At 51.9% G+C, this 57671-nt stretch carries 51 protein-coding genes, 2 tRNA genes, 1 other RNA gene and 1 riboswitch (2 of these 55 running past the window's edge); of the genes, 30 read left to right on the top strand and 24 right to left on the bottom strand.

Translation table 11 applies throughout. The annotated features are described in order from the left end of the window. Positions 1–269, bottom strand: partial view of a patatin-like phospholipase RssA gene (gene rssA, locus OGX95_RS21620; protein WP_286630949.1) — the beginning only. 640 nt of this gene lie to the left of the window's left edge; only the first 269 of its 909 coding nucleotides appear in the window; the start codon lies at positions 267–269; its stop codon lies off the left edge, out of view. A gap of 111 nt (positions 270–380) precedes the next feature. On the opposite strand from rssA, the gene OGX95_RS21615 reads away from it, so the two are divergent. The 5 genes from OGX95_RS21615 to OGX95_RS21595 all read left to right on the top strand — a co-directional run bounded on the left by OGX95_RS21615 (position 381) and on the right by OGX95_RS21595 (position 2272). After that, on the top strand, positions 381–836 hold the full coding sequence (locus tag OGX95_RS21615) for a YchJ family protein (protein WP_286630948.1): 456 nt from the start codon (positions 381–383) through the stop codon (positions 834–836). A gap of 55 nt (positions 837–891) precedes the next feature. Continuing rightward, positions 892–1734: a formyltetrahydrofolate deformylase gene (gene purU, locus OGX95_RS21610; RefSeq protein ID WP_005126391.1), complete on the top strand. Its 843-nt coding sequence runs from the start codon at positions 892–894 to the stop codon at positions 1732–1734. A 157-nt stretch (positions 1735–1891) separates the two neighbouring features. Beyond that, a tRNA-Tyr gene (locus OGX95_RS21605) sits at positions 1892–1976 on the top strand. Positions 1977–2012: 36 nt separating this feature from the next. After that, positions 2013–2097: transfer RNA gene (locus tag OGX95_RS21600), tRNA-Tyr, on the top strand. Between the two features lie 44 nt (positions 2098–2141). Further along, positions 2142–2272, top strand: a non-coding RNA gene (locus tag OGX95_RS21595) — RtT sRNA. Positions 2273–2379: 107 nt separating this feature from the next. Here OGX95_RS21595 and narI read toward each other — a convergent pair. The 5 genes from narI to OGX95_RS21570 form a co-directional block, all read right to left on the bottom strand. Continuing rightward, positions 2380–3057: a respiratory nitrate reductase subunit gamma gene (gene narI, locus OGX95_RS21590; protein ID WP_286630947.1), complete on the bottom strand. Its 678-nt coding sequence runs from the start codon at positions 3055–3057 to the stop codon at positions 2380–2382. After that, positions 3057–3767, bottom strand: coding sequence for a nitrate reductase molybdenum cofactor assembly chaperone (gene narJ / locus OGX95_RS21585; RefSeq protein WP_286630946.1), 711 nt, complete (start codon positions 3765–3767; stop codon positions 3057–3059). Before narJ ends, narI begins: the two co-directional genes overlap by 1 nt. Then, entirely contained in the window at positions 3764–5302 is a 1539-nt protein-coding gene (narH, locus tag OGX95_RS21580) for a nitrate reductase subunit beta (RefSeq protein ID WP_286630945.1), read from the bottom strand. The genes narJ and narH overlap by 4 nt, the downstream gene beginning before the upstream one ends. Continuing rightward, positions 5299–9042 carry a nitrate reductase subunit alpha gene (locus OGX95_RS21575; protein ID WP_286630944.1) on the bottom strand — a complete coding sequence of 1248 codons (3744 nt, stop codon included), beginning with the start codon at positions 9040–9042 and terminating at the stop codon, positions 5299–5301. Before OGX95_RS21575 ends, narH begins: the two co-directional genes overlap by 4 nt. A gap of 514 nt (positions 9043–9556) precedes the next feature. Continuing rightward, a complete protein-coding gene (locus tag OGX95_RS21570; RefSeq protein ID WP_271440923.1) occupies positions 9557–10948 on the bottom strand; it encodes a NarK family nitrate/nitrite MFS transporter in 1392 nt (463 codons plus the stop codon). A 339-nt stretch (positions 10949–11287) separates the two neighbouring features. Between OGX95_RS21570 and narX the strand changes: the two genes are divergently transcribed. Next, positions 11288–13084, top strand: coding sequence for a nitrate/nitrite two-component system sensor histidine kinase NarX (narX, locus tag OGX95_RS21565; protein ID WP_286630943.1), 1797 nt, complete (start codon positions 11288–11290; stop codon positions 13082–13084). Then, positions 13077–13727, top strand: coding sequence for a two-component system response regulator NarL (gene narL, locus OGX95_RS21560; protein WP_061068018.1), 651 nt, complete (start codon positions 13077–13079; stop codon positions 13725–13727). The genes narX and narL overlap by 8 nt, the downstream gene beginning before the upstream one ends. An 11-nt stretch (positions 13728–13738) precedes the next feature. On the opposite strand, the gene OGX95_RS21555 is transcribed toward narL, so the two are convergent. Continuing rightward, on the bottom strand, positions 13739–15124 hold the full coding sequence (locus OGX95_RS21555) for a YchO/YchP family invasin (protein WP_502872790.1): 1386 nt from the start codon (positions 15122–15124) through the stop codon (positions 13739–13741). Positions 15125–15346: 222 nt separating this feature from the next. On the opposite strand from OGX95_RS21555, the gene OGX95_RS21550 reads away from it, so the two are divergent. After that, entirely contained in the window at positions 15347–15700 is a 354-nt protein-coding gene (locus OGX95_RS21550; protein WP_286630942.1) for a DsrE/DsrF/TusD sulfur relay family protein, read from the top strand. A gap of 263 nt (positions 15701–15963) precedes the next feature. Beyond that, positions 15964–16209: a DUF1883 domain-containing protein gene (locus OGX95_RS21545; protein ID WP_042318612.1), complete on the top strand. Its 246-nt coding sequence runs from the start codon at positions 15964–15966 to the stop codon at positions 16207–16209. Positions 16210–16269: 60 nt separating this feature from the next. Here OGX95_RS21545 and OGX95_RS21540 read toward each other — a convergent pair whose 3' ends face one another. After that, positions 16270–16965: a gamma-glutamylcyclotransferase gene (locus OGX95_RS21540; RefSeq protein WP_286630941.1), complete on the bottom strand. Its 696-nt coding sequence runs from the start codon at positions 16963–16965 to the stop codon at positions 16270–16272. 403 nt (positions 16966–17368) lie between these two features. Between OGX95_RS21540 and chaA the strand changes: the two genes are divergently transcribed. Continuing rightward, complete coding sequence (gene chaA, locus OGX95_RS21535; protein WP_286630940.1) at positions 17369–18469, top strand: sodium-potassium/proton antiporter ChaA; 1101 nt, start codon at positions 17369–17371, stop codon at positions 18467–18469. Between the two features lie 116 nt (positions 18470–18585). On the opposite strand, the gene kdsA is transcribed toward chaA, so the two are convergent. From kdsA to hemA, 6 genes are read right to left on the bottom strand one after another with little or no spacing between them, the layout of a single operon-like run. Further along, positions 18586–19440 (bottom strand): 3-deoxy-8-phosphooctulonate synthase, encoded by an 855-nt coding sequence (gene kdsA / locus OGX95_RS21530; protein WP_048211463.1) that lies wholly within the window; start codon positions 19438–19440, stop codon positions 18586–18588. Between the two features lie 35 nt (positions 19441–19475). Next, positions 19476–20285, bottom strand: a complete 810-nt coding sequence (sirB1, locus tag OGX95_RS21525; protein ID WP_286630938.1) for an invasion regulator SirB1 — start codon at positions 20283–20285, stop codon at positions 19476–19478. 3 nt (positions 20286–20288) lie between these two features. Beyond that, complete coding sequence (gene sirB2, locus OGX95_RS21520; RefSeq protein WP_286630937.1) at positions 20289–20681, bottom strand: invasion regulator SirB2; 393 nt, start codon at positions 20679–20681, stop codon at positions 20289–20291. Further along, positions 20678–21511 carry a peptide chain release factor N(5)-glutamine methyltransferase gene (prmC, locus tag OGX95_RS21515; protein WP_286630936.1) on the bottom strand — a complete coding sequence of 278 codons (834 nt, stop codon included), beginning with the start codon at positions 21509–21511 and terminating at the stop codon, positions 20678–20680. Before prmC ends, sirB2 begins: the two co-directional genes overlap by 4 nt. Next, the gene (gene prfA, locus OGX95_RS21510; RefSeq protein ID WP_271440914.1) at positions 21511–22593 is read right to left on the bottom strand and encodes a peptide chain release factor 1; all 1083 of its coding nucleotides are present in this window, start codon (positions 22591–22593) and stop codon (positions 21511–21513) included. The genes prmC and prfA overlap by 1 nt, the downstream gene beginning before the upstream one ends. 41 nt (positions 22594–22634) lie before the next feature. Then, positions 22635–23891 carry a glutamyl-tRNA reductase gene (gene hemA / locus OGX95_RS21505; RefSeq protein ID WP_040233235.1) on the bottom strand — a complete coding sequence of 419 codons (1257 nt, stop codon included), beginning with the start codon at positions 23889–23891 and terminating at the stop codon, positions 22635–22637. Between the two features lie 303 nt (positions 23892–24194). Between hemA and lolB the strand changes: the two genes are divergently transcribed. The 12 genes from lolB to OGX95_RS21445 all read left to right on the top strand — a co-directional run bounded on the left by lolB (position 24195) and on the right by OGX95_RS21445 (position 35975). Beyond that, positions 24195–24818 (top strand): lipoprotein insertase outer membrane protein LolB, encoded by a 624-nt coding sequence (lolB, locus tag OGX95_RS21500; RefSeq protein WP_286630935.1) that lies wholly within the window; start codon positions 24195–24197, stop codon positions 24816–24818. Then, positions 24815–25666 carry a 4-(cytidine 5'-diphospho)-2-C-methyl-D-erythritol kinase gene (gene ispE / locus OGX95_RS21495; RefSeq protein ID WP_286630934.1) on the top strand — a complete coding sequence of 284 codons (852 nt, stop codon included), beginning with the start codon at positions 24815–24817 and terminating at the stop codon, positions 25664–25666. The genes lolB and ispE overlap by 4 nt, the downstream gene beginning before the upstream one ends. A 266-nt stretch (positions 25667–25932) precedes the next feature. Further along, entirely contained in the window at positions 25933–26880 is a 948-nt protein-coding gene (gene prs / locus OGX95_RS21490) for a ribose-phosphate diphosphokinase (RefSeq protein ID WP_001518537.1), read from the top strand. 124 nt (positions 26881–27004) lie between these two features. Next, positions 27005–28684: a C4-dicarboxylic acid transporter DauA gene (gene dauA, locus OGX95_RS21485; RefSeq protein ID WP_286630933.1), complete on the top strand. Its 1680-nt coding sequence runs from the start codon at positions 27005–27007 to the stop codon at positions 28682–28684. Between the two features lie 108 nt (positions 28685–28792). Then, the gene (locus tag OGX95_RS21480) at positions 28793–29308 is read left to right on the top strand and encodes a GNAT family N-acetyltransferase (RefSeq protein WP_286630932.1); all 516 of its coding nucleotides are present in this window, start codon (positions 28793–28795) and stop codon (positions 29306–29308) included. 244 nt (positions 29309–29552) lie between these two features. Beyond that, positions 29553–29782: riboswitch (cobalamin riboswitch) on the top strand. 211 nt (positions 29783–29993) lie between these two features. Beyond that, positions 29994–31046: an ABC transporter substrate-binding protein gene (locus OGX95_RS21475; protein ID WP_353655433.1), complete on the top strand. Its 1053-nt coding sequence runs from the start codon at positions 29994–29996 to the stop codon at positions 31044–31046. 65 nt (positions 31047–31111) lie between these two features. Then, positions 31112–32176 carry a FecCD family ABC transporter permease gene (locus OGX95_RS21470; protein WP_286630930.1) on the top strand — a complete coding sequence of 355 codons (1065 nt, stop codon included), beginning with the start codon at positions 31112–31114 and terminating at the stop codon, positions 32174–32176. Continuing rightward, a complete protein-coding gene (locus OGX95_RS21465; protein ID WP_286630929.1) occupies positions 32173–32952 on the top strand; it encodes an ABC transporter ATP-binding protein in 780 nt (259 codons plus the stop codon). Before OGX95_RS21470 ends, OGX95_RS21465 begins: the two co-directional genes overlap by 4 nt. Positions 32953–32970: 18 nt before the next feature. Beyond that, positions 32971–33411 carry a pseudoazurin gene (locus tag OGX95_RS21460; protein ID WP_286630927.1) on the top strand — a complete coding sequence of 147 codons (441 nt, stop codon included), beginning with the start codon at positions 32971–32973 and terminating at the stop codon, positions 33409–33411. A gap of 24 nt (positions 33412–33435) precedes the next feature. Then, positions 33436–33987, top strand: coding sequence for a ubiquinol-cytochrome c reductase iron-sulfur subunit (gene petA / locus OGX95_RS21455; protein ID WP_286630925.1), 552 nt, complete (start codon positions 33436–33438; stop codon positions 33985–33987). 1 nt (position 33988) lies between these two features. Then, positions 33989–35161, top strand: a complete 1173-nt coding sequence (locus tag OGX95_RS21450) for a cytochrome b (protein ID WP_286630923.1) — start codon at positions 33989–33991, stop codon at positions 35159–35161. A 4-nt stretch (positions 35162–35165) separates the two neighbouring features. After that, positions 35166–35975, top strand: a complete 810-nt coding sequence (locus OGX95_RS21445) for a cytochrome c1 (RefSeq protein WP_286630922.1) — start codon at positions 35166–35168, stop codon at positions 35973–35975. Positions 35976–36021: 46 nt separating this feature from the next. Here the strand turns inward: OGX95_RS21445 and ychH are convergent, their stop codons facing one another. After that, on the bottom strand, positions 36022–36300 hold the full coding sequence (gene ychH, locus OGX95_RS21440) for a stress-induced protein YchH (protein ID WP_048211449.1): 279 nt from the start codon (positions 36298–36300) through the stop codon (positions 36022–36024). A gap of 274 nt (positions 36301–36574) precedes the next feature. Between ychH and pth the strand changes: the two genes are divergently transcribed. Beyond that, positions 36575–37159: an aminoacyl-tRNA hydrolase gene (pth, locus tag OGX95_RS21435; RefSeq protein ID WP_003020814.1), complete on the top strand. Its 585-nt coding sequence runs from the start codon at positions 36575–36577 to the stop codon at positions 37157–37159. Between the two features lie 115 nt (positions 37160–37274). After that, the gene (ychF, locus tag OGX95_RS21430) at positions 37275–38369 is read left to right on the top strand and encodes a redox-regulated ATPase YchF (RefSeq protein ID WP_005122324.1); all 1095 of its coding nucleotides are present in this window, start codon (positions 37275–37277) and stop codon (positions 38367–38369) included. A 112-nt stretch (positions 38370–38481) separates the two neighbouring features. On the opposite strand, the gene OGX95_RS21425 is transcribed toward ychF, so the two are convergent. The 9 genes from OGX95_RS21425 to hutC form a co-directional block, all read right to left on the bottom strand. Further along, positions 38482–40179, bottom strand: coding sequence for an electron transfer flavoprotein-ubiquinone oxidoreductase (locus OGX95_RS21425; protein ID WP_286630921.1), 1698 nt, complete (start codon positions 40177–40179; stop codon positions 38482–38484). 42 nt (positions 40180–40221) lie between these two features. Beyond that, positions 40222–41175 carry an electron transfer flavoprotein subunit alpha/FixB family protein gene (locus tag OGX95_RS21420; RefSeq protein ID WP_286630920.1) on the bottom strand — a complete coding sequence of 318 codons (954 nt, stop codon included), beginning with the start codon at positions 41173–41175 and terminating at the stop codon, positions 40222–40224. Positions 41176–41193: 18 nt separating this feature from the next. Beyond that, entirely contained in the window at positions 41194–41952 is a 759-nt protein-coding gene (locus OGX95_RS21415; RefSeq protein WP_286630919.1) for an electron transfer flavoprotein subunit beta/FixA family protein, read from the bottom strand. A gap of 34 nt (positions 41953–41986) precedes the next feature. Further along, positions 41987–43423, bottom strand: a complete 1437-nt coding sequence (locus tag OGX95_RS21410) for a purine-cytosine permease family protein (protein ID WP_286630918.1) — start codon at positions 43421–43423, stop codon at positions 41987–41989. Between the two features lie 124 nt (positions 43424–43547). Further along, entirely contained in the window at positions 43548–44687 is a 1140-nt protein-coding gene (locus tag OGX95_RS21405; protein ID WP_286630917.1) for an acyl-CoA dehydrogenase family protein, read from the bottom strand. Further along, positions 44677–45855, bottom strand: coding sequence for a CaiB/BaiF CoA transferase family protein (locus tag OGX95_RS21400; protein WP_286630916.1), 1179 nt, complete (start codon positions 45853–45855; stop codon positions 44677–44679). Before OGX95_RS21400 ends, OGX95_RS21405 begins: the two co-directional genes overlap by 11 nt. Before the next feature lie 74 nt (positions 45856–45929). Continuing rightward, positions 45930–47600: a urocanate hydratase gene (gene hutU / locus OGX95_RS21395; RefSeq protein WP_286630915.1), complete on the bottom strand. Its 1671-nt coding sequence runs from the start codon at positions 47598–47600 to the stop codon at positions 45930–45932. Positions 47601–47958: 358 nt separating this feature from the next. Further along, the gene (locus tag OGX95_RS21390) at positions 47959–48558 is read right to left on the bottom strand and encodes a HutD/Ves family protein (RefSeq protein WP_286630914.1); all 600 of its coding nucleotides are present in this window, start codon (positions 48556–48558) and stop codon (positions 47959–47961) included. Continuing rightward, positions 48555–49286: a histidine utilization transcriptional repressor HutC gene (gene hutC, locus OGX95_RS21385; protein ID WP_416348263.1), complete on the bottom strand. Its 732-nt coding sequence runs from the start codon at positions 49284–49286 to the stop codon at positions 48555–48557. Before hutC ends, OGX95_RS21390 begins: the two co-directional genes overlap by 4 nt. Before the next feature lie 330 nt (positions 49287–49616). Here hutC and OGX95_RS21380 point away from each other — a divergent pair, with 330 nt between their 5' ends. The 6 genes from OGX95_RS21380 to OGX95_RS21355 all read left to right on the top strand — a co-directional run. Then, positions 49617–50147, top strand: coding sequence for a Csu type fimbrial protein (locus OGX95_RS21380; RefSeq protein WP_286630911.1), 531 nt, complete (start codon positions 49617–49619; stop codon positions 50145–50147). 14 nt (positions 50148–50161) lie between these two features. Continuing rightward, a complete protein-coding gene (locus OGX95_RS21375) occupies positions 50162–50884 on the top strand; it encodes a fimbrial biogenesis chaperone (RefSeq protein WP_286630910.1) in 723 nt (240 codons plus the stop codon). 55 nt (positions 50885–50939) lie between these two features. Beyond that, positions 50940–53225 carry a fimbria/pilus outer membrane usher protein gene (locus OGX95_RS21370; protein WP_286630909.1) on the top strand — a complete coding sequence of 762 codons (2286 nt, stop codon included), beginning with the start codon at positions 50940–50942 and terminating at the stop codon, positions 53223–53225. Between the two features lie 13 nt (positions 53226–53238). Further along, on the top strand, positions 53239–54207 hold the full coding sequence (locus OGX95_RS21365) for a Csu type fimbrial protein (RefSeq protein ID WP_286630908.1): 969 nt from the start codon (positions 53239–53241) through the stop codon (positions 54205–54207). 322 nt (positions 54208–54529) lie between these two features. Beyond that, complete coding sequence (locus tag OGX95_RS21360) at positions 54530–55804, top strand: Glu/Leu/Phe/Val family dehydrogenase (RefSeq protein ID WP_005122303.1); 1275 nt, start codon at positions 54530–54532, stop codon at positions 55802–55804. Between the two features lie 396 nt (positions 55805–56200). Next, positions 56201–57671: the 5' portion of an STY4199 family HEPN domain-containing protein gene (locus tag OGX95_RS21355; RefSeq protein ID WP_286630907.1), read on the top strand. It continues 389 nt past the right edge of the window; the window shows 1471 of its 1860 coding nt (coding positions 1–1471); it begins with the start codon at positions 56201–56203; its stop codon lies beyond the right edge, outside the window.

Here is a 57671-nt window from a genome sequence, read left to right as displayed (position 1 = left end):
AATACACGTTCGCCGCGCAATAATCCCCCCCTGCGCCACGAGAGGTCCATCAGGCGTAAAACATCCCAGTAACTGAAGGAACAAACCCACTGTTCAAGAGCGGGGAGTTTGTTACATGCGTAGGCGGCGCCGACCAGTGAACCAATGGAACACCCTGCCACAATATCAATATCAATGCCCATGTGTTTCAGGGCTTTGATCACACCAATATGCGACCAGCCGCGTGCTGCGCCGGAACCTAGCGCCAGCCCAATTTTTATTTTTCTCATTATACCTACAGACTTCCCCTGGCTTGCAGACGTAGCAACATCGCCACGGCTCAGTTAACATAGTGCCACCCTGGCGTTTTTACGCCGTTTTTTTATTCCAGGGAGTACTTTGTGTCTCAGCTTTGTCCCTGTGGTAGCGCTGTCGAGTATAGCCTATGTTGCTACCGTTATGTGTCCGGTGCACAAGTAGCACCTACGCCGTCACATCTCATGCGTTCTCGTTACTGTGCTTTTGTGATGAAAGACGCAGATTATCTCATCAAAACCTGGCATCCAGATTGCCATGCCGCCGATTTCCGGGATGACATTATTGCAGGATTTTCCCATACCGAATGGTTGGGACTGACCGTCTTTGAACAGCAGACGGCAGAAACCGACAATATCGGCTATGTCAGTTTTGTCGCACGGTTTTCTGAACAGGGAAAAACAGGCGCAATTATCGAACGCTCTCGTTTTTTAAAAGAAAACGGTCGGTGGTACTATATCGATGGTACACGCCCGCAAATTGGACGAAACGATACCTGCCCTTGTGGCTCCGGTAAAAAATTTAAAAAGTGCTGCGGCTAATCAACGCCCGACAGTATCAATTATGCAAACATTCTCAACAGGATCTCCGCTGCAAATGCATTCATTACAACGAAAAGTGCTGCGCACTATTTGCCCGGACCAAAAAGGTCTGATCGCGCGCATTACTAACATCTGTTACAAGCACGAACTGAACATCGTGCAGAATAATGAGTTTGTGGATCACCGTACCGGGCGCTTTTTCATGCGTACCGAACTGGAAGGCATTTTTAACGATGTCACGCTGCTGACCGATCTGGACAGCGCGCTACCAGAAGGTTCCATTCGTGAACTTACGCCAGCGGGACGCCGCCGCATTGTCATTTTAGTCACCAAAGAAGCCCACTGTCTGGGCGATCTACTAATGAAGGCCAATTACGGCGGACTGGATGTTGAAATTGCCGCAGTTATCGGCAACCACGACACGTTACGCTCCCTGGTTGAGCGTTTTGATATTCCTTTTGAGCTGGTCAGCCACGAAGGATTAACGCGTGACGAGCATGACCAAAAAATGGCAGACGCTATCGACGCCCATCAACCGGATTATGTCGTGCTGGCAAAATATATGCGTGTTCTGACGCCAACATTTGTTTCTCGCTTCCCAAATAAGATTATCAATATTCACCACTCATTCCTGCCCGCCTTTATTGGCGCGCGCCCGTACCATCAGGCGTATGAACGCGGCGTGAAGATCATCGGCGCGACAGCCCACTATGTGAATGACAATCTCGACGAAGGTCCGATCATCATGCAGGACGTGATTCATGTGGACCATACCTATACCGCAGAGGATATGATGCGTGCCGGTCGTGACGTTGAGAAAAACGTGTTAAGCCGGGCGCTGTATCAGGTTCTGGCCCAGCGTGTCTTTGTTTACGGTAATCGAACGATTATTCTGTAATCGATTGATAATTTTATTGGTTACCTTTACATCTTTACGCGTAAAAATCAGGCAACCAGTTCTTTTTTATCAACGCAATGCTTTACAGCGGCGCGTCATTTGATATGATGCGCCCCGCTTCCAAAGGAAGCAGGCCAGTAACATAGCATTACCCCGTGGTGGGGTTCCCGAGCGGCCAAAGGGAGCAGACTGTAAATCTGCCGTCATCGACTTCGAAGGTTCGAATCCTTCCCCCACCACCATCTCTAAGCTTTATCTCTACAATGTGAATTACCCCTGGTGGGGTTCCCGAGCGGCCAAAGGGAGCAGACTGTAAATCTGCCGTCATCGACTTCGAAGGTTCGAATCCTTCCCCCACCACCATCACTTCATATAGCACCAACAACATATCCATCTGTAATGCCCTATATTCTGCCCATGCGGGAAGGATGAGAAGCTTCGACTAAGGTTCGATTCGAGCGTTGCGAGAAAGCGTTGCCGCAGGCAACGACCCGAAGGGCGAAGCGCGCAGCGCTGAGTCATCCTTCCCCCACCACCATCACTTCATATAGCACCAACAACACATCCATCTGTAATGTCCCCACCCTGCAAACAGTTATAAAAAAACCCCGCCGAAGCAGGGTTTTGTCTTACGCAGATAACCGATTAGTGACGCGCACGCACAATCTGGTATTTGCGGGTCAAATACTCGACCGGCACGCTCCAGATATGTACCAGACGCGAGAACGGGAACAACAGGAACAGCGTCATACCTAATACCAGGTGCATACGGAAAATAAATGCTACGCCATCCAGATACTGAGACGCCCCGCCGTGGAAGGTCACCACTGATTGCGCCCAGTTCACCAGCTTCATCATTTCGCTACCGTCCATATGCTGTGCCGAGAACGGAATGGTCAGCAGACCCAGCGCACACTGGATAACCAGAACAGACAACACCAGAATGTCGGCACCCGTGGTCGTTGCACGCACACGTGGACTGAACAGACGACGTTTCAGCAGCAGTACGCCCCCCACCAGGCACATCACACCACTGGCTCCACCGGCAAACATCGCCATCTTTTGTTTCACTTCAAGCGGTAACCACGCCTCGTACATCCAGTGTGGCGTCAGCATCCCCAGGAAATGACCCGCGAAGATACCGAGGATCCCAAGGTGAAACAGGTTTGACGCAAGGTTCATCCCTTTGCGATCCAGCATCTGGCTGGAAGCTGCACGCCAGGTATACTGACCGTAGTCATAACGTAACCAGCTGCCAATCAGAAAGACAGAACCCGCAATATACGGATAGATGTCAAAGAAGAACGTATTCAGGAAGTGCATTAGTTCTGTCCTCCGGTGGTGATGTTCAGGTACTGCGGCGCAACGGCCCCGGCAAAACGACGTTGATGAGCAGAAATTTCAGACTCGCCACATCCCTGGTCGGCAAAGAATTTCACCTGCTCTTCTTCCCAAACAGCATCCAGTGCCTGCGGCGTGTCGTCACGAACTTCATCCGCAATTTTTTCGGCCACTTTGTCGCTGTCGATAGCGGTATTCGCCAGTTTTAACAGCAGATCGAACAGCACCGCGTAGCGGCTTTCGCGCTGTTGCAGACGTGCACTGAGCAGCGCCAGAATCGGGGCGATATCCTGCAAGCCACCTAACGCTTCGCTTTTTGGCAACTGTGCGAGGTATTCCAGATACAGCGGCAAGTGATCAGGCAATTCGCGGCTATCCAGTTGTAGTCCGTGCTGCTCATACTGGGCCAGCAGGTCAACCATCGCCTGGCCGCGATCGCGGGATTCACCGTGAACATGTTCAAACAGCAATAGCGACGTCGCACGACCACGGTCGAACAGTTCACTATAGCTTGCCTGCGCATCCAGCATGTCCTGCGCGGTTAAATCGCGCAGAAAAACGCCCAGCATCTGGGCATCCTCCGGGTCCAGGTTTTCAGATGTCGCGAGTGCATCGAAAAGTTCCTGCTGATGCTGCCACAAGGCAGCATCCGGGTACTCGAGCAGACGCGAAACAATGACGAGCTCAATCATTGGTGCGGCTCCGTTTTGCTGGTCACATCGACAGCATCGATGCGGCGACTGTTGAACAGATTGAATTTCGTGTCAGAACCGTGGCAACCATCACCGAAGGTGAAACCACAACCGCTTTTCTCCGGGAACGCTTCACGCGCCAGTTCGCGATGGCTGCTCGGGATCACAAAACGATCTTCGTAGTTAGCAATCGCCAGGTAACGATACATCTCTTGTGCCTGGGCTTCAGTCAGACCGACCTCTTCCAGCGCGCGGGTATCAACTTTACCGTCTACGGTTTCTGCGCGTTTGTAGTGACGCATCGCCAGCATACGTTTCAACGCCCGCAGTACCGGCTGGGTATCACCCGCAGTCAGCAGGTTAGCCAGATACTGAACCGGGATACGCAGGCTGTCCACGTCCGGCAGAATACCGTTGCTCCCCAGTTCACCCGCATCAGCAGCGGACTGGATCGGAGACAATGGTGGCACATACCAGACCATCGGCAACGTGCGGTATTCCGGATGCAGCGGCAGCGCCAGCTTCCAGTCCATCGCCATTTTGTATACCGGCGACTGCTGGGCCGCGTCGATTACACTCAGCGGAATGCCATCTTTCAGTGCCTGTTCAATCACCGCCGGATCGTTTGGATCGAGGAATACGTCCAGCTGACTCTGATACAGATCCTTCTCGTTCTCGGTGCTTGCTGCGCTTTCGATAGCATCGGCGTCATACAACAACACGCCGAGGTAACGAATACGCCCCACACAGGTTTCAGAGCATACAGTCGGTTGGCCGGCCTCAATACGCGGATAGCAGAAAATGCACTTCTCAGATTTACCGCTCTTCCAGTTGAAGTAGATTTTCTTGTACGGGCAACCGGTGATGCACATACGCCAGCCGCGGCACTTGTCCTGGTCAATCAGCACGATGCCATCTTCTTCACGTTTGTAGATGGCACCACTTGGGCAAGTCGCTACACACGCCGGGTTCAGACAGTGCTCGCACAGACGGGGCAGATACATCATGAAGGTGTTTTCGAACTGCCCATACATCGCTTTCTGCATGTTCTCGAAGTTTTTGTCTTTAGCCAGCTTCTCAAACTCGCCACCCAGGTCATCTTCCCAGTTCGGACCTTTGGTGATTTTGTCCATACGCTGGCCGGTAATCAGCGAGCGCGGACGGGCAATCGGCTGCGCTTTGCTGTCAGCAGGTGCGTTGTGCAGCGTCTGGTAGTCGAAATCAAACGGCTCGTAGTAATCATCAATGCCCGGCAGATGCGGGTTAGCAAAGATTTTACCCAGCAGCAGCGCTTTGTTACCCATGCGCGGCACCAGCTTGCCGTTGATTTTACGGATCCAACCGCCCTTCCATTTTTCCTGGTTTTCCCAGTCGGTCGGAAAACCGGTACCCGGCTTCGTTTCAACGTTATTGAACCAGGCATATTCGGTACCTTCACGGCTGGTCCAGACGTTTTTGCAGGTTACTGAACAGGTGTGGCAACCGATGCACTTATCGAGATTCAGCACCATGCCGACTTGTGAACGAATTTTCATTTTACGCTCTCCTGTACCTGGTCATTGCCTTCACCATCCAACCAGTCAATGTTCTTCATCTTACGTACCACAACGAACTCATCACGGTTCGAACCTACGGTGCCGTAGTAGTTAAAGCCGTAGGCCAGATGTGCATAACCACCGATCATGTGGGTCGGTTTCGGCGTAATACGCGTTACCGAGTTATGGATCCCGCCACGCTGCTGGGTAATTTCTGAACCCGGCAGATTCACAATACGTTCCTGCGCGTGGTACATCATGGTCATCCCGGCCGGCACACGTTGGCTGACAACGGCACGGGCAGTTAAGGCACCGTTACTGTTGAAAACTTCGATCCAGTCGTTATCTTCGATGCCCAGATCTTTCGCATCGGCTTCACTCATCCACACAATCGGGCCGCCGCGACCTAAGGTCAGCATCAGCAGATTGTCGCTGTAGGTGGAGTGAATGCCCCATTTCTGGTGTGGCGTCAGGAAATTGAGCGCTTTTTCAGGGTTGCCATTGGACTTCTCGCCCATCACCTCTTTCACCGAACGGGTGTCGATTGGCGGACGATAGACCAGCAGGCTTTCGCCAAAGTCACGCATCCATTGGTGATCCTGATACAGCTGCTGGCGACCAGACAACGTGCGCCATGGGATCAGTTCGTGAACGTTGGTGTAACCGGCGTTATAAGAAACATGCTCATCTTCCAGACCTGACCAGGTCGGGCTGGAGATGATTTTGCGCGGTTGCGCCTGAATATCACGGAAGCGAATCTTCTCGTCTTCTTTGTTCAATGCCAGATGCGTATGGTCACGGCCAGTAAATTCACTCAGCGCTGCCCAGGCTTTAACGGCGACCTGGCCATTCGTTTCCGGTGCCAGGGCGAGGATCATCTCAGCGGCATCAATGGCCGTATTCAGCATCGGCTGACCTTTCGCCGGGCCTTCTGCCTTGGTGTAATTGAGCTTACGCAACAGATCCATTTCGCTCTGGGTATTCCAGGCAATCCCTTTACCACCGTTGCCGACTTTGTCCATCAACGGGCCAATAGAGGTGAAACGCTCGTAAGTTGCCGGGTAATCACGCTCCACGGTCATGATGTGTGGTGCGGTGACGCCAGGGATCAGGTCGCATTCGCCTTTTTTCCAGTCTTTCACGTCCAGCGGTTGCGCCAGTTCGGCAGCGGAGTCGTGCTGGATAGGCAGCGTCACCACGTCGGTTTCTTTGCCAAGGTGACCGACACAGACTTCAGAGAATTTCCTGGCAATGGCTTTGTAAATTTCCCAGTCGCTCTTCGATTCCCAGGCCGGATCAACGGCGGCAGACAATGGATGAATAAACGGATGCATATCCGAGGTATTCATGTCGTCTTTTTCATACCAGGTTGCGGTTGGCAGCACGATGTCGGAATACAGGCAGGTGCTCGACAGGCGGAAGTCCAGCGTGACCACCAGATCCAGTTTGCCATCAAGACCATTGTCCTGCCATTCCACCTCTTCCGGTTTCACACCGCCCTGTTTACCCAGGTCCAGCCCCTGAATACCGTGTTCAGTACCCAGCAGATACTTCAGCATGTATTCATGACCTTTACCGGAGGATCCCAGCAGGTTAGAACGCCAGATAAACAGGTTACGCGGATGGTTTTTTCCATTTTCAGGTTGTTCTGCCGCAAAGCGAATTGAGCCGTCTTTCAGGGATTTTACGGTGTAATCCACCGGCGTCATCCCGGCTTTTTCCGCCTCACGAGCGATATAGAGCGGGTTAGTACCCAACTGCGGTGCGGACGGCAACCAGCCCATACGCTCGGCGCGCACGTTGAAGTCAATCAGATGACCGCTATAGCGGGATTTATCCGCCATTGGCGACAGCAATTCTTGCGCTGTTACCGTCTCATAGCGCCACTGGCTGGAGTGGTTATAGAAGTAAGAGGTGCTGTTCATGTGACGCGCCGGACGCTGCCAGTCAAGAGCAAACGCCAGTGGCTGCCAGCCAGTCTGTGGACGCAGTTTTTCCTGGCCCACATAGTGTGCCCAACCGCCACCACTCTGACCGACACAGCCGCAGAAAATCAGCATGTTGATCAGACCGCGATAGTTCATATCGAGGTGATACCAGTGGTTCAGACCCGCACCGACGATGATCATCGAACGTCCGTGGGTTTTATCGGCGTTATCCGCAAATTCACGGGCAATACGCACAATTTGAGAACGTGAAACACCCGTGATTTTTTCTGCCCACGCAGGGGTATACGCTTTTACGTCATCGTAACTGGTTGCGCAGTTTTCATCATTCAGACCACGCTCAAGACCGTAGTTAGCCATGGTCAGATCGTAAACGGTGGTCACCAGCGCCGTAGAACCATCGGCCAACTGCAGGCGTTTAACCGGTAGTTTATGCAGCAGAACGTTTTCCAGTTCGACTTTATTGAAGTGTTCAGTTCCTTCACCGCCAAAGTACGGGAAACCGACTTCAGCGATGTCATCCTGGCTACCCAACAGGCTGAGTTGCAGTTCGGTTTCGGCACCGGACGTGCCGTCGCGCTGCTCCAGGTTCCATTTACCTTTTTCGCCCCAGCGGAAACCGATTGAGCCGTTCGGCGCAACCATCTCACCGTTGCTGTTAATCGCGACCGTTTTCCATTCCGGGTTGTTTTCCTGGCCCAGAGAATCGACCAAATCCGCCGCACGCAGCATACGACCCGCCGCATAGTAACCGTCACGCTCTTCAAGCATCACCAACATTGGCATGTCGGTATAACGGCGCACATAATCGGTAAAATACTGGCTTGGGTTGTCGAGATGGAACTCACGCAGCATAACGTGGCCCATTGCCAGCGCCATTGCGGCATCAGTCCCCTGCTTCGGAGCCAGCCACAGGTCGCAAAGCTTGGCGATTTCTGCGTAGTCCGGCGTGATCGCGACAGTTTTGGTACCTTTGTAGCGAACTTCGGTGAAGAAGTGCGCATCCGGGGTACGGGTCTGCGGTACGTTAGAACCCCAGGCGATGATATAGCTGGAGTTGTACCAGTCAGCAGATTCCGGCACGTCAGTCTGCTCGCCCCAGGTCTGCGGAGAGGCAGGCGGCAGGTCGCAGTACCAATCATAGAAGCTCAGGCAGGTACCGCCAATCAGTGACAAGTAACGAGCGCCGGAAGCATAAGAAACCATCGACATTGCCGGGATTGGTGAGAAACCCGCAACACGATCAGGACCATAGGTTTTCACGGTATAGACGTTAGATGCCGCAATCAGTTCGTTTACTTCCTGCCAGGAAGAACGGACAAACCCGCCACGACCACGCGCTTGTTTGAAGCTTTTTGCTTTATCGGCGTCTTCGATGATGGAGGCCCAGGCGTCAACGGGATCGCTGTGCAGTCTTTTCGCTTCACGCCACATCTTCATCAGACGTTTGCGCATCAGCGGATATTTGAGGCGGTTAGCGCTGTAGAGATACCAGGAATAGCTCGCACCACGCGGGCAGCCGCGAGGTTCGTGGTTTGGCAGATCAGGACGAGTACGCGGGTAGTCAGTTTGCTGGGTTTCCCAGGTTACCAGACCATTTTTCACGTAGATTTTCCAGCTGCATGAGCCGGTGCAGTTTACGCCGTGGGTTGAACGCACGACTTTGTCATGCTGCCAACGCTGGCGGTATCCATCCTCCCAGTCCCTGTTGGTGTTGAGAAGCTGGCCGTGCCCATCGGCAAAGGTTTCGCCCTTCTGCTTGAAGTAACGAAACCGGTCCAGGAATTTACTCATCGGTTTTCTCCTGTAGGAGCCTGACGGCTCTCTGATAAATCGACATTGCTTGATTGGGAGTGAAGGTAACGCTCTGAAAGGGCGTGATAATTGATAACGATCAATGCAGACAGGGATGAAAATAGGTGGTTAATTTTCATGTACCCCTTAAGTAGGATATTGATATTAAAGATAATTAATTGATTTATAAGTGGATTCTAAAAGCAACTTCTCGTGCAAATGTTAAATTCTTTACAAGTGGGTATTAAGGGGTATCCTCCCTGCCTGGCATATTACGCGTACCGTTCTGACAGCCTGTTGGTATTGAAAAGGATTATAGTATGTTGTAACTAATTAAAGGCCAAAAAAAGCGCGGTCTAACACCGCGCAATGGATAATCAACCTACACTTCATCTTTCAAACTGCTTCTGCGTTGGCTGTGCTCGTCATCCCAGTCACTTACTTCAGTAAGCTCCAGGGGATTTCTCACTTGCCGCCTTGATGCACTTCAATTGATTTTGTGTATACAACTTTTTTACTTTTTAGAATGACGTCCGTATACCACCCAGGTGATGACCACGCAGGCGACATAGAAAATCAGAAACACTTTCATAGCATCAACCGGCGAACCCGTTAATGCCAAAGACGTACCAAACGCTTTCGGGATAAAGAAGCCGCCAATCGCGCCAATGGCTGAGATAAAGCCTAACGCCGCTGCTGTGTCAGTCGCTGCCTCACGCATCGCTTTCTCTTCAGAGCCGCCTTCCGCTTTCACTCTGTCCATTGTCAGCTTACGGAAAATGACAGAGATCATCTGGAAGGTTGAACCACTACCCAGACCAGCCGTCAGGAACAGCGCCAGGAAAACCGCGAAGAAGGCAATAAAGTTACCACCTACCCCATCGGTTGGCAGTGTCAGGAACAGTAAGGCACTGAAGACGGCCATCAACACGAAGTTAACCAATGTCACACGTGTCCCGCCCAGACGGTCGGAGATTGCTCCCCCGGCAGAACGCGCCAGTGCACCAATCAGCGGGCCGAAGAAGGCGTAATGCAGGATCTGTACTTCCGGGAACTGCGTTTTTGACAACATCGCGAAACCTGCGGAGAAGCCGATAAAAGAGCCGAAGGTTGCCAGATACAGCAGGCTCATAATCCACAGATGCCCGCGTTTCAGTACCGGCAATTGCTCTTTTAACGACGCTTTTGACGTTGCCAGTTCGTTCATGCCAAACCAGGCCGCCAGCGTGAAAATCGCGAGGAACGGTACCCAAATCCAGGCGGCGTTGGCCAGATACAATTGAGTGCCGTCCGGCTGTTCAACGCCGTGGCTGCCAAAAGCGGCGAAGATGGACAGTGAGACCACCAGCGGCGCAACCAGTTGCATCACACTGACGCCCATGTTGCCCAGACCGCCGTTCAGCCCCAACGCACCACCCTGCTTCTGTTTTGGAAAGAAGAAGCTGATGTTTGCCATGCTGGAAGCAAAGTTTGCACCGGCAAAGCCGCACAGCAGGGAGATAATAATAAAGGTACTGAACGGCGTGGTGGTATCCTGCACAGCAAAACCTAACCACACACAGGGGATGATCAGGATCCCTGTGCTGAATGCAGTCCAGCGACGACCACCGAACAGAGGAACCATAAAGGAGTACGGTACGCGCAGCAGCGCGCCGGAAACTGAAGGCAATGCCGTCAGCATAAACAGCTGCTCAGTGGTGAAATCGAATCCCACTTTCGGTAAGTTTACCGCCACTGCGCTAAATAACATCCATACGCAAAACGCCAGCAGCAGGCAAGGGACTGAAATCCACAGGTTACGGCTGGCAACTCGTTGACCACGCTGTTCCCAGAAGGCGGGATCTTCCGGCCGCCATTCTGTGATTACAGCTCCAGATGCCCTTTCCGGGGCAGATGAGTGACTCATAGACACCTCTGATACTTGTTTCGATGCCTGCAACATTAGGGTTTACAGCCGGGGGTAAGTTGATATAAATCAAAGGAAAAGGTGTCGTTATTAACGTCTGAAATTTATCATTACCCTAAATGAGTACATAACTTCGGTAAAAAAGATGTGGTTTTTCACGCTTCTGTCGCGCCCTACTCCCCGACGTCCGGGATCTCTCCCTCTGTCGGCAATTAAGGGGTAGCCCGTTTGAGGTATGGGTATACTCCAGTGTATCGCTGAGAATAGCGGCACTGCCTGCAGCAGAATCGTCATTCAATAAGGTTTTCTGCTCACGGAAAACCCGAAGGAAGAAGTCACATGTTTAAACGTTGTCTTTCCCCGCTTACGCTGGTTAACCAGGTGGCGCTGATTGTTTTACTGTCTACCGCGCTTGGCGTGGCGGGTATGGCTGTCTCCGGTTGGCTGATACAAGGCATTCAGGGTAGCGCTCACGCAATTAATAAAGCCGGCTCGCTACGTATGCAGAGCTACCGTTTGCTGGCTGCCGTACCGCTGGAGGCCAACGATCAACCGCTGCTGGATGAAATGGAACAAACCGCGTTTAGCCCTGAACTGACTCGCGCCGCACAGCGCGACGGCCAGCAGGCCCAGTTAAAGGCATTGCAGGATTACTGGCACACCGAACTGGCACCGGGGCTTAAACATGCCCAAACGGGCGATGCGGTCGCCGACGACGTTTCACGCTTCGTGACCGGGCTGGATCGTCTGGTTACCGCCTTTGACCATACCACGGAGTTGCGTATTGAACGCGTCGTTATGCTGCATCGCCTGATGGCGGTGTTTATGGCTCTGCTACTGGTCTTTACGATTATCTGGCTGCGCGTACGCCTGTTGCAGCCGTGGAAACAACTGTTGGCGATGGCGCGCGCCGTCAGCCAGCGTGATTTTACGCAACGTGCGCATATCAGCGGGCGTAATGAGATGGCGGCACTGGGTTCGGCACTGAACAACATGTCAGAAGAACTGGCCGAAAGTTATGCCGTACTGGAACAACGGGTGCAGGAAAAAACCGCAGGTCTGGAACATAAAAACCAGATCCTCTCTTTCCTGTGGCAAGCCAACCGCCGTCTGCACTCACAGATACCGTTGTGTGAGCGGCTTTCACCGGTACTCAACGGGTTGCAAAATTTAACGCTGCTGCACGATATTGAGTTGCGGGTATATGACCTGGAAGATGAAGATAATCATCAGGAATTTACCTGCCAGTCGAGTGCCAGTTGCGATGAAAAAGGTTGTCATCTGTGCCCTCGAGGCACACTACCCGCCATTGAAGGTGGCGCTACGCTGAAATGGCGGTTGACCGATGCACATACCCAGTACGGTATTCTGCTCGCCACCTTGCCGTACGGGCGTCATCTCAGCCACGATCAGCAGCAACTGGTCGATACTCTGGTTGAACAACTCACCGCAACGCTGGCGCTGGACAGACATCAGGAACGTCAGCAGCAGTTGATCGTCATGGAAGAGCGTGCCACCATTGCTCGTGAACTCCATGATTCTATTGCACAATCGCTCTCCTGTATGAAAATGCAGGTCAGCTGTTTACAGATGCAGGGCGACGCGCTCCCGGAAAACAGCCGTGAGTTGCTAAGTCAGATTCGTAACGAGCTGAACGCCTCCTGGGCACAGCTACGTGAATTGTTGACCACCTTCCGTTTGCAGTTGACTGAGCCTGGCTTGCGACCTGCGCTGGAAGCCAGCTGCCAGGAATACAGCGCTCGCTTTGGTTTTACGGTGAAGCTGGATTATCAGCTACCGCCGCGCCTGGTTCCATCCCATCAGGCGATCCACCTGCTGCAGATTGCCCGTGAGGGCCTGAGTAATGCACTTAAACACTCTCAGGCCAATGAAGTCATCGTGACGGTGGTGCAAAATGGCAAACAGGTCAAACTGACAGTTCAAGATAACGGCTGCGGCGTACCGGAAAACGCCGAACGCAGTAACCACTACGGCATGATTATAATGCGCGACCGTGCGCAGAGCTTGCGCGGCGATTGCCGTGTACGCCGTCGCGAGACAGGCGGTACTGAAGTTGCTGTCACTTTTATTCCCGAAACAAACTTCACAGAAGTCCAAGGAGATACCCATGAGTAATCTGGAGCCGGCAACCATCCTGTTGATCGACGATCATCCGATGCTGCGCACTGGTGTAAAACAGCTTGTCAGCATGGCGTCCGATATCACCGTGGTCGGCGAAGCCAGTAATGGCGAGCAGGGTATCGAGCTGGCTGAATCCCTTGATCCCGATCTGATCCTGTTAGATCTCAACATGCCCGGCATGAACGGTCTGGAAACGCTTGATAAGCTACGAGAGAAATCTCTCTCCGGACGCATTGTCGTTTTCAGTGTTTCCAACCATGAAGAAGACGTAGTGACCGCTCTGAAACGCGGTGCTGACGGCTATCTGTTGAAAGACATGGAGCCAGAAGATCTACTGAAGGCGTTGCAACAGGCTGCCGCCGGCGAAATGGTACTGAGTGAAGCCTTAACCCCGGTTCTGGCCGCCAGCCTGCGCGCTAACCGTGCGACCTCCGATCGTGACGTGACTCAGTTGACACCGCGTGAACGCGATATTCTGAAGTTAATCGCCCAGGGTCTGCCTAACAAGATGATTGCTCGCCGCCTCGACATCACCGAAAGCACGGTAAAAGTGCATGTGAAGCATATGCTGAAGAAAATGAAGCTTAAATCACGCGTTGAAGCAGCAGTATGGGTGCATCAGGAACGCATCTTCTGATAACGCGAGTATTAACGAGGATCATTTCCCGAAACGGTATTAAACGGTTCGGTCAGTGATAGCGTGATCTCATTGGAAGAGACACGCTGGCCCTGCTCATCTTCTACGACGACGGACAGCCGCCAACGGTTAGTTGCTCCTTCACTGCTATCCCACTTCGGCATAATAATCGTCCAGCCTTGCGGACTGCGAGGATGACTCCCGGCCGTTAAACTCAATGCTTGCGTCTCTCCCTGCCATGTCAGATGGCGGATGCCATACCGACTACGCACCTGTAATTTCAGCGCTACCGTCTCGCCAGGTTTCAGATCCCACGGCGGTGTTGTCAAAAATACAGATAAGGTTTTACGCTGGCGATACTCCAGCGTTGGCACGCTGTCACGCTGAGGATCGTCATAACGACTCCCGCGCAGCGATCGGCTGCTTGCGACTTCACTTACCATTAACTGTTTTTTTAGCGGAACGCCAAAACGATAATTGAGGGTCAATCCCAGATTATTTTGGCTTATCCCGCTTTCACCCTGTTTATGCTGCGCGGTCACCGTAATCAACGGCACTGGCGTATAACTCAGACCCAGATTTACCGCCACCGGGTTGTGGTAGCCCGTTCCGGAGTGGAAAAGGTCAACCCGATCGCCAAAATATTGCTCAACGCTGACGCTGGTATTGAGATGCTCATAAAAGGGTAGCCGCATCAATGCAGTAAGGTCGTAACCCCGCGCCATCCTTTGTTCCTGTGTTGAGGAACGATTCTGCCACGAGGAAAACGGCTGGTAGTAGTTAGCAGATAGCCGCAGGTACTCTCCCCACGCCTCAGCACCAAACCCACCACGCGGCAGATTCTCATCCAGCAGGTTATCGTAAAAAGTGTTATAGCCCAGCAACCATCCGTCGCGTACCCAGCGTTGTCCAATCCCCGCATTACTCACCAGCCCTTCGTCACGTTGCGTAAACCCCAACTGACTCCAGGTCAGAAAGCGTTGATTATCCTGCCACGGAATAAACCAGCTTCCACGACTGCCGGTAAAGTTGCCTTCATTATCCACCTGCAGCCCAACGTTGGCATTACCCCTCGGAGAAAGCCAGGATTCAAGCTGTTGATTTACCTGCTCACTGACCGTGTCGCGAACCTGACCAAAGGCAAACTGTTTTGCTTGTTCGCCAGTATCAAGTCCGTTATCTATCATGCTGGCTTCACCAAAAGCTTTGACTACTTCAGCAAAATGTTTTTCGCCCGCGCGGGATTCTGGTGCCATACCGAGGTCTGGCAAGCCATCATTGTTGTTATCGAAAGGATTTTCAGCGCGCTGCATGAAGGAAGACTGTGCACTGGTAGTACCTCCTGTCAGCAGCAAGAGTGTGAATACAGCACAAAAAGCGTGATAATAACGGCTCAAATCGTCAGTTGTTTCTTACATCAATAAATTATGGCGTAGAACTTAACCTAAACCATAACGCCTTCAGCCATGATTTACAGCTCTTATCCCCGTTTTCAGGCTTTTCTGACCCGGAAAAACGGGGCACTTACTGATTTGCCCCTTCGTCATTTTCCACAGCAGACAACACGGAGTAACATAGCCGCTGGTAATTATCCCTCCCATTCGACAACAGGAGTCAAAATGCAAAAGATAGTGATCATCGCAAACGGTGCAGCCTATGGAAGCGAGTCGTTATTCAACAGTCTGCGTCTGGCCATTGCTCTGCGCGAGCAGGAGGGCAACCTCGACCTGCGTCTGTTTTTAATGTCGGATGCCGTCACTGCAGGGTTACGCGGGCAGAAACCCACGGAAGGTTATAATATTCAGCAAATGCTGGAAATCCTGACAGCACAAAACGTTCCGGTAAAACTCTGTAAAACCTGTACCGATGGCCGCGGGATCACCGCACTGCCGTTAATTGATGGCGTTGAAGTCGGTACGCTGGTGGAACTGGCTCAGTGGACACTGGCAGCAGATAAGGTTTTGACCTTCTGATGGCAACGCGTTCAGGCAAGCGTACTGAACGTGCCGGAAATTTCCCGATTTAATCTCAGATGGGCGCGGTTTCGTTAAACGTAAGCTCGCCCTTTCAACCCTTTTAAGGAATTTTGTCATTTTTGTTTAACCGTTATGCCATTTTTTGATCAAAATCAGCATCCCGCGCCCTCCCCTTTGGTGTTATGCAATGAGTGAAATGTGAACAACATCACGCAGCACTTTCGACAGAAAGTACGTTGTTTTCAAGAACGGGGTGAAAAATGGCATTAGTGAAGGCAAGTTTGAAGTTATTTGGTGGAGATACGGTAGTTGTACGCTGTTCAGAGCGTTGTCACATCCATCTGATGAGCGAGAAAAATCACGTCAAAGACACGCAGACCGACATTTTAAGCGTGCAGAATCGTGATAACGCATGGCTGACCGTACCGTATACCGGCGTCTGGAACGTGCTGATCGACAGCCACAGCCAGTCTCTGGAGCATTCAATCAGTTATATTGCAGCCTGATGATGTAATGCCCGAAAGCCTCTACGCTTATCGGGCACACAACAGATAACCCGGCAACACCTAAGCAAATCCGGGTCGCATGACGCCTTCCGGCGAGTTATCTCCCAACAATCTCTTGACCGTAACCACCAGATCGTTAAGACAGTCATCCTGCATCCCCAACTTCACCAATTCCTGTTCCAGCGAGAACAGATATTGCGCGTTGGTTCCCAGTGGTCCACTGGCAGAAGCAATAAGCGGCGCGATGACCTGAGCACGGGTATCGGACTCAAACAATGGATGCCGCGGATCCATAATAAAGACCAGCGCGCTCACCGTTCGGCCATCATCCAGCGTGAGCTGACACCAGGTTGGAAGGTAACATCCGGTGATCATTTCACGCTTCCACAGCAGGGACAGCTCTTGCTCCAGCGAGGCATCCGGTAAACGGTAAGCCACACCCGTAGTGCGCCCTCCCTCTTTCAGGGCCAACATCCGTCCCGGCTGACATGCCGTTCCCCGCCCTGCCGTCAGGCGCAAACAAAATGCGCGATGCCAACCGACTAACGTCCCTGTACAGGACTCTTCAAACTCTAACGCCGGATTCCACATCAACGATCCATAACCAAAGATCCACACCGGTCCATCATCTGGACGGCAGGCAAGCGTGGCGGCCAGTGAGGCTGCCCGTTGTTCCGCTGACCAGAGTAGTGATTCTTCAATAGCACCAAATGCCGTCTTACAGTCAGCATTCAATAAAAAATCACGCGTTAACACCTTACACCTCCGCCACTGCGACTTCCCTGCGACAACTTTTTTGACGCCTTCCAGGCTTTTTTACTGCTCATTTTGAAACCAATACCAGGACAATAGGCAATTCACCGACTGCATGCAAGGCAACAAAGGCTCAACGGCACTTTATATCCTCTTTATATGTCCCGGTCTGGCGCGACCGTTCGCATATCATCGTGCGATATTTTGATTGATTCACAAACCTAACATCTTGTTATTTAAATACTCTATAAACAAGACACAGCATTTTGCTCGCTTTGATGCAAAAAACGGTCCATGCCGTAAAATTACGTAAAATCAGATCGAAAATACCGAAAAATCTGTTATTTTTTACATTCTTTAATACATTTATAATTATAAGCACCTGCAGAGATGGAGAATTAATTACATGACACATGCACATGAGGCGGTAAAAACCCGCCACAAGGAGACCTCGCTCGCCTTTCCGATTTTGGCGCTGGTGGTGCTGTTCTTTTGGGGGAGCAGTCAGTCACTACCAGTGGTCATCGGCATTAACGCACTAGCCCTTATTGGTATATTAAGTAGCGCATTCAGCGTTGTCCGTCATGCAGACGTATTAGCTCACCGACTTGGTGAGCCCTATGGCTCGCTGATTCTCAGCCTTTCGGTTGTTATTCTCGAAGTCAGTTTAATTTCCGCATTAATGGCAACCGGAGATGCCGCACCCACGCTAATGCGCGATACGCTCTATTCAATCATTATGATCGTAACCGGTGGGCTGGTCGGGTTTTCATTACTGTTGGGCGGCCGCAAATTTGCTACCCAGTATATGAACCTGTTCGGTATTAAGCAGTATTTAATCGCTTTATTCCCGCTGGCCATTATCGTGCTGGTATTCCCGATGGCATTACCGGGAGCGAATTTCACCACTGCACAGGCACTGCTGGTGGCGTTAATTTCAGCAGCAATGTACGGCGTATTTTTGTTGATCCAGACCAAAACGCACCAGAGCCTGTTTATTTACGAGCATGAAGATGAGGGTGACGACGACGACCCGCATCATGGTAAACCTTCAGCGCACAGCAATCTTTGGCACGCCGCCTGGCTGGTCATCCATTTAATTGCCGTCATTGCCGTTACCAAAATGAATGCTAATCCGCTGGAAACATTACTCACTGAGCTGAATGCACCAGTGGCATTTACCGGTTTCCTGGTGGCGTTGCTTATTCTCTCCCCTGAAGGTTTAGGTGCGCTGAAAGCAGTGCTGAGCAACCAGGTGCAGCGAGCGATGAATTTATTCTTCGGCTCTGTACTTGCCACCATCTCACTGACCGTACCCGTCGTCACACTGATCGCCTGGGCAACGGGGAATGACCTGGTGTTCGCGCTGGGTGCCCCAGAGATGATTGTCATGGTTTCTTCGCTGGTGCTGTGCCATATCTCCTTTTCCACCGGACGCACCAATGTGCTCAACGGTGCAGCGCATCTGGCACTGTTTATCGCCTACCTGATGACGATATTCGCCTGAAAAAAAAGCCGGATACGACGCAATACGTCTTATCCGGCCTTGAGTATATTTCACTTCACATCTTGCGGTTTTGTCAGCCCGATAAGCGTTGGTGCTACCGGGCGGTCCAGCCAGACTTAGTTCTCAGTGTCCAGCTCATCGAAGCTTTTCACCAGATCATCGATTGCTTTAATCTGAGTGAGGAACTGTTCCAGTTTCGCTAACGGCAGCGCGGACGGACCGTCACATTTGGCATGGGCTGGATCCGGGTGCGCTTCAATAAACAGACCCGCCAGGCCTACCGCCATACCGGCGCGAGCCAGTTCGGTAACCTGTGCACGACGGCCGCCGCTTGCAGCGCCAAACGGATCGCGACACTGCAGCGCGTGGGTGACGTCAAAAATCACCGGAGAGTTACCGGAAACTTTCTTCATCACGCTAAAGCCCAGCATATCTACAACCAGGTTGTCATAACCAAAGTTCGCACCACGGTCGCACAGGATAACCTTGTCGTTACCGCCTTCATGGAATTTATCCACGATATTGCCCATCTGACCCGGGCTCACGAATTGCGGTTTTTTCACGTTAATAACAGCGCCCGTTTTCGCCATCGCTTCTACCAGATCGGTCTGACGAGCAAGGAATGCCGGAAGCTGAATCACATCCACCACATCGGCAACAGGCTGTGCCTGGCTGGCTTCATGAACGTCGGTGATCACTTTAACGCCAAACGTCTGCTTCAGTTCCTGGAAGATTTTCATCCCTTCTTCAAGGCCTGGCCCACGGTAAGAGTGGATGGAAGAACGGTTGGCTTTATCAAAGGAGGCTTTGAACACGTAAGGGATACCCAGTTTTTGAGTAACGGTTACGTAGTGCTCACAAATGCGCATCGCCAGATCGCGGGATTCCAGCACGTTCATGCCGCCAAACAGCACGAACGGCAGGTCATTTGCCACGTTGATGTCGCCAATGCTAACCACTTTTTGTTTCATAGGATCGCCTTAAACGGTAGGTAAAGTGTTATTAATCAATGCAATACAATTTGTTTGTGCGAAATAGTATTAATCTGCGCACGGATCATTTCGCTGATGGGGTCTTCCGGACACTGCTCAACGAAATAACTTAAATCTGTCAGCGCAACATGTTCACATTCCAGCTGCGCGTAAATCAATCCGCGATCGCGTATTTCATACGGATCCTCAGGATTAAACTGCAGTAATGCTTCGCTGGCTCGCAGCGCCAGTTCCATTTGCCGCTCTTCCATTAGCGAAGATTTCAGCGTGTCGAGCAGCTTACGGATCACTTCCGCGTTATCCGCTTCGTCAAGATCCTCGTTGAACAGTTCGGCAACCGGGCTAATATTACCCTTCAGCCACACTTCTAACGTGTGCTCATTTAACGTTTCGCCATTGAACGGGTTGATCAACCACATTTCACCTTCCAGCGATTCAATACGCAGGATCAGCTGCGTCGGGAAGATCACCGGAACCAACGGCAGATCCAGTCGGTTAGCAATCCACAATAAGATGGCACCGAGTGAAACCGCACTGCCCTGACGATTTTTCAGGACCTGGTCGAGCCATAGTGCATCAGAAAGACGGTAGACGCCGTGGGTGTCCGTAAACCCCCATTCGCCATAAAAAAGTGCCAGCAGTTTATCCAGTTGCTCATCCTGAGACAGGAGCTGGCTAATTTCTTCTTGCGCCTGACTAACCAGACGTTCCAGTTCGTCGTAGACAGTTTGTGTTGGAAAATCCAGACGGATTGACTCCGACGCCAGGATCATCCCATCACACAACGGCGCTTTATTAAATTCGAAATCAGCTAACGACCTCATGACTTACCCCAGTAACGGTATTTTTGTGGTGGCGAGTTTAATGATGATGTACAGCACCACCAGCGCCAGCGGAAATGCGATTAATCGCGCCTGCTGGCTGCGCGCCCGACGGTAATCAAGCGCAATAAAACCCAAAACGATGTAAATGATAACCCCAAACAGCTTTTCAGTCAGCCATGTCCCCTGTTCGGTGAATGGCAGTATGTGCGTTTTAGCGATCAACGCCACGCCGCTGAGAAGTAAAACAGTATCAATGATCGGTGGCAGAATACGCGTCCAGCGCGATGTTGCAAGGCGTGTATTGGCAGAACGCCACCAAAAACGCAACGTGAGTAACCCGACAGAAAGCACGATGCTAACGAGATGAATAGTGAGTAGCGTGCTGAACGTATTCATGATGGGATGCGCCCGAGCGTAATCCGCTCGTTGCCGCCATAGTCACGGCAGGTTTCAACCGCCTGGTAACCCGCGCGGGTAAACGCGTCGCGTACCGCCTCGCCCTGCTGCCAGCCATGTTCCAGCAGCAGATAGCCACCGGGGGTTAATACGTGCTGAGACTGGTCGATGATATGCACGATATCCGCCAGACCACTTGCGCCTGCGACCAGCGCCGACAGTGGCTCAAAGCGCACATCGCCCTGCGCCAGATGCGGGTCCTGCTCATCGATGTACGGGGGGTTACTGACGATCATCTCAAACTGTTGCCCCTGCAAGGCGCTGAACCAGTTGCTTTGCAACACTCGCACATTGTCGATGGCCAGATTCTGTCGATTGCGGTTTGCCAGATCTACGGCATCCGGCATGCGGTCAACTGCTGTCACCGTGCAATCCGGACGCTCAGATGCCAGCGCCAGCGCGATGGCACCAGTACCCGTGCCCAGATCAAGAATACGGCACGGCGAGGCAGGCAAACGCGCCAATGCCTGTTCAACCAGGCACTCGGTATCCGGACGCGGAATGAGCGTGGCGGGTGAAACAAACAGCGGCAGCGACCAGAATTCACGAACACCGGTTAAGTGCGCGACGGGCTCCCCCCGCTGACGGCGCGCCACCAGCGCGTTCAGTTGTTCATGCTGTGCTACGGTTAATTCCGTTTCACCAAACGCCAAAATAAAGGTACGCGCCTTGCCGGTGACGAACTCAAGTATGATCTCGGCATCACGGCGCGGACTTTCACTGGTCTGTAACTGGCTGATTGCCTCACGCAGCCATTGCTGATAGTCCATTAATCTTGCTCGGACAACGCCGCCAGCTGATCGGCCTGGTATTCCTGGACAATCGGCTCAATCAGCATATCCAGTTTACCTTCCATCGCTTCATCCAGACGGTAAAGCGTCAGGTTGATGCGGTGATCGGTCACACGCCCCTGCGGGAAGTTATAGGTACGATTGCGATCGCTACGATCGCCGCTGCCCAACAGGTTGCGACGCTCAGAGGCTTCCGCCTGTTGACGTCTGGCCACTTCAGCGGCACGAATACGCGCCCCCAACACCGACATCGCTTTCGCTTTGTTTTTATGCTGCGAACGTTCGTCCTGACACTCCACCACGATACCGGTTGGCAAGTGGGTAATACGGATTGCTGAGTCGGTGGTGTTAACGTGCTGACCACCCGCCCCCGATGACCGGAAAGTATCAATACGCAGATCGGCTGGGTTGATATCCGGCAGTTCTGCGTCCGGCAGTTCCGGCATCACCGCTACCGTACAGGCAGAAGTATGGATACGCCCCTGAGATTCGGTCGCCGGAACGCGCTGTACGCGGTGACCACCGGACTCAAATTTCAGTCGACCGTAGACACCATCACCGCTGACTTTAGCAATAATTTCTTTGTAGCCACCATGTTCGCCTTCGTTGGCGCTCATGATCTCTACCCGCCAGCGACGCGATTCAGCATAACGGCTGTACATGCGGAACAAATCACCCGCAAACAGTGCCGCTTCATCACCACCGGTTCCCGCACGCACTTCAAGGAAGGCGTTACGTTCATCATCAGGATCGGTTGGCAGCAGCAGAACCTGCAGATGCTGTTCCAGTTGTTCACATTTTTCTTTTGCTTCGCGCAGTTCATCCTGCGCCATTTCACGCATTTCAGGATCGTCGAGCATCATCTGTGCCGTTTCGATATCTTCCTGAACCTGTTGCCAGTCCGTAAAACAACGGGAAACATCACTTAATTGCGCATATTCGCGCGACAATGCACGAAAACGTTCCTGGTCTGCGATGGTTCCCGCATCACCGAGCAGCGCCTGAACTTCTTCATGGCGTTCATGCAGGGCTTCCAGTTTGGCAACGATAGAAGGCTTCATAGGCGTAAATGCACCCTGTAAAAAATGAGATTGGTGTACTGCTACTCCAGCCCGAGGCTGTCGCGCAGAATATTCAGGCGTTCACTGTCCCCGTCACGGGCGGCCTGTTGAAGTGATTTAGTTGGTGCGTGGATCAGGCGGTTAGTCAGCTTCCACGCCAGGTCCTGCATAATGGCTTGCGCATCACCGCCCTGTTCCAGAGCAGCCAACGCTTTGGCGGTCAGTTCATCACGGATTTGTTCAGACTGACTGCGATAATCGCGGATGGTCTCGCTTGCGCTTTGTGCTCGCAGCCAGGCCATAAACTCGCTAGTTTCCTGCGCAACAATGGTTTCCGCTTCCACGGCGGCCGCTTTGCGCTGCGCCAGGTTATGCGAAATAATGCTTTGCAGGTCGTCAACACTATACAGATAGGCGTTGGACAGTTTGCCCACTTCCGGTTCAACGTCGCGCGGTACCGCAATATCAACCAACAGCATAGGCTGATTACGGCGATTTTTTAGCGCACGTTCGACCATCCCCTTGCCGATTATCGGCAGCGGGCTGGCGGTAGAACTGATAATAATATCGGCATCCTGTAAGCGGGCATCAATATCGCTCAGAGAAATCACCTCGGCGCCGACTTCATCGGCCAGCACCTGCGCACGCTCACGTGTGCGGTTAGCGATGATCATCTTCTTCACTTTGTGCTCACGCAGATGTCTCGCCACCAGCTCGATGGTCTCGCCGGCACCCACTAACAACACGGTTACCGTGGAAAGGGATTCAAAGATCTGACGCGCCAGCGTACAGGCAGCAAAGGCAACTGACACCGCGCTGGCGCCGATATCCGTTTCTGTGCGTACACGTTTCGCAACGGAAAATGATTTCTGGAACATACGTTCCAGCGCACTGGCGTTCAGGTGGCCTTTTTGCGAGTCCGCAAACGCTTTTTTCACCTGCCCCAGAATTTGTGGCTCGCCGAGCACCAGTGAATCCAGACCACTGGCAACGCGCATCAGATGGCTGACAGCATCGTTGTCCTGATGCCAGTAGAGGCTACTGCGCAGGTCTTCTTCGTTCAGATTGTGGTACTCACACAGCCAGCGAATCAGTGCTTCCTGCAGGTTATCCTGCTCTTCTACGCTGAGATACAGCTCTGTGCGGTTACACGTCGACAGCACTACCCCGCCCTGCACCATTGGCTGCGCAAGCAGGCTGTCCAGCGCCTGATCGAGCGTGTCCGGCGAAAACGTTACGCGTTCTCGCAGCGATACAGGTGCCGTTTTATGGTTAATACCAAGCGCTAAAAGGGTCATGTGTGCGGGAATAGTACCAGCGTTGATAAGGTTAGACTGCGTGCATCATACAGGATGCGTGCGGCCAATAAAAGAGACTGCCCCCTTTTGGAGTAATAGCTTACGGTTTAAATTAAGATAACGTGACCGTAGACGATATTCACGGTCGGCGCTAGCATTAAGGGTTATAACTGCAACCGCTGGCATGATTTTGCCGGATGGCGAAAACGCGTCTTTTCCGACCTGCAGATTCAGTTTGTAGGCCTGATAAGCGCCGCGCCATCAGACAATTAATGCACCGTATTACAAGGATTTGTCATCACTATGACCCTGCCTGATTTTCGCCTGATCCGTCTGTTGCCACTGGCAAGCCTGGTTCTCACCGCCTGTGCGCTCAACGCGCCGAAAGGTCCCGGCAAAAGCCCCGACTCTCCACAGTGGCGCCAGCACCAGCAGGAAGTGCGCGCCCTGAACCAATATCAGACACGCGGTGCGTTTGCCTATATTTCCGACCAGCAAAAAGTGTATGCCCGCTTTTTCTGGCAGCAAACTGGCCAGGATCGCTATCGTCTCCTGCTGACCAATCCGTTGGGTAGTACCGAACTGGAACTGAACGCGCAACCGGGCAACGTGGAACTCGTCGACAACAAAGGGAAGCACTACACCGCTGACGATGCTGAAGAAATGATCGGCAAACTGACCGGGATGCCCATCCCGCTGAACAGCCTGCGCCAGTGGATCCTTGGCTTGCCCGGCGATGCAACAGATTACAAGCTCGACGATCAATACCGCCTGAGCGAAGTGAATTACAGTAAAGACGGTAAAAACTGGAAAGTCGTGTACAGCGCCTACGACAGCAAAACACAGCCGGCGATGCCTGCAAATATGGAGCTGTCCGACGGCGACCAGCGCATTAAGCTGAAAATGGATAACTGGATTGTGAAATGATGACCCACTGGCCCTCCCCGGCGAAACTGAATCTGTTTTTATACATCACCGGACAACGTGCGGATGGTTATCACACGCTACAAACACTGTTTCAGTTTCTCGATTATGGCGACGAGATTAGTATCAGCGTACGCAGCGACGGTCAAATTCGCCTGTTAACGCCAGTGGATGGCGTTGAGCATGAAGACAACCTGATTGTGCGCGCCGCACGCTTGCTCATGAAAACCGCCGCGGAACGCGGTCGCCTGCCAACCGGCAGTGGCGCAGACATCAGCATTCACAAACGTCTGCCGATGGGCGGTGGTCTGGGCGGTGGCTCATCGAATGCCGCCACCGTTTTAGTGGCACTGAATCATCTATGGCAGTGTGGGTTGTCTGTAGATGAACTGGCGGTAATGGGCTTAACGCTGGGTGCCGACGTACCGGTATTCGTACGCGGTCACGCAGCCTTTGCTGAAGGCGTAGGAGAAGTCCTGACGCCGGTCAATCCAGCAGAAAAGTGGTACCTGATCGCTCATCCAGGAGTCAGCATTCCAACGCCGGTGATTTTTAAAGATCCTGACCTCCCCCGTAACACGCCAAAAAGGTCAATAGAAACGTTACTAAAATGTGAATTCGGCAATGATTGCGAGGTTATCGCAAGAAAACGTTTTCGCGAGGTTGATGCGGCGCTTTCCTGGCTGTTAGAATACGCGCCGTCGCGCCTGACTGGTACAGGGGCTTGTGTCTTTGCTGAATTTGACACTGAGTCCCGTGCTCGCCAGGTGCTTGAGCAAGCCCCGGATTGGCTCAAAGGCTTTGTGGCGAAAGGTGTCAACCTCTCCCCATTGCACAGAGCGCTACTCTAAATCATTTGGGTTTCAGGAAGATGGCGAGATGACGAATCGCCAGACACATACAAAAGTATGTGACTGGTGTGAGAAATTGATGCCAGCGCACATGAAACGTGAATGATGACGAGTAAGCCGGGCAAGCTGAGTTGCGGTGACAACGTCACCCTGTTCCAGACGTTGCATCGCGCTCTTTAATACACCGCCTGGAGAGGATACTGCCTGGCCCGCACAGTTTTCGGCAGATTCTTTCCACCAATGGACGCATGCCTGAGGTTCTTCTCGTGCCTGATATGAAGCTTTTTGCTGGTAACGCCACCCCGGAACTAGCACAACGTATTGCCAACCGCCTGTACACTTCACTCGGCGACGCCGCTGTAGGTCGCTTTAGCGACGGCGAAGTCAGCGTACAAATTAATGAAAATGTACGCGGTGGTGATATTTTCATCATCCAGTCCACTTGTGCCCCTACTAACGACAACCTGATGGAATTGGTCGTTATGGTTGATGCGCTGCGCCGTGCTTCCGCAGGCCGTATCACCGCCGTTATCCCTTACTTCGGCTATGCACGTCAGGATCGTCGCGTACGTTCTGCTCGTGTACCGATTACCGCTAAAGTCGTCGCGGACTTCCTGTCCAGCGTTGGCGTTGACCGCGTCCTCACCGTTGACCTGCATGCTGAACAGATCCAGGGATTCTTTGATGTGCCGGTTGATAACGTATTCGGTAGCCCGATTCTGTTAGAAGACATGCTGCAGCTGAATCTGGACAACCCGATTGTGGTTTCTCCGGACATCGGTGGCGTCGTGCGTGCCCGCGCTATCGCTAAGCTGCTGAACGACACCGATATGGCTATCATCGATAAACGTCGCCCACGTGCGAACGTTTCTCAGGTGATGCACATCATTGGTGACGTTGCAGGTCGTGACTGCGTGCTGGTTGATGACATGATCGATACTGGCGGTACGCTGTGTAAAGCAGCTGAAGCGCTGAAAGAACGTGGTGCCAAACGCGTATTTGCTTATGCAACTCACCCGATCTTCTCAGGTAATGCGGCAAACAACCTGCGCAACTCAGTAATTGATGAAGTCGTTGTCTGTGACACCATTCCACTGACCGACGAAATCAAAGCACTGCCGAACGTGCGTACGTTGACCCTGTCGGGTATGCTGGCCGAAGCGATTCGTCGTATCAGCAACGAAGAATCCATCTCTGCCATGTTCGAGCATTAATCGAGCCCGGCTCAAAAACCCGCTGCGGCGGGTTTTTTTATCTGTAACACTTATTTGTATGACTTATGCCTCCTTCACCTGCCATTTAGTTGACAGATGATGCGCTCATGGATGAAACATTATTGTGAATAAATTATTTTCCTCACATGTGATGCCTTTCCGCGCCCTCATCGACGCTTGTTGGAAAGAAAAGTATACCGCCTCACGTTTTACACGTGATCTGATCGCCGGGATAACCGTTGGGATCATTGCGATTCCGCTGGCAATGGCACTGGCAATCGGTAGTGGCGTTGCACCACAGTACGGCCTGTACACCTCGGCCGTGGCTGGGATTGTTATCGCCCTCACTGGGGGCTCACGCTTTAGCGTATCAGGCCCTACCGCCGCCTTCGTGGTGATTTTGTATCCGGTGTCGCAACAGTTTGGGCTGGCAGGCCTGCTGGTCGCCACGCTAATGTCCGGGATATTCCTGATCCTTTTCGGCCTCGCTCGCTTTGGTCGCCTGATCGAATATATTCCCGTGTCAGTCACGTTAGGCTTTACATCGGGTATTGGTATTACCATCGGTACCATGCAGATTAAAGATTTTCTTGGTTTACAGATGGCTCATGTCCCGGAGCACTACCTGCAGAAGGTCGGTGCACTGTTTATGGCATTGCCAACCATCAACTTCGGCGACGCCGCCATTGGCGTAGTCACGCTGGGGATCCTGATTTTCTGGCCGCGGCTGGGGATCCGTCTGCCTGGCCACCTTCCGGCGCTGCTGGCAGGCTGTGCGGTAATGGGTATTGTTAACCTGAGCGGTGGGCATGTCGCCACTATCGGTTCCCAGTTTCACTACATACTGGCCGATGGTTCGCAAGGCAACGGTATTCCGCAGTTGCTACCCCAACTGGTATTGCCGTGGAATATGCCAGAATCAAACTTTACGCTGAGCTGGAGCTCATTACAGGCGCTGCTACCCGCCGCCTTCTCGATGGCGATGCTGGGGGCGATTGAATCCCTGCTGTGTGCCGTCGTGCTCGATGGAATGACAGGGACGAAGCATAAAGCCAATAGTGAACTGATTGGTCAGGGCCTGGGTAATATTGTCGCCCCGTTCTTTGGTGGTATTACCGCCACCGCCGCGATTGCCCGTTCAGCGGCTAACGTTCGTGCCGGCGCAACGTCGCCAATTTCTGCGGTCATTCACGCGATTCTGGTGATCCTTGCACTGCTGGTGCTGGCCCCGCTGCTCTCCTGGCTACCCCTTTCGGCAATGGCTGCCCTGCTGTTGATGGTGGCGTGGAACATGAGCGAAGCGCATAAAGTTGTGGATCTGCTGCGCCACGCGCCGAAAGACGACATCATCGTCATGCTGATGTGTATGTCGCTGACGGTACTGTTCGATATGGTTATCGCCATCAGCGTCGGTATTGTTCTCGCTTCACTGCTGTTTATGCGCCGTATTGCGCGCATGACGCGTCTGGCACCGGTCAACGTAGACGTACCAGACGATGTACTGGTACTGCGCGTTATTGGCCCGTTGTTCTTTGCCGCAGCAGAGGGACTCTTTACCGATCTCGAATCTCGCCTCGAAGGCAAACGCATTGTGGTGCTGAAGTGGGACGCAGTACCGGTGCTGGATGCAGGCGGTCTCGACGCCTTCCAGCGTTTTGTTAAACGCCTGCCGGAAGGTTGTGAGTTGCGTATCAGTAACCTGGAGTTCCAGCCGCTACGCACCATGGCGCGCGCGGGTATCCAACCCATCCCTGGTCGTCTGACGTTCTTCCCGAACCGAGATGCCGCACTGGCAGATATTTAATCTTACTATGTTACCGGCTTGGGAAGGCTTGCCGGTAACACTTCTCTTCTGTAAACGTGTCTGAGTTGCTATTATCCAGTTTCCCTGGTTCTGATGATATCTGCAACGATGAACGCTGATGCTGCATTTATATTCCGTGAAATAACTGAGGCTGATATTTCGGCCGTTCAGTCGTTTATTATCCACCATTTAAATCTCTATTTTAACGCTAACCGACCGGTACCTGAACCGCATGCAGATGTATTAAATCTGCGCTCACACTACCTCCATCAGCCGCGAAGTCTGTTGCTCGGCGCATGGAATAACCGACAGCAACTTATCGCTACGCTGGCGGTCTGCCAGTACGATGATCGAATACCGGCACTGCGTGGACGCTATCAATTATCCTCAACCGCAGAAATTTGTCGCTGCTACGTCGCACAGGAATATCGTCGGCAAGGCATAGGCAGCCAACTTGTCCTGCTGGCGGAACAATTTTGTGACCGACAACAATATAAAACACGCTATCTGCACACCCACCATTTTTTACCTGGTGGCTATCAATTTTGGTTGCGGAATCACTTTACCGTCTATTTTGATGAAGGTGGCGAACAGCAAATCGTGCACATGGAAAAATATCAATAAAAATGTGACGCCGCGCAAATAATTAAATATCACAATAAATTTCGTTATTAATCGTGGTCAGGTCGGCAAAGAAAACATTAATTGATCAACATCAAACAATTCTCATTTAGTTTATCGACACTTGTGCTTTCCACATAATTAATGTCGCAAGCAAAAAAAAGCAACTAATTGATTTAATTGAATTAAAAACCAAAAGTGGTATCAACCCTACTTATTCAAGCGGTTGACGGGGCTATTCGATACCGATAAAGTCCCCACCGACAGTATTTCAGAATCTATTTATCATTTTGAAACGGAATATGGTGCGGATTATTTTAATCTTATGCCATAGCTGCCCCCGCAACTGTAAGCGGAAACTGAATATCACTGTGTCGTGGATTATCCACGACAGGTCACTGTAAAGAACGCATTTATGGGAAGGCCGATATTCAGATTGCCGCGAGCCAGGAGACCTGCTGTCAAGGTTGTATACATTGAGTGGACGGGATGGTCCATGGGGTGATTTATTTGACGAATGAATAATATAATTTCTGAACAAATTGGCAACAATATGTTTTATTTTCATATTATCTTGCCCGCAGTTCACGATTAGATGTCATCTATCGTCATGTGCCTGTCCCGAATTTATGGAACGAAATGAACCATGACCAGACGTTCAGATTCTGGCATGAACGGGACAACGCTAATGCACGCAAAAATAACTTCTGCTTATTGCAAACTTTCACTTCTGGCACTGACTGGCGCAGCACTCTTCCTGACCAGCAATATGGCTTCTGCGGCTAAAACAGAATATCCACTAACGATCAAAAACTGTGGCAGGGATATTACCTTTAATCATGCGCCAAAACACGTGACTACCGTTGGACAAAACAGTACTGAAATCCTCTATTCCCTGGGTCTGGCCGATCGTGTTGTTGGGACATCACTGTGGTTTGGCCCGGTATCTGAACAGTACAAAGCGGCGAATGACAAGATTGCGGTCATTGCGCAAAACATCCCGAGTTTCGAAGGGATTATTGCGAAAAAACCGGATCTGGTGGCCAGTCAGTTTGAATGGCAGATTGGCCCTGCGGGCACAGTTGCCTCTTACGAACAATTTAGCGAATTACACGTTCCGGTTTATACCGCCCCGGCCGATTGCGCCAAAGACAACGAAGACGGCGGTGACGGCGTGCGTAAGAGCATGTTTGATATCGCCATGGTCTATCAGGAAATTGCTGACCTGGCGAAAATTTTTGATGTACAGGACAAAGGCGATGAACTGATTGCCAGCCTGAAAGCACGTGAAGCCGCCGCGAAAGCTAAGATTGCCGGTATGGACAACCCCGTATCTGCCGTTTTTTGGTTCTCCAGCGCCGACCTGCAGCTTGATCCCTATGTCGCCGGGAAATTTGGCCCCGCGGCGTGGATAGCGCAATCTCTTGGGGTGAAAAATGTCATTGATTCTGCCGAGGAGTGGCCAACAGTAGGTTGGGAAACCATTGCCAAAGCCAACCCATCGGTCATCGTCCTCGGCGAGATGGGCCGTCGCCGCTTCCCGGCCGATGACTGGAAAGTCAAAATGGAATATCTCACGTCCGATCCTGTTACCCGGCTGATCCCGGCAGTGAAAGAAAACCACCTGCCGGTAATCGACGTGCAGACCATGAACGCGGGTATCAGAACCATTGACGGGCTGGAAAAACTCGCCGATGCGCTGGTGCAATATGACCTGGCGCACCCTCAGACGACTCACTAACTCTCGTCACGCGTTATGCCTTATGCGGGCATAGCGCCTTTTCGTACTCCGGGAAGTCGTAAACAATGAGCGAATTACGCAGGACGCGTCATGCCATGAGCCAGCTTGCCAGCCGGACGCTATTCCACACGCTGTGGGTCAGCATGGTGATGTGCGGCGTCCTTCTGGCGGGCGTTTCAATCGGTGAGACGGTTATCCCGTGGCAACATGTCAGCCATACGCTGGCAAACCGCTTGTTTGATACACAGTATGCGGTAGATGCGCTTGATGCCGGGATTATCTGGAACTACCGCCTGACCCGTGCGCTGGTTTCCGCCTGCTGCGGAGCCTGTCTGGCGATTTCAGGCGTGGTTCTCCAGTCGCTGCTGCGCAATGCGCTGGCCGAACCTTACCTGCTGGGTATTTCTGCCGGAGCCTCAACGGGTGCGGTGCTCATCGCCCTGACCGGACTTGGCGCAGGGATCATTTCCATGTCGCTTGGCGCGTTTATTGGCGCGCTGACGGCATTTCTGTTTGTCGCGCTATTGGCGATGGCGGCAAGGGGCAAAAGCGGCTCGGCCACCACGCAAATCATTCTCGCCGGGATTGCCAGTTCACAGTTGTTCAATGCCATTACCTCACTCATCATTACGCGTTCAGCCAATGCCGAACAGGCTCGGGGCATCATGTTCTGGCTGCTGGGCAATCTCAGCGGGGTACGTTGGCCGGATGTCGTGCTGGCAATCCCTACTGCGCTGATTGGCATTGTCGTTTGCTTTTGCTACGCCCGCCATCTGGATGCTTTCTCGTTTGGCGCAGAATCGGCGGCATCGCTGGGCATTCCCGTTAAACGCACCCGTGGCGTACTGATTGCCGCCGTGACAGGGATGACGGCCATCATGGTGTCAATCGTCGGTGCCATTGGCTTTGTCGGACTGGTCATTCCCCATGCTGCGCGATTACTGGTGGGAAATCAGCACCATCGCCTACTGCCCGTCAGCGCACTTATTGGCGCCATTTTCCTTATCGTCGCGGATGTTATTTCACGCACCTTACTTCCAGGACAGGTCCTGCCGATCGGCGTGATTACCGCACTGGTCGGCGCACCGGCATTTGCCATCATTTTGATACGAGGGAATCCGGGGAAATGACCGCTAATCCTGTGATAAACGCCCAGCACCTCTACTGGGAGGTCAAAGGCAAAGCCATCGTCAATGATGTCTCTTTTCAGGTATCGCGCGGCGAGTTTGTCGGCATTATCGGCCCCAATGGTTCCGGGAAAACGTCGCTGATTTCGCTCCTGGCAGGTTTACTGAACCCCTCTTCCGGGCACGTCACGCTAAATCATCAGGATATTCGTCGCTATTCACGCCGCCATCTGGCGCAAAAGGTGGCACTGGTTGAACAACAGGCTGAAACCAGCGAGCGTCTCACCGCCATTCAGGCGGTTTCGCTTGGTCGCACGCCATGGCTGAGCCTGCTGTCGCCGTGGTCGAGGAAAGACGACGACATTGTGCAGACGATGCTGGAGAAAGTCTCCCTACAAAACATGCAGCATCGCTGCTGGCATACCTTCTCCGGCGGAGAGCGTCAACGTCTGCACATCGCCAGAGCGCTGGCACAACAGCCGCAGGTACTGCTGATGGATGAGCCGACAAACCATCTTGATATCCAGCATCAGATTGGCCTGCTCAATCTGGTTAAACGTGAAAAACTCACCGTCATCGCCGCCCTACACGACCTGAATCATGCGGCGATGTTCTGCGATCGCATCATGGTGATGAAGGCCGGACAGCTGGCGATGCAGGGACGTCCTGCCGCCATTTTTACCCGTGAAAATCTTAATAGCTGGTTTGGGATCGACGCGATTGTCGAACACGCCCCCGACGAAGCGAACTGTTTTATCCGTTACCAACGCCCCGCGTAAACACCGAAAGGAACCGCAATGAAACGCGTTAAGCAAATTTTGCAAATCTTATGCCTGTTAGCCTTCACCTCGACGGCTTTTGCACAAACCTACGAAGTGCTGATGAAAAACCGCGGTACAGGCGGCCCGATGGTTTATGAGCCGGACTATCTGGCGATCCAGCCAGGTGATAGCGTGAAGTTTATCCGCAAACATAAGAGCCACAATGCCGCATCAATTGCCGAACTCTCTCCCGCCGGATACCCCGGTTTTATCGGCAAAATCGATGAAGAAATTGAAGTGAAATACGACAATGCAGGTTTCTACGGTATCAAATGTTCACCGCACTACGCGCAGGGCATGATCATGCTGATTAAAGTCGGCGACGCCGTTTTACCCGACAGCTACCGCGCGTTCAAAGCCCCTGGTCTTGCCGATAAGCGTTTTCAGGAAATTTATACCCGCATCGATAAACAGTAACGCCGTCATAAAGGGAGAATAACGGTGGTGGATAAAAAAACGCTTAGCGAAACAATCCAAACTCAGCGACGCGATTGCCTGTGCAAGCTGACGACATTTGTCGGCGCAGCGGGCGTGACCGCCGCCGTCTGGCCACTTATTTCCGCGCTGGGTCCGGATGATAAAACTGTGGCGGAAAATGAACCTGTTGATGTCTCCCTCGCTGGCGTAACGGCAGGCCAGACGGTGAAACGTATCTGGCAGGGAAAACTGATCCTGATTCGCCACCGCACGGCGGAGGAGATCGCCGCGGCGCGGCAAGCTGATCTGCGTTTACTGGCCGATCCACAAGCGGATAGCGAGCGGGTGGCAGCGGCACATCCACAGTGGCTGGTCGTACAAGGTTACTGCCCACATGCTGGTTGTGTCCCCAATGCCAACCCCAACGGACAGGGCTGGGTCTGCCCGTGTCATGGTTCCGAGTTTGACACCTCCGGGCGTGTAACGCGAGGCCCGGCCACAGCGAATCTGGCCATCCCTGACTTTAGCGTGTCGGCTGACGGCCTGAGTCTGCGTATTGGTACGAAGGATGCCTGAGATGAAATCCGCTTATCCGTCCCCCCCCTGGTATCACCTGCAGTTTCGTCTTCCAGTCCCCCGCTCAGTCGCTGGCGTGTGGATCTTTGCTGTCGGTCTCATATTGCTGGTCATGCTGGGCGTGCAAATGCTCTCCGGTATCGTGCTGGCTATGTTCTATGTGCCTACAGCGGGCTCTGCTTTTGACTCTATTGTTCATATTCTGCGTGCAGTCAGACACGGTGAGTTGGTGCGCAATCTGCATGCTATTGGCGCATCGCTTTTTTTCTTCGCCTGTTATCTGCATATTTTCCGGGCAATGTATTACAACGTCTACCGCAAACCCTATCTGAAGATGTGGGCAATCAGCGTGACACTGTATGTGCTGTTGATGATCACCGCGTTTCTCGGCTATAGCCTGATTTGGGGGCAAAAAAGCTACTGGGCCGCTACGGTCATCACCAGTTTCGCCCGGGCGGTACCGTTTATTGGCGATACGCTATATACCTTTTTGGTCGGTGGCTATATGCCCGGCACGCCGACATTAGGCCGTTTTTATGTCCTTCACTTTATCATCCCCTTCGCCATTGTCGTGGTCACGATATGGCACATCCGTACCGTCCAGTCGGCTTTTGCCCACGCGCGGAAGAAAACATTTTCGCCCAAAGAGTCCCGGCGTTTGTTGTTCGATTTTCGCATCACCGATAACGATGCTATCAAACTCACCCTCTTTTTAATGCTGTTTGCCTGGTTTCTGTTTTTCGCGCCGCACTATCTCAGTAGCGCCGATAACTTTATCCCGGCAGACCCAACACTCACACCGGCTATTGTCGCGCCTGAATGGTACTTCCTGCCTTTCTTCTCCATTCTGCGCTGTTTCCCCAATGAACTGGCAGGCATCACTGCGATGTGCGCTGCGGTACTGATTTTCTATTTTCTCCCCTGGCTGGATACGTCACACGCACGGTTTCGCAATAACAGTCGGCTGGTTAAAGCCATTTTTTGGCTTTGGGTCGCCAATGCGCTCTTTCTGGGCTGGTTGGGCTCAAAAGCATTGGTCGGACCGGACTTAGTTGATGGTTTTAGCGATGACGATGGCTGGACACGCGCGGCGTCTCAGCTTTCAACATTTATTTATTTTGCATGGTTTCTGCTTGTGCTGCCGTGCCGACGTTTACTGGAGCGACAGGACTGACATCATGGCGCGATTTTTAACCACTGTAACTCTGACTCTGGCTCTTTTCTTTAGCAACGCGATTTACGCACAGCGCCCCACCGCGCAGACATGGTCGTTTAGCGGCGTGAACGGTAAACACGATAGCGAACAACTGCGACGCGGGCTGCAGGTATATGAAGAGAAATGCCGGGCCTGCCACGGTATGAAATATCTCACTTTCAAAACGTTGACTAAAGCAGGAGGGCCGCAACTCAGTGAGGCGGAAGCCAAAACACTGGCCAGCGGCTACGTCTTCGCGACAATTGAAGACGACGGCCAACCCGGCGAACGGGAAGGCAATCTGAACGATATTTTCGCGTCACCTTATCTGAATGAACAGGAAGCAAAATACCTGAATAATGGCGCGCTACCGGTTGACCTGAGCTATATCGTTCGAGCGCGAACTTACGACCGTGGGTTTCCGCGATTTTTACTGGATGCGTTCACCCCCTACACCGAGCAAGGTGCTGATTACGTTTATGCGCTGCTGACCGGGTATGCAACCGATGACCCGGAGATGAAAACCAACCGTTTTTTCCCTGGCAGGATGATTAATATGCCCAAACCGCTGGCTGACAATGACATCACCTGGGCTATGCAAACGCATGCTCCCCAAACGGAAGAACAGTACGCACGAGATGTCACCGCGTTTCTGGCGTGGGCCGCTGACCCGCAGCTTGAGAGCAGAAAACATCAGGGAACGGTCGTTATGGGATATCTGGTGATTATGCTGACGCTATTAGCACTGTTACAGCGCATGCGATCCCGCTCGCGCAGCAACGAGAAAAACTAACGACCAGTCAGCGAAACGCTGGCTGGTCTGCAGATTATGTCAGCACTTAGCTGTGGCGTTGGCTATCATTACGACGGCAGCGTTTGTCGTAATGACGAACCCACCAATAACGGTCGCTGATTTGTTCATGTCCCCCGACGCGGGCACCCGCCAGCCAAAGGACACCGCCAACAAAAATACTGAGCACGGCACCGTGTGCGAAAAACTGTGGCAGATTAAATTGCGGCAACTGGTTTAAAATAGAATAACCAACACCACCAACCATCACCACCAACCCTAAAGCCATGAGCACGTTACCGAGTAACGAAGCGTTTTTGCGTTTCATGTGTCACCTCCGGAACTTTGGGTTGTTACAGGGAATATCCCTAATCCTTATGTGTAAAGTATAGACAACACTGCCGTTCGCAAGTGCGCCTGTGATCACAATTACAAACACCAATGCAACAAAACTTTACAAATAAGCTACTGAACACCCTCAATTTCCAATAGTCCATTCCTGCAATTATTCAGTTTTCGAGGCGGCGCACGCCGTTTTTTGTCAAGCGCGTCGGCAAACAGTAAACTACACGCCGGTTATAGACACACTCAGGACAAATTACGTGGCGATTAAATTGATTGTCGGCCTGGCGAATCCCGGCGCAGAGTATGCGGCAACGCGACATAATGCAGGCGCATGGTACGTCGATTTACTGGCAGAGAGACTCCGTGCCCCCCTGCGCGATGAGCCGAAGTTCTTCGGTTACACCTCCAGAGTCACGCTTGAAGGTGAAGATGTCCGCCTGCTGGTACCGACCACATTTATGAATCTGAGCGGCAAAGCCGTTGGCGCGATGGCCAGCTTTTATCGCATTAACCCTGATGAAATTCTGGTCGCCCACGATGAATTAGATCTGCCACCTGGCGTCGCCAAATTTAAGCTGGGCGGGGGTCATGGCGGACATAATGGCCTGAAAGACATCATCAGCAAGTTAGGTAATAACCCTAACTTTCATCGTTTACGCGTTGGAATCGGCCATCCGGGCGATAAAAATAAAGTTGTCGGTTTTGTTTTAGGCAAACCGCCTGTTTCAGAACAGAAGTTAATTGATGAAGCCATTGACGAAGCGGCACGTTGTACCGAGATTTTATTCAAAGATGGACTCACCAAAGCAACGAGCCGGTTACACACCTTTAAAGCGCAATAAGCAGCGATGTGCGGCATTTTTCTCGCGTGCTGTGTATAATAGGCAGAGTTATTTACATTTCTACAATCTGTTTTCCATAACAGGTTGAATATCAAAAGATTAAGGTGATTTAAACATGGGATTCAAATGCGGTATCGTCGGTTTGCCAAACGTAGGCAAATCCACCCTGTTCAACGCGCTCACAAAAGCGGGTATTGAAGCGGCAAACTTCCCGTTCTGTACTATCGAGCCGAACACGGGTGTTGTCCCGATGCCCGATCCTCGTCTGGATCAACTGGCCGAAATCGTCAAACCACAGCGTATCCTGCCAACCACAATGGAATTTGTGGATATCGCGGGCCTGGTAAAAGGCGCATCCAAAGGTGAAGGCCTGGGTAACCAGTTTCTGACCAACATCCGTGAAACCGAAGCTATCGGTCACGTTGTTCGCTGCTTCGAAAACGACAACATTATCCACGTTAACAACAAAGTGGATCCCGCTGACGATATCGACGTTATCAACACCGAACTGGCGCTGTCCGACCTCGACACCTGCGAGCGTGCTATCCACCGCGTACAGAAGAAAGCCAAAGGCGGTGATAAAGACGCTAAAGCTGAACTGGCTGCACTGGAAAAATGCCTGCCGCAGTTGGAAAACGCCGGTATGCTGCGTGCACTGAAAAACCTGACTGACGAAGACAAGGCAGCCATCAAATACCTGAGTTTCCTGACGCTGAAGCCAACCATGTATATCGCCAACGTGAACGAAGACGGTTTTGAAAACAACCCGTACCTTGATAAAGTTCGCGAAATCGCCGACGCTGAAGGCTCCGTCGTGGTTGCCGTTTGTGCCGCTGTTGAAGCTGACATTGCTGAACTCGACGATGCTGACCGTGACGAATTTATGGCTGAACTGGGTCTGGAAGAGCCTGGCCTGAACCGCGTTATCCGCGCAGGCTACGAACTGCTGAACCTGCAGACCTACTTCACCGCTGGCGTGAAAGAAGTCCGTGCGTGGACCATCCCTGTCGGCGCAACCGCCCCGCAGGCAGCCGGTAAGATCCACACCGACTTCGAGAAAGGCTTTATCCGCGCACAAACCATCGCATTTGAAGACTTTATCACCTATAAAGGTGAGCAAGGCGCGAAAGAAGCCGGCAAGATGCGTGCAGAAGGTAAAGATTACATCGTTAAAGATGGCGATGTGATGAACTTCCTGTTCAACGTCTAAATCACTTCTGCTGACTGTTGGGGTTCCATCGAGCTTCATCAGTCCAGAGACACAAAAAAACCACGCGATTGCGTGGTTTTTTTGTGTCTCGAATCTATTCAGAACAGCTGTTTTACATTCCCTGATACAGAGGACCTTCTCCTCCCTGAGGAGCCGTCCAGGTGATATTTTGCGTTGGGTCTTTAATATCACAGGCCTTACAGTGCAGGCAGTTCTGCGCATTAATTTGCAGATGAGGTTGCCGCTCAAGCTCAACAATTTCATAAACACCCGCCGGACAGTAACGTGTCTCCAGTGCCGCGTACAATGGTAGATTGACCGTGAGCGGGATACGCTCATCTTTCAACCTCAGATGGCAAGGCTGATCTTCTTCATGGTTAGTATTCGACAAAAACACCGATGAAGATCGGTCGAATGTCAGCACACCGTCAGGCTTTGGATAGTTAATCTTCGCCTCACTGGAAGCAGGTTTGAGTGCCTGATGATCGCTTTGTTTCAGTGTTAACGTCCACGGCGCATGGCCTTTCAATAACAGTTGTTCCGCACCAAATAAGAGAGAGCCTGTATACAGCCCCTTCTTCATATAGGGTTTAAAGTTACGCGTTTGGTATAGTTCGCGGTACAGCCAACTGTCCTGAAAGCCCTGCTGATAAACCGCGGTCAGAGTCGCTTCATCTGCCAGATATTGCCCCTGAAGCTGCGCGATGTCTAAAGCCTCGAGAGTCGCCCGGGCGGCCAGCATTCCACTTTTAATAGCGCAGTGACTGCCTTTGATTCGTGCGGCGTTTAAAAATCCAGCGTTATCACCAAGAAGTGCCCCCCCTTTAAAGCTCAGTATCGGCAGTGATGACAATCCTCCCGCAACCATCGTTCTGGCACCATAACTGAGGCGTTTCCCCTGTTGCAGATACGCAGAAATGGCCGGATGCGTTTTCAAACGTTGAAACTCTTCAAACGGTGACAACCACGGATTACTGTAATTCAGCCCAACGACCAATCCCACCGCGACCAGGTTATCGCCATAATGGTAGATAAAGCCACCGCCGTAGGTTGCTGCGCCTAACGGCCAACCGGCACAATGCACCACCAGCCCCGGTTGATGCTGTTCTGGGGGAACTTGCCACACTTCTTTCAATCCCAGTCCGTAGGTCTGGGGGGCGCTATCCCGGTCTAGTGCGAACGTCTCAATTACTGTTTTTCCTAGCTGCCCGCGGCATCCTTCAGCAAAAAGCGTGGTTCTGGCGAGCAGGTTGATCCCTTGCTGATACTGCACAGTCAGCTGACCTGATTTGTCCAGCCCCATATCACCGGTAGCGACACCAATTACTGCACCCTGTTCATCATAAAGCACCTCCGTCCCCGTAAATCCGGCAAAGACTTCGACGCCCAGTTGTTCCGCCTGCTGGGCAAGTGTCTGGCATACCAGGCCAAGGCTCCCAATCACGTTGCCATGATTTTTAAAGCATTCAGGTAAAAATGTTTGCGGTACACGAATGTGCTTTTGGGCACCCAAAAACAAAAAACGATCTTCCGTCACTGGCGTTAGCGGTAATGACAGCGTTTGTTGCCAGCCCGGCAGCAGCTCATTCAATCCAACAGGATCGATGACCGCTCCGGACAATATATGTGCACCGATGCTGGCACCTTTGTCGATCAGGCAAACGGAAAGCGTTTGCTGGCGCTGTGCCGCCAACTGTTTCAGATGAATCGCCGCCGCCAGCCCCGATGGACCGCCCCCCACAATCAGGACATCAAACTCCATTGCCTCACGGATCTTTTGGGTATCGAGCGCTGACCTGTCTGGATGCATATTTCCTCCTGAGAAAGAAAAAACGTTATGGGGTATGGCGGGTTACGCCAGCGCTTTCTCCAGCTCGGGTAAAATCTGGAACAAATCGCCTTCGATACCGTAATCTGCAATCTGGAAAATCGGCGCCTCTTTATCTTTATTAATGGCGACAATCAATTTGCTTTCTTTCATGCCCGCCAAATGTTGTATCGCACCGGAAATACCTACGGCGATGTAGAGGTCGGGGGCAATAATTTTACCGGTCTGCCCAACCTGGTAATCATTAGGCACAAAACCTGCGTCAACGGCTGCACGGGATGCGCCAATTGCTGCGCCAAGCTTGTCGGCAATGGTCTCAATAAGTTGAAAATTCTCTTTCGCACTCAGTCCGCGCCCCCCAGAAATGACGATTTTTGAGGTACTCAGTTCCGGGCGTGAAAACGGCGTAAGTGACTGGCTCACATGGCGTGACAATGCCAGGGCTGCTGTTGGTTGAACTGGCGTTACCCGTACGTCATTCCCGGCATATAGCGATGGCGTGAAGGCTGAGCCGCGCACGGTAATTACCAGTTTTCCACCATTATTGCGCACCGTCTCCAGGGCATTACCTGCATAAATTGGGCGCACAAACGTATTTGCATCACAGACTTCGGTGATATCAGAAATTTGTGCGACATCCAGCATTGCCGCCAACCGCGGTGCGATGTTTTTTCCGTATCCGGTCGCCGGTAAAAGTACATGGGTGAAATCAGCCACCAGGGGGACAACCGCTGCGCACACCTCTTCCGCCAGAAGGCTGGCGTAATGAGGTGCGTCACAAACCAGAATTTCCGTGATCCCACCAAGGGTTCGCGCGGCATCCACAACGTTTTGGCACTGATGGCCCACAATCAGCAATTGAACCCTCCCCTCGCTGCTGCCAGCAATGTGCTGTGCCGCAGTGAGGGTAGTCAGGGTACTGCTTTTGAGCATCTGATTATCGTGTTCGGCAATAACAAGAATTGATGTCTGACTCATTTCGGCATCCTCTGAGAATTAAATGGCTTTGTGTTCTTTTAGCACCGCAACCAGTTGGGCCGCATTCTCCAGCCATTGACAGCGGGTATTGCGTTTTTTCGGCTCGGTGATATTGAGGGTGGTTAACTGCTTCGAGGGGAGAAACCCCATAGATGCCAATGAGATAATCTCCAGAGGTTTATTCTTCGCTTTCATAATATTCGGCAGGCTCGGGTAACGAGGTTGATTCAGGCGCAGATCGGCAGTTACCACCGCCGGCAATGCCAGGGAGAGCACCTCTAAACCACCGTCAATTTCCCGGGTGACAGTAATACGTCCGTCATCGGTCACATCCAGCGCCGATGCAAAGGTTGCCTGACTGCACGCCAGTAATCCGGCAAGCATTTGCCCGGTCTGGTTGGCGTCATTATCGATCGCTTGTTTGCCCAGCAGGATGAGCTGAGGTTCTAGCTGGGCGACAAGTCGCTGGAGTATTTTCGCGATGTCCAATGACCCGAATGTTGCTCCTTGCTCGGTTTCAACCAACAGCGCCTTGTCAGCACCTCGGGCCAGCGCATTGCGTAGCGTTTCCTGAGAAGAAAGATCCCCGACTGAAACAACAACAACTTCACTTGCCACGCCGGCTTCTTTCAGACGCACCGCCTCCTCCAGCGCAATTTCGTCAAAAGGATTCATCGACATTTTGACGTTTTCCAGCTCAGCGCCGGTTCCATCAGCTTTGATGCGTATTTTAACGTTATGGTCGATAACACGTTTCACGCCCACTAAGATTTTCATTTCGTATTCCTTCTGTTTTGTATGAGCGAGAAAACTAACGCTCTTCAGGCAAAATCAGTGCCGGTGCGATAGAGGGCGGCCAAAACCGCGTAGCCACAAAATAGACCACCCCGGTTGCCAGCAGGCCAACAATCCAGGAGATATCAGTCCCGCCCAGGCTTTCAACAAGTGAGCCGGTATAAAAGCTGGTCGCGATAAACGGTAACTGGACGACAATACCGAACAGATAAGTGAGGATGCCGGTCATGTTCCAGCGACCATAGCGTCCGTTAGGGTCAGAGAGTGCGGGCAAGTCATAGCGCCCTTTAGTGACGAGGTAGTAGTCCACCAGGTTAATCGCACTCCACGGGGTGAAGAAGGCCAATAAAAACAACAAGAATGCGGTAAACAACTTCAGAAATTCATGCTGTCCTAACAAACCAATCAGCGTAGAGAACCCCACCATGAGAATGATGAAAAACAGACGCATACCGGGTGAAACGTTATGTTTTCCACGGAAGCCGCTGACAATAGTGGCGAGTGACATAAAACTGCCATAGGCATTCAGGGCAGTAATGGTGACCTTACCAAAGAAGATGCCAAGGAATAACAGACCGGCTATAGCCCCTGTACTGCCAAGGCCGACGATGTACGCAACTTCATGACCTGCAAACTGTTTCCCTGCGATCGCGGCAGCAAAAACCCCCAGCACCATGGATGCCTGAGTCCCCACGACGCTACCCAGTCCGACAGCGAAAAATGCTTTTACCGTAGACGTGTTGCTCGGTAAATAGCGCGAATAATCGGCAACGTAAGGGCCAAACGCTATCTGCCATGAGGCTGAAAGGGACATAGCCAGCAAGAAATTGGTCAAGGTAAAGTGGCGATTTTCCAGCAACGTCTGGACATCATAGCCATAGAGAATTTTAAAAAAGAGGTAAAAAAAGATGACGATACCCACCACACTCGCCAGTTTACCCAGCCCGTGGATCACGCGGTAACCGCAAACCGTAATGGTGATAATCACGACACCAAAAATCAGAATACCAAACCAGTCACTCACGTTGACGAGCTGCGCAATGGCCTGGCCGGCTAATACTGTCCCCCCCGCGGAAAAACCCACGTACATCATGCAGACCAGGATTATCGGCAGTACTGCACCGTATACGCCAAACTGCACCCGGCTCGATATCATCTGTGGAAGACCCAGTTTCGGTCCCTGCGCAGCATGGAGCGCCATCACTGCGCCACCGAGTACCTGCCCGACGAATAATCCAATCAACGACCAGAACACATCACCGCCCAACACCACGGCCAATGCGCCGGTAACAATTGCTGTAATTTGCAGGTTTGCGCCAAACCACAGCGTAAACTGACTGAACAAACTGCCGTGTCGTTCAGCCTCAGGAATGTAGTCAATGGAGCGTGACTCAATTAACGGAGCCACGGCTGCAGGCTTTACATGTTGTTGTGTACTGTCGTCAATGTTCATGATGCATGCTTCCTCACGTTATAGAACGAACCTGGAAATGGCGCTTTTACCCATCGAATTTCCAGGCCGGAACAGCCTGGAGCATGCAATCCCGCACGCACTTTGTCCTGCCGTTTGGTCATGCCTAACGGTTGTTCAGCAAGCTTCTTGAGATAATGATTTTTTGTATTTCCGACGTGCCTTCGAAGATGCGCAGGATGCGGGCATCCCGGACATAACGTTCCAGGGGAAGATCGCGGATGTAGCCATAGCCACCGTGTAACTGAAGCGCGGCATCCGTGACAAAACCGGCGCATTCTGCGGCAAACAATTTGGCGGTCGCTGAATCAAGGCTAAAACGTTGCCCGCTATCGCGCTTTTCCGCCGCTTGCCAGGTCAGCATCCGTGCGGCCTGTAACTGGGTATGCATATCCGCCAGTCGCCATTGCGTTCCCTGATAGGCCATCAATGGTTTCGGACCAATCTGGCGGTCATGCACCCACTGCAAACAACTCTCCATTGCCGCGCTGGCAATACCCAGTGACATTGCAGCAACTTCAACACGCCCACGATCAAGCACTTCCATCGCTGTTGCGAACCCCTGGCCTTCTTTACCCAGCAGCGCGGACTGAGGAAGCCAGCAATCTAAGGAAAGTTCATAAATCGTACTGCCACGTAGCCCCATGGTTTTTTCCGGACTGGAGAACACAACTCCGCCGGTGTCTTTCGGGATAATGAACGCGCTGATGCCATTATGTCCCTCTGCCGGAGCCGTTTTCGCATACAGCACAATGAAGTCCGCTTCCCTGGCATTCGTGATGTAGTGCTTATTCCCCTGAATTCGCCATCCATCAGCCTCACGTTTTGCAACAGTACGCATATCAGCGGGGTTTGAGCCAGCGGCAGGTTCCGTGAGCGCAAACGCCCCCAACAATTCACCACTGGCTGCCCGCGGAAGCCAGTGCAGCTTTTGTTCTTCAGTCCCGCCAATCAGAATAGAGTCAGTGGCCAGGAAATGGGCGGTCAGCGCAGAAGCGGTGGAGGCACAGGCTCCAGCAATAGCCTCTACCGCCTGACTCATGGCGACACTACCCACACCGAAGCCCCCATAGGCTTCAGGTAAGTTAATGCCCATGCAGCCGAGTTCGCCCAGCGCAGTAAGACTCTCCAGGCAGAAAGTTTCCGTTTCATCATAGTGCTGCGCGCGAGGTTGCAGGACGTCCCGGGCTACGCTTGTCACCGCGTCAACAATCGCGCGCTCAGTTTCATTAATTTCAAAGCTCATGCACTGCTCCTGTTGGTAATGAGTGGGTATCTACGCCATAGAGCGCGTTGGCTTCTCCGAGTGCCGGAGCCCTAACGCTCACATGGGGTTTATGACCATTGAAGAACACCGGCTGCACAACTAAAGGGTTGCTCTCATCAGATGGCTGTATCAGTAACTGGCGAGCCTGTGCATGTTCGCTTTGTGTCACCTGCTCCAGGTTATGAATCGGCGAAGCCGGAACACCGGCCTCCAGCAGGAGATCGCAAAGTTCTTCTACGCTAAATGTCATGCTCCAGTGCTCAATTGCTGCTTTTAATTGCTGCTCATTTCGCGTACGGCTCATGTCATCAATGAAACGGCTATCCGTTGCCAACTCTGGTTGCCCCATGCATTCGCACAACCGCGCATAAAGACGCTGACTGGCTACCGCGATGACCACCAGCCCATCAGCGGCACGGTAGGTATCAAACGGAGTGGAAACAGGATGGCGATTGCCAATCAATCCCGGCGCTTTCCCGTGGGCAAACAAATTCGATAGCCCTGTTACCTGCATGCTGACCAATACGTCCAGCATGGCAACATCTATGTGTTGCGCCTCGGGATGATGCCGTTCGCGGGCAAATAACGCACTGCTGACAGCCCAGGCTGCATAGATCCCGGCACAGACATCACCGAGAGATTCACCACTGCGTGTGGGGCCGCTTTGCGCAAATCCCGTCACGCTCATCAAGCCGGACATCGCCTGGGCGACAATGTCGTAAGCAGGATGTTTGGCCAACGGGCTGTGCTGGCCAAAACCTGAAATACTGGCGTAGATCAGCCGGTCGTTATACTTTTTAAGCGTGTCAAAATCGATCCCAAGGCGCTGCGTCACGCTTGGGCGAAAGTTCTCCACCACCACGTCCGCTTCTTCGACCAGTTGATAGAAATGCTGCCGGTGCTCCGGACATTTAAAATCCAGTTCGATACTGCGCTTGCCGCGATTAATCAGGCCGTAATAGACGCTTTCGCCCTTCACAAAGGGGCCAAGGTGGCGGCTATCGTCACCGTGTCCAGGTGCTTCAATTTTAATCACCTCGGCACCGAGATCGGCCAGCATCGCCGTACAATAAGGGCCAGCCAGTACCCGACTCAGGTCGAGAACACGAACCCCGCATAACGGCTGATAATGTGTTTGTTTGCTCATATCGCTGTGCATCCTGTGGGTTAGAGGCTTCCAGCGGACGTTTTACACTTCCGCCCGGACCGGGAGAGACGTCACTATTTTTCCATTGGCAGGTTCAGCCCCTGTTCACGGGCACAGCGTTGCGCTATTTCGTAGCCGGCATCAGCATGGCGCATCACGCCCGTCGCCGGATCGTTGTGCAGAACCCGCGCAATACGCTCAGCCGCTTCATCTGTGCCGTCACACACAATCACCATGCCTGAATGTTGCGAGAAGCCCATGCCGACGCCGCCGCCATGATGCAAAGAAACCCAGGTTGCTCCACTCGCCGTATTCAGCAGCGCGTTGAGTAGCGGCCAGTCGGATACCGCATCAGAACCATCCTTCATTGCTTCCGTTTCACGGTTTGGACTGGCAACAGAACCTGAGTCCAGGTGATCGCGGCCAATGACGATAGGCGCAGAGAGCACACCACTACGGACCATTTCATTGAACGCCAGACCTAATTTGGCGCGTTGTCCGAGGCCAACCCAGCAGATACGTGACGGTAAGCCCTGGAAGCTGATACGCTCGCGAGCCATATCCAGCCACCGGTGCAGATGTTGGTCATCCGGGATAAGTTCTTTGACCATGGCGTCGGTTTTGTAAATGTCTTCCGGGTCGCCGGAGAGCGCCACCCAGCGGAAGGGACCAATCCCGCGGCAGAACAGCGGACGAATATAGGCAGGTACAAATCCGGGGAAATCAAACGCGTTATTCACCCCCATCTCCAGCGCCATCTGGCGGATGTTGTTGCCATAGTCAAAAACAGGAATCCCTTGTTTCTGGAACGCCAGCATCGCATTAACATGTTCGGCCATTGAGCGTTTGGCTGCCTGAACAACAACGGAAGGTTCAGTTTTCGCACGTGCTACATAGTCGGACCAATGCCACCCCTGGGGTAAATAGCCATTCAATGGGTCATGTGCGCTGGTCTGGTCGGTGACTAAATCCGGACGCACGTTACGACGAACCAGTTCAGGAAGAATGTCGGCGGCGTTAGCACACAGCGCGATAGAAATTGCTTTGCCCTGTTCGCTGTAACGTTTGATGCGTGCCAACGCATCATCAAGCGAGGTCGCCTGCTCATCGACATAGCGTGTCTTAAGGCGGAAATCGATGCGGCTTTGCTGGCACTCAATGTTCAGAGAACAAGCACCCGCAAGCGTTGCCGCCAGCGGTTGCGCTCCCCCCATCCCCCCCAGGCCCGCGGTGAGGATCCAGCGCCCCTTAAGGCTACCGTTGTAATGTTGGCGAGCGGCTTCAACGAAGGTTTCATAGGTGCCCTGAACGATGCCCTGACTACCGATGTAGATCCAACTACCCGCAGTCATCTGGCCGTACATCGCCAGGCCCTTCGCATCGAGTTCGTTAAAGTATTCCCAGTTCGCCCAATGAGGAACAATGTTAGAGTTGGCGATCAGGACACGTGGCGCATGACTGTGGGTTTTAAACACACCAACGGGCTTGCCGGACTGGACCAGCAGTGTCTCATCATCGTTTAGCTGAGTCAGGGTTTCTACGATTTTGTCATAGCACTCCCAGTTACGTGCCGCACGTCCAATTCCGCCATAAACCACGAGTTCATGTGGATTTTCAGCCACCTCCGGGTCGAGGTTATTCATCAGCATCCGTAGTGGTGCCTCGGTTAGCCAGCTCTTTGCCGTGAGTTTAGCCCCCCGGGAGGCGCGTACATCAACATGACGAATACGATTTTCAGCGGTCATAGCGATATCCTTAAGTGTTCGGATGAGTAAGGTCATCAACATCAGGTTGGCTCAACCCATATCGCTCAACATTTCCGCAACATGAGTAACATGTAATCAATATATACTTGTATATACATGTACACTCAATAAAATATTTATTCATAAAATCAAGATGGATTTGCAAAATGCAAAACAACAAAATCACGTTTAAAATCAATAAATACAATTGGTTAAATTCAAGATGAAAAGGATGGGGAGATGAATGGCATTGATCTTGTTCACAAAATAGCCACAAACTACTGATTAAATTTGCGGCATTAGTCACAAACAAAAAACACAATTAATTAACATTTCAGGGGGTGGGATAGGATGAAGATCACTCTGCGATACTGCGCAACTCGATGAATGCCCAATAACCGGAACCATGAATGCCAAGGTTCAGAACGTCAGAGTGTTGAGGTTGAGGGGGAAGTACTGCGCAATCATAACAATGCAGTTGTAATGGCTGCATTGAAGTTGAAGAGAGGCTCAAATTCGACGCGGCGGAGAAAATGAGGGTCGTAACGCCGGGGCTGAGTCGGTATTGCGCTTGCGTGTCGACCGTCTGCCAACTCAGCGTTGCATCAAAGCGTTCTGGCTGATAAATAAGATTAAAATCCAGAATCGGCCCATCCACCAGTTCGCTGTCCACACGGCTATTACCGGAGAATGCCTCGGTATCGAAAGCATAAAGCGTCACGCCAGAAGCCGCATCAATGTGCAATGTCATCCCGCTGCCGCGCAGCACCGACAGCAGGCGCTGGTATCCCTGATAGCGTGAAAACTCACCGGCCTGTGCTACCTCAGCCATTGAAAGTCGCCACTGAAAATTGTCATCTTCTGGCGGAAAACGCTGAATTTCCCGGGTCATTCCGGCCCCGTTTTTCCACGGCATCAGCCTGTAATCGTCGTAACGCAGCACGTGCCATCCATTCATGATGTGAAATGTCCTTTTAAACGATGGCGAGTTCCCGGATACAGCAGTCGGGCATAGCTGACATTAACCTGTTGTGACCAGGTCCGGCGGCAAATAAGCAGGCAAGGCTCATGAGGCGCAAGCTGAAGCCACTTGCTTTGCAGCGCAGTGGCCGAAACAGCTTCAACAACATGCTCCCCTTCAGTAAGCGGTGCCAGCCTGTTCAGGTAAATATTCGGTGTTAACTGGGTGAAATCCTGCTGAAGGTACTCCGGCGCTACGTCCGGATTAACAAAACGATCTTCAATCTGAATAGGGATATCATTTTCATAGTGAATGATCGAAGAGTGAAAGATTTCACTTCCGGGCTGCATATTCAGTGCCATAGCCTGCTCTCTCGTGGCACTCACCGTCTGCAACAGCATCACAGAGCTACGATGCTGATGATTTCTCGCCTGTATCTCATCGGCTATATTCTGGATCTCGAACAGCGCTGACTGCCTTTTCGGTTCAGCCACAAATGTTCCGACCCCCTGCAATCTGACCAATAACCCTTCTGCTGTCAGTTCACGCAGGGCGCGATTAATCGTCATTCGACTAAAGCCGAGCAATTGAACCAGTTCAGATTCCGAAGGAACACGATCATTGGGCCGCCACTCACCGCTGTTGATTCTATCCGCAACCATCGCCTTGACTTTGGCATACAGTGGGAGCGGAACGGAGTGCTCAACTGCAAGTTTATGCGACATCAACGTCATTACCTGAATTTCCTTTATCTGGCAAAAAGAGAGCGACTTACCCTCAATCTTAGAGAGAGTTATGCACACTGTATAGCCCACATCGTTTTTAATTCCGTCCTGAACCCGCTGTGCATACTTTTGAGTAGCACAAAAAAGAAACGACATACTCACCCGTTGGTATTATTTTTTTGTCGACGACATCACCTTTTCTCTAAGTAAAATTCATGAGATCAACTGGCGTACGTCTAATACTTATTCTAGGGTTAAATCATGTCTTCTTGTGTCACATTATTGTTTTTTTAAAGCAAAAAATGTGGTTATTTGAAAAAGGTGAAGGATATGGCTCTAGTCTTCGACAAACGCTTAATTCTTTTTTGCGGCGCCTTTTCCATTATTCCGGCGGCAAATGCAGCGTCCACCAACGGGACATTTCAGGTACTGATGACGATACAAAAAGCGTGTACCGTCACTGCGGGGTCGGCTTCAAATATTACTCTCGGTCCCGTGAGTACCACTGCGACAAATACTAGCGCAAGCAACACAATTTCAATTAACTGCTCAAAAACCACCCCCTACTTTATTGGCCTGGCACCTTCAACGGCCAACGGCGGGACCCCCACAGGATCCGGAGCCATGTCCTCTGTCGCAAATGCAGCAAACAATACCGATAAAGTGCCTTATCAATTGAACCAAACATCAGCAACAGGACCGGTCTGGGGGAATACGGCCACCGCCACCACTGTAGGAAATGGTGTTGCATCCCAGGGAACAGGCCTCCAGCAGAGTTTTACCGTTTATGCCACCGCGCCAAGCGCGAACTTCACACCTGACGACTATGCCGACACCGTAACGGTAAACGTTAACTACTAAATTCAGGAACACCGATGACAGTAAAACTGCCTGTACAGCAGTATGCCTGCGCATGCCTGTTAGGAGCGGCTGTGAGCATAAATCCGGCAACAGCAAGCGGATTGCAGGTTGCTCCAGTCACATTAACACTGCAGGCGGCGCAAAATGCCGATGGGATCTGGTTAAGCAACGCCGGAGAGAACGTGCTGAATGCCCAGGTTCGGGTCTTTCGATGGAGCCAAAGCGCTTACGGCGACAAGCTGTCTCCCTCTCAGGGGCTGGTTATCAGCCCGCCAATGCTGGCGCTAGCCCCTGGTGAACGCCAGCTGATTCGTGTTATTCGCACCGGCCCGCCATCGACACATACTGAAGATGCCTATCGGTTATCAATTGACGAATTACCACCAGCAAAATTACAAAAAAATAAACTTCAGTTTGTGCTGCATTATTCCATACCTGTTTTTATTCAACCAACGGCGCAGGCTGAAACCCAGGCCAAATTGCAATGGAAATTACAGCAACTTGACGGCAAAAAATTTCTTGAAGTCAGTAATCAGGGAAATGGTCATGCACAATTATCAGCGGCAACCTTTATAAACCATAATGGCGCGAAAAAGGTCATTACGCCGGGACTATTAGGTTACGTTCTTCCGGGATCGACAATGCGGTGGATATTATCCCCGTCCGCCAGTGATACCCATGATGGCGGTAAAGTTGAAGTAACAATTAATGGCCAAAAAACAGTACAAGATCTCTAAGAGATCCTGGCATCTGGTAAAATGTTGCTTACTCAATGGAGCATTATTATCTGGAATGGTTTCAGCTCACGCGGTCAATAATGGCCAGACAAATAGTGAAATTATGGGTGACGCAACACATCTTGCGGGCATCGATTTATATCTCGACGTAACCCTGAATGGAAACCCTGTCGGATTGGTGCATTTGGGCTATGAGAATAAAAAACTCTATGCTGGCGCAAATACCCTACGACAGTTGGGTTTTCGCTTACCGCAAAATACGGCTGCAACCGTCGGTCTGAACGATATTGCCCACCTGAGCATTGACTACAACGTCGAACAACAAACTCTGGCGCTCACTGTGCCGCTCAGTTCCCTTGATCTTGTCACCACACAGGTGAACCAGACCGGCGACGCGACACCAATAGCATCAAACTCACATGGGGCGTTACTCAATTACGATGTCTATGCTCAGCAGGGAGATGAAACCAGCGTCAACACATTTAGCGAGTTGCGCGCTTTTAATGGCTCAGGGGTGTTAAGCACCACCCAACTGACTCAATATTCCACCGCGCCCAACGCAGAGAATGCCTTCTACCGCATGGACACCGGTTGGCGCACATCATTTCCGGATAATATGTTGGCGATAAACGTTGGCGATACCCTGACAAGCTCGCTCACCTGGTCCCGACCGACCCGCATTGGCGGCATCCAGATAGGAACCGATTTTGGTTTACAGCCCTACATGCCAACCACCCCGCTTCCCTCCTATCTCGGTTCTGCCACGCTTCCTTCAAACGTTGAGTTGTACATCAATGGGGTTAAGTACTACAACGGGGAGGTTCCGGCCGGAAGTTTTCAAATCAATACCATGCCTAATATCAGTGGCGCAGGGACCGGTCAGGTGATGATGACCGACGCGCTGGGCAGAACGACAGTACAAAATTTCTCGTTCTACAACGATCAACAACTCCTGCGAGAAGGGCTAACAGCCTGGTCAGCGGAATTAGGCGCAGTAAGAGAGAATTATGGTTACGCCTCATTTGATTATGCCAGCGCCCCTGTGTTTAGCGGGACCTGGCGTCGAGGATTCAGTAACACCTTTACTGCAGGTACGCACGCGGAAACCAGCGATGGGCTGATCAACGCAGGTTTTAGCAATGACTGGGTTCCCGGCCCGCGCAGCGGCACAGTATCCTCCGCATTGGCAGCCAGTACGGACTCAGGGAAAAGCGGATTTTTGTACAGTGTTGGTTACCGCTGGTCAGGTGAACAGTTTAATTTCAGCACCAGCACCACGGCGACGTCGGGTGACTACCGTGATGTCGCAACCCATTATGGTGAGCCGCCGCCCTCACTGAGCAGCAATACGGTGATAGGTTATGCAATGGCGTCTGCCGGCAATGTCAGCCTGAGTTACCTGCAGTTTCGTTATCCACACGATAGCGCAGTGCGCTACGCCAACACCAGTTGGTTCAAATCAATCACCGATAACGTTTCACTCAATGCCGGCTTTAACCAGAATATTGACGACACCCGCGATCGCAGCGTTTATCTGATGGTGACGGTCACCACCAGCGGTAATCTGAGCGCCAGCAGCACCGTACAACGTACCAGTAATGAAACCGGCTACCAGATCAATGCCAGCCAAACACCCCCCGGTGACGGCGGCTGGGGATGGAACGTTGCAGCCAGCCAGCAAGCCTCCCGGCAAAGCGGCCAGGGGGAAATCGGGTATTTGGGCCGTTTCGGAAAAGCCTACACCGGGTTTAGCCGCCTGCCTGATAACCACTACGGTTATGCTGGCGCGACCGGTTCCCTGGTTGCGATGGGGGGAGGTTTGTTCGCGGCTCGGGAAATCAACAATGGTTTTGCCGTCGTATCCACTGACGGCATTCCGGACGTGCCAGTCAAGCTGCAAAATAACCTTGTCGGTCGCAGCGACGATCGGGGCCTGCTGCTGGTCACGTCACTCAACAGCTATCAAAACAATCAAATCAGTATTGACCCCATGGATCTGCCTGCCAATATGCGGATCGCCCGCGTTGAAGCCAATGCAACGCCGGCAGATCGTTCCGGAACCCTGGTCCGTTTTGGCATCACTCCCGTAAGCGCCGCGCAGGTTGCTCTTGTTAACGAACAGGGTAAAGCCATTTCTGAGGGCAGCATGGCATATATCACTAACGGCACGGGCCAGTCATCCGTCGTCGGATTCGATGGTATGGCCTGGTTCGACACCCTGGAACAGCACAACAGACTACGCGTTGACACAGATACCGGTAGCTGTAACGCACAATTCGATTATCCCGCCAACGCAAAGGGGATCGTACAAATAGGCCCGCTGGAATGTCGGTCACAATAGCAGGAGTTCATTCATGAGATTAAGACAGCTGCTGCTGATCGCTACACTCCTCGTCTGTCCGGGGATAAGCCATGCGGTAATCTGTTCCGTAAGTAACGTCCAACCAATTAGTTTTGGTGCAGTGGACCCGTTGTCATCAACTGGCGCAACGACCTCAATGACCTTTACCTGGACTTGCGCAAAAGAAGTGACCGACGTACTGGCGGGGATTAACCTCTGTTTTAATATTGGCGCATCAGCCGTCAGCGGTCAGGTGGCAACACGGAATATGTCGTTAAGCGGCACACCTGCCAGAACGTTGAGCTATCAGCTATATCAGGATGCCGGGCACAGTAAAATCTGGGGGAGTCAGTATCAGAGCGGAACCACGTTTCCCATGGTACAGCTTAACTTGCTCAATTTGATCCCAGTGACCGGTTCACTGACAGTATCCGCTCAGCTCGTCACTCCGCAAACCTCTGCAGTCCCCGGGAGCTATCAGGATAACTTTACGGCAGCAACGGCGCTTATCACCCTCAACCCTGGATTAGTTATTCCGCCCACCACGTGTGGTGATACCGTTGCCGCCAGACTCCCCTTCACCGTATCAGCCACTGTCAGCAAACAGTGCAATATCACCTCGGCCACTAACATTAGTTTTACCCCGGTGAAGGCAACCCAGCGCAATGCGACAGCATCAAATACCATCGGGGTGGCATGCACCAATAACACCCCTTATACCATTGGACTACAACCCTCCAACGGCAATACTGCAGGCAGCGGCGTGATGAGCGGAACGGGGGCAAACAGCGATAAAGTCCCCTATCAACTCAGCTCAACGCCTGGGCCTTCCGGTACAGTGTGGGGCAACACCTCGCTCAATACCGTTACAGGCACAGGCACCGGTTCAGCTACGCCGTATTCAGTGTATGCCACTGTTCCCAGCGCGAACTACACGCCCGACAACTATGCAGACACCGTCACCATCTCAGTGACCTACTGACCCGCCACTAAAATGCAATCAAGAAAACACAAATAATTATCATTTTATTTACTTTTAGAGGTGCATCATAAATCTGACAAATAGTCATTCTCATGCGCCATGCATATTAAATGCCTGAGTAGCCACCCGACCGCAAATATTCTCAGAATCAATAGATAATTATTCACTTAACGCGTAATTCTCCTGTTTTTTATAGGGTAATGAGGGGACTGGAGGACAGGCCGTTTCTTGAAAAAAATGTTAAATTTAAGTTTATATGGTGAGATCCACTGTATACCACGGCCAAATTAAGAACATATTACTTTTATAACTAAGGTTTATCATGGATAAGTTATCTTACGCTTCAGATAGCAGCACATCTGCCTGGAATACCTACCTGCAACAAATCGAGCGTGTGGCCCCTTACCTGGGCGAACTTTCCCATTGGGTGGATACCCTGCGCCACCCGAAACGCGCACTCATTGTCGATATTCCGGTGCAGATGGATGACGGCACTATTCGCCATTTCGAAGGATATCGTGTACAGCACAACCTCTCCCGCGGTCCGGGAAAAGGCGGTGTGCGTTATCATCCTGATGTTGATCTTAATGAAGTGATGGCCCTTTCCGCCTGGATGACCATCAAATGTGCCGCACTGAATCTGCCGTACGGCGGTGCCAAAGGTGGCGTTCGCGTCGACCCGTTCTCGCTGTCTGAGGGTGAACTGGAGCGTTTGACCCGTCGCTATACCAGTGAAATCGGCATTATCATTGGGCCGCAAAAAGATATTCCTGCGCCGGATGTCGGCACCAACGGCAAAGTGATGGCATGGATGATGGATACCTACTCCATGAACCACGGCACCACCGTAACCAGCGTGGTCACCGGTAAACCTATCCACCTTGGCGGTTCGTTGGGTCGTGATAAAGCGACGGGTCGTGGCGTGTTCGTCAGCGGTCTGGAAGTGGCTCGTCGTGCCAACATCGACGTTGAAGGCGCGCGCGTAGCGGTACAAGGCTTTGGTAATGTCGGCAGTGAAGCGGCTCGCCTGTTCGCCAGTGCTGGCGCGCGCGTCGTTGCCATTCAGGATCACACTGCCACCCTGTTTAACACCACCGGGATCGACATGACCGCATTGACCGCCTGGCAGTTGGAGCACAAACAGATTGCTGGTTTCCCGGGGGCAGAAACTATCGCCAGCGAAGCCTTCTGGAGCGTGGAGATGGATATCCTGATCCCTGCCGCACTGGAAGGACAGATTACCCGTCAGCGTGCAGAAATACTGACCTGTAAACTGGTGCTTGAGGGCGCTAACGGCCCAACTTACCCGGATGCCGATGATATGCTGGCAAGCCGCGGTATCATCGTGGTACCTGACGTCGTATGTAACGCAGGCGGCGTCACCGTCAGCTACTTCGAATGGGTTCAGGACATGGCCAGCTTCTTCTGGAGCGAAGAAGAGATCAACAACCGCATGGATAAAATCATGACCGATGCGATGGTTCATGTATGGGAGAAAGCGGCGGAGAAATCCTGCTCATTGCGTACAGCCGCCTATATTGTGGCCTGCGAGCGTATCCTGCTGGCACGTAAAGACCGCGGTATTTATCCGGGATAATACGACTGCAGATACGTCAACGTTTTTGGCCGACGATAAACGCCAGTCGTGAGTTACGCCAATAATGCGGCATTATTTGTGGCATTATTGGCGCGTAGTCTCCTGATTAATCCGCCCCGCTTTCTGCATTTTACTTACCAAATATCTGCGTGCGTTGTTAGCCAATAAACATTAAATTCCCTCGCAGCAACCATAATTTGCGTTAAGAACGCATAGCAACGCATTATTGGCCGCAATGTCTACTACCAATTTTACGCCCCCCATTTATATTGACGAACGGATGAAAAATCCCGAATAATTATCGAATTATGGCATTCTGGCTGCAGGGAAAGTTGCCTGACACAGTGCGATTAGATCGGGCCGGGAAAACTCAGCGAATAACCACGTGAGAATATAATGGTCGATCATTCATCTGCTTCTGAGCACAACGATTTTACGCGTTGCCTGTCTCTTTTCGACAGCGCATTTCCACAAATCTTATCCCTGCTGGGTATGCCAGCCCCCACGCAACTCTCGCCTGGTACGTTTTATGATTCACTTGATCAAGCCCGGGAGAAATTGGGGAACTGGAACAGTGTAGCGGCACGATTTAACTATAACGAACAGGAAATGGCGAGCTTTCTTGCGGCATTACGAACCTTGAACAAATGGCTCGGCAGAAATACAAATGGCCAGCCTGCCGACAGAAACCTGACCATTGCCGCGTTGCGTTTTTTGTGGCAGCTCGAATATTTGCGAGAAAAACAGCCGCAATTAACTTATTCAACGACGCTGCATAACGAAGGTGAAGAAAAGCAGTTACGTAGTTTGCAGCAGGTACGGGCATTAGAACTGACCATTCGTAGTTTAATTAATGAAGCGTACAATAACCAACAAACCCTACTTGAGCACCTAAACAAATTATTTGGTCAGGAACGTGTAAACAAATGGCTGAATGTTGCCGATCGTGATGACGTATTGAGCGGTACCCTTTTCAGTGAACTCGCCTCACTGTTTATTGATAAAGACGAATATCCCATCCACTATTCTCCACTTTATCAATATACCCCGTTACTCAGCTTTGTTAACGATAAACGTAGAACACTGAATACCTTTCTTGACGATATTCGCGTAATTCGCAACCGTCTGGCGCATCATAAGCGGGTAACATCTGTCCAAACAACATTGGTGAATTACTATTACCGAGAAATTACTGAGCCAGTACAGGAGGCCTTCGATGAAGGCCGTGTAAAAGTTAACCCTGATCGTTTTTTTGATGACAGCAATGCTGAGGTTGCTCGCTATTTCGAACGGACCACCCAAAAAATTGAAGATCTCGGCGGCGACGTTCAGGGAATTAAAGATGACCTGGTAGCTCAGTCTCAGGGTATTAGAAAAATCAAAATTGATACGGGCATAATTCGCAAGCGAGTAGCCTGGGCGCTGGGCGGTATCGTCATCCTTATTATTGGCTCGGTACTGACTTTCGGAACCTCAACCAAGACGCTGGTGAATACGGAGTCCATCCGTAGCGATCTCGGGGAAGTGGGTAAAACGGTTGCCGGTGCGAAAAAAGAAACCAGTAGCGATCCGCGTAAAGAACTGGCGAATATCGGCATTGCCTGGGATGAAAAAAATCTGCGCGCCGCTATCGACCGCGGTGATACCCAGGTTGTTAATCTGTTTCTTGCCGGAGGCATGCGCTGGAAACTGTATTATGCCGAAACCGCATTACTGGAAGATCGCCAGGAAACGTTGAATGCTCTATTACAGTCAGCATCGTTGATGGATGAAAAAAATGGTTGCCTCAGAATGGCCGGTAAATTACGTCAACAAGCGAGCCACAATGGCACGCTGACCCCCATACAGATTCGTTATTTAAAAACAT

The sequence above is a fragment of the Citrobacter sp. Cu233 genome (assembly GCF_030332225.1).
Taxonomy (GTDB): Bacteria; Pseudomonadota; Gammaproteobacteria; order Enterobacterales; family Enterobacteriaceae; genus Citrobacter.
Note: the sequence above shows the minus strand (reverse complement) of the source record. Positions and strands in the feature narration are given on the sequence as shown.

What these genes read in the sequence shown, in the direction of transcription:
- OGX95_RS21390 (WP_286630914.1), bottom strand. Translation starts at nt 48,558, where the DNA reads ATGAATGGATGGCACGTGCTGCGTTACGACGATTACAGGCTGATGCCG.
- OGX95_RS21415 (WP_286630919.1), bottom strand. Translation starts at nt 41,952, where the DNA reads ATGAAAATCTTAGTGGGCGTGAAACGTGTTATCGACCATAACGTTAAA.
- OGX95_RS21445 (WP_286630922.1), top strand. Translation starts at nt 35,166, where the DNA reads ATGGCGCGATTTTTAACCACTGTAACTCTGACTCTGGCTCTTTTCTTT.
- narX (WP_286630943.1), top strand. Translation starts at nt 11,288, where the DNA reads ATGTTTAAACGTTGTCTTTCCCCGCTTACGCTGGTTAACCAGGTGGCG.
- OGX95_RS21575 (WP_286630944.1), bottom strand. Translation starts at nt 9,042, where the DNA reads ATGAGTAAATTCCTGGACCGGTTTCGTTACTTCAAGCAGAAGGGCGAA.
- narL (WP_061068018.1), top strand. Translation starts at nt 13,077, where the DNA reads ATGAGTAATCTGGAGCCGGCAACCATCCTGTTGATCGACGATCATCCG.
- OGX95_RS21370 (WP_286630909.1), top strand. Translation starts at nt 50,940, where the DNA reads ATGGTTTCAGCTCACGCGGTCAATAATGGCCAGACAAATAGTGAAATT.
- OGX95_RS21420 (WP_286630920.1), bottom strand. Translation starts at nt 41,175, where the DNA reads ATGAGTCAGACATCAATTCTTGTTATTGCCGAACACGATAATCAGATG.
- OGX95_RS21470 (WP_286630930.1), top strand. Translation starts at nt 31,112, where the DNA reads ATGAGCGAATTACGCAGGACGCGTCATGCCATGAGCCAGCTTGCCAGC.
- OGX95_RS21360 (WP_005122303.1), top strand. Translation starts at nt 54,530, where the DNA reads ATGGATAAGTTATCTTACGCTTCAGATAGCAGCACATCTGCCTGGAAT.
- OGX95_RS21480 (WP_286630932.1), top strand. Translation starts at nt 28,793, where the DNA reads ATGAACGCTGATGCTGCATTTATATTCCGTGAAATAACTGAGGCTGAT.
- OGX95_RS21400 (WP_286630916.1), bottom strand. Translation starts at nt 45,855, where the DNA reads ATGAGCAAACAAACACATTATCAGCCGTTATGCGGGGTTCGTGTTCTC.
- chaA (WP_286630940.1), top strand. Translation starts at nt 17,369, where the DNA reads ATGACACATGCACATGAGGCGGTAAAAACCCGCCACAAGGAGACCTCG.
- OGX95_RS21570 (WP_271440923.1), bottom strand. Translation starts at nt 10,948, where the DNA reads ATGAGTCACTCATCTGCCCCGGAAAGGGCATCTGGAGCTGTAATCACA.
- lolB (WP_286630935.1), top strand. Translation starts at nt 24,195, where the DNA reads ATGACCCTGCCTGATTTTCGCCTGATCCGTCTGTTGCCACTGGCAAGC.
- purU (WP_005126391.1), top strand. Translation starts at nt 892, where the DNA reads ATGCATTCATTACAACGAAAAGTGCTGCGCACTATTTGCCCGGACCAA.
- OGX95_RS21410 (WP_286630918.1), bottom strand. Translation starts at nt 43,423, where the DNA reads ATGAACATTGACGACAGTACACAACAACATGTAAAGCCTGCAGCCGTG.
- OGX95_RS21450 (WP_286630923.1), top strand. Translation starts at nt 33,989, where the DNA reads ATGAAATCCGCTTATCCGTCCCCCCCCTGGTATCACCTGCAGTTTCGT.
- ispE (WP_286630934.1), top strand. Translation starts at nt 24,815, where the DNA reads ATGATGACCCACTGGCCCTCCCCGGCGAAACTGAATCTGTTTTTATAC.
- narI (WP_286630947.1), bottom strand. Translation starts at nt 3,057, where the DNA reads ATGCACTTCCTGAATACGTTCTTCTTTGACATCTATCCGTATATTGCG.
- ychF (WP_005122324.1), top strand. Translation starts at nt 37,275, where the DNA reads ATGGGATTCAAATGCGGTATCGTCGGTTTGCCAAACGTAGGCAAATCC.
- sirB2 (WP_286630937.1), bottom strand. Translation starts at nt 20,681, where the DNA reads ATGAATACGTTCAGCACGCTACTCACTATTCATCTCGTTAGCATCGTG.
- OGX95_RS21375 (WP_286630910.1), top strand. Translation starts at nt 50,162, where the DNA reads ATGACAGTAAAACTGCCTGTACAGCAGTATGCCTGCGCATGCCTGTTA.
- prfA (WP_271440914.1), bottom strand. Translation starts at nt 22,593, where the DNA reads ATGAAGCCTTCTATCGTTGCCAAACTGGAAGCCCTGCATGAACGCCAT.
- OGX95_RS21460 (WP_286630927.1), top strand. Translation starts at nt 32,971, where the DNA reads ATGAAACGCGTTAAGCAAATTTTGCAAATCTTATGCCTGTTAGCCTTC.
- hutU (WP_286630915.1), bottom strand. Translation starts at nt 47,600, where the DNA reads ATGACCGCTGAAAATCGTATTCGTCATGTTGATGTACGCGCCTCCCGG.
- kdsA (WP_048211463.1), bottom strand. Translation starts at nt 19,440, where the DNA reads ATGAAACAAAAAGTGGTTAGCATTGGCGACATCAACGTGGCAAATGAC.
- OGX95_RS21425 (WP_286630921.1), bottom strand. Translation starts at nt 40,179, where the DNA reads ATGCATCCAGACAGGTCAGCGCTCGATACCCAAAAGATCCGTGAGGCA.
- OGX95_RS21550 (WP_286630942.1), top strand. Translation starts at nt 15,347, where the DNA reads ATGCAAAAGATAGTGATCATCGCAAACGGTGCAGCCTATGGAAGCGAG.
- OGX95_RS21405 (WP_286630917.1), bottom strand. Translation starts at nt 44,687, where the DNA reads ATGAGCTTTGAAATTAATGAAACTGAGCGCGCGATTGTTGACGCGGTG.
- OGX95_RS21380 (WP_286630911.1), top strand. Translation starts at nt 49,617, where the DNA reads ATGGCTCTAGTCTTCGACAAACGCTTAATTCTTTTTTGCGGCGCCTTT.
- prmC (WP_286630936.1), bottom strand. Translation starts at nt 21,511, where the DNA reads ATGGACTATCAGCAATGGCTGCGTGAGGCAATCAGCCAGTTACAGACC.
- ychH (WP_048211449.1), bottom strand. Translation starts at nt 36,300, where the DNA reads ATGAAACGCAAAAACGCTTCGTTACTCGGTAACGTGCTCATGGCTTTA.
- narH (WP_286630945.1), bottom strand. Translation starts at nt 5,302, where the DNA reads ATGAAAATTCGTTCACAAGTCGGCATGGTGCTGAATCTCGATAAGTGC.
- sirB1 (WP_286630938.1), bottom strand. Translation starts at nt 20,285, where the DNA reads ATGAGGTCGTTAGCTGATTTCGAATTTAATAAAGCGCCGTTGTGTGAT.
- narJ (WP_286630946.1), bottom strand. Translation starts at nt 3,767, where the DNA reads ATGATTGAGCTCGTCATTGTTTCGCGTCTGCTCGAGTACCCGGATGCT.
- OGX95_RS21465 (WP_286630929.1), top strand. Translation starts at nt 32,173, where the DNA reads ATGACCGCTAATCCTGTGATAAACGCCCAGCACCTCTACTGGGAGGTC.
- OGX95_RS21475 (WP_353655433.1), top strand. Translation starts at nt 29,994, where the DNA reads ATGCACGCAAAAATAACTTCTGCTTATTGCAAACTTTCACTTCTGGCA.
- OGX95_RS21365 (WP_286630908.1), top strand. Translation starts at nt 53,239, where the DNA reads ATGAGATTAAGACAGCTGCTGCTGATCGCTACACTCCTCGTCTGTCCG.
- hemA (WP_040233235.1), bottom strand. Translation starts at nt 23,891, where the DNA reads ATGACCCTTTTAGCGCTTGGTATTAACCATAAAACGGCACCTGTATCG.
- OGX95_RS21545 (WP_042318612.1), top strand. Translation starts at nt 15,964, where the DNA reads ATGGCATTAGTGAAGGCAAGTTTGAAGTTATTTGGTGGAGATACGGTA.
- hutC (WP_416348263.1), bottom strand. Translation starts at nt 49,286, where the DNA reads ATGTCGCATAAACTTGCAGTTGAGCACTCCGTTCCGCTCCCACTGTAT.